Annotated in this window: 52 protein-coding genes (2 of these 52 only partly in view); 38 read left to right on the plus strand and 14 right to left on the minus strand. The window is 61.0% G+C overall.

The window, feature by feature from the left end; translation table 11 throughout:
• From Q1L50_RS18250 to Q1L50_RS18275, 6 genes are all read left to right on the plus strand, one after another.
• On the plus strand, positions 1 to 1,667 hold the 3' portion of the coding sequence (locus tag Q1L50_RS18250; protein WP_300341536.1) for a phage/plasmid primase, P4 family. The gene continues 601 nt to the left of window position 1, outside the view; the window shows 1,667 of its 2,268 coding nt (coding positions 602-2,268); its start codon lies beyond the left edge, outside the window; its stop codon occupies positions 1,665 to 1,667.
• A 127-nt stretch (positions 1,668 to 1,794) separates the two neighbouring features.
• A complete protein-coding gene (locus Q1L50_RS18255) occupies positions 1,795 to 2,259 on the plus strand; it encodes a hypothetical protein (protein ID WP_300341537.1) in 465 nt (154 codons plus the stop codon).
• A gap of 1 nt (position 2,260) precedes the next feature.
• Positions 2,261 to 2,464, plus strand: coding sequence for a hypothetical protein (locus tag Q1L50_RS18260; protein WP_300341538.1), 204 nt, complete (start codon positions 2,261 to 2,263; stop codon positions 2,462 to 2,464).
• Positions 2,457 to 2,852: a DUF6362 family protein gene (locus Q1L50_RS18265; RefSeq protein WP_300341539.1), complete on the plus strand. Its 396-nt coding sequence runs from the start codon at positions 2,457 to 2,459 to the stop codon at positions 2,850 to 2,852. Before Q1L50_RS18260 ends, Q1L50_RS18265 begins: the two co-directional genes overlap by 8 nt.
• A 359-nt stretch (positions 2,853 to 3,211) precedes the next feature.
• Complete coding sequence (locus Q1L50_RS18270) at positions 3,212 to 4,627, plus strand: site-specific DNA-methyltransferase (RefSeq protein WP_300341540.1); 1,416 nt, start codon at positions 3,212 to 3,214, stop codon at positions 4,625 to 4,627.
• Positions 4,624 to 5,886, plus strand: a complete 1,263-nt coding sequence (locus Q1L50_RS18275; protein ID WP_300341541.1) for a site-specific DNA-methyltransferase — start codon at positions 4,624 to 4,626, stop codon at positions 5,884 to 5,886. Before Q1L50_RS18270 ends, Q1L50_RS18275 begins: the two co-directional genes overlap by 4 nt.
• Here Q1L50_RS18275 and Q1L50_RS18280 read toward each other — a convergent pair.
• The 4 genes from Q1L50_RS18280 to Q1L50_RS18295 all read right to left on the minus strand — a co-directional run bounded on the left by Q1L50_RS18280 (position 5,850) and on the right by Q1L50_RS18295 (position 7,622).
• On the minus strand, positions 5,850 to 6,215 hold the full coding sequence (locus Q1L50_RS18280; RefSeq protein WP_300341542.1) for a hypothetical protein: 366 nt from the start codon (positions 6,213 to 6,215) through the stop codon (positions 5,850 to 5,852). The genes Q1L50_RS18275 and Q1L50_RS18280 overlap by 37 nt on opposite strands.
• Positions 6,216 to 6,314: 99 nt before the next feature.
• Positions 6,315 to 6,674 (minus strand): hypothetical protein, encoded by a 360-nt coding sequence (locus Q1L50_RS18285; protein WP_300341543.1) that lies wholly within the window; start codon positions 6,672 to 6,674, stop codon positions 6,315 to 6,317.
• A 102-nt stretch (positions 6,675 to 6,776) separates the two neighbouring features.
• On the minus strand, positions 6,777 to 7,322 hold the full coding sequence (locus Q1L50_RS18290; RefSeq protein ID WP_300341544.1) for a DUF3489 domain-containing protein: 546 nt from the start codon (positions 7,320 to 7,322) through the stop codon (positions 6,777 to 6,779).
• A gap of 93 nt (positions 7,323 to 7,415) precedes the next feature.
• Positions 7,416 to 7,622 carry a hypothetical protein gene (locus Q1L50_RS18295; protein ID WP_300341545.1) on the minus strand — a complete coding sequence of 69 codons (207 nt, stop codon included), beginning with the start codon at positions 7,620 to 7,622 and terminating at the stop codon, positions 7,416 to 7,418.
• Positions 7,623 to 7,730: 108 nt separating this feature from the next.
• On the opposite strand from Q1L50_RS18295, the gene Q1L50_RS18300 reads away from it, so the two are divergent.
• The 28 genes from Q1L50_RS18300 to Q1L50_RS18435 all read left to right on the plus strand — a co-directional run bounded on the left by Q1L50_RS18300 (position 7,731) and on the right by Q1L50_RS18435 (position 36,710).
• Positions 7,731 to 8,297: an elements of external origin gene (locus Q1L50_RS18300; protein WP_300341647.1), complete on the plus strand. Its 567-nt coding sequence runs from the start codon at positions 7,731 to 7,733 to the stop codon at positions 8,295 to 8,297.
• Entirely contained in the window at positions 8,297 to 10,273 is a 1,977-nt protein-coding gene (locus Q1L50_RS18305; protein WP_300341546.1) for a phage terminase large subunit family protein, read from the plus strand. The genes Q1L50_RS18300 and Q1L50_RS18305 overlap by 1 nt, the downstream gene beginning before the upstream one ends.
• Positions 10,274 to 10,288: 15 nt before the next feature.
• Positions 10,289 to 10,780, plus strand: a complete 492-nt coding sequence (locus Q1L50_RS18310; RefSeq protein WP_300341547.1) for a hypothetical protein — start codon at positions 10,289 to 10,291, stop codon at positions 10,778 to 10,780.
• Positions 10,780 to 11,172, plus strand: a complete 393-nt coding sequence (locus tag Q1L50_RS18315; protein ID WP_300341548.1) for a hypothetical protein — start codon at positions 10,780 to 10,782, stop codon at positions 11,170 to 11,172. Before Q1L50_RS18310 ends, Q1L50_RS18315 begins: the two co-directional genes overlap by 1 nt.
• Positions 11,172 to 11,393: a hypothetical protein gene (locus Q1L50_RS18320; RefSeq protein ID WP_053842360.1), complete on the plus strand. Its 222-nt coding sequence runs from the start codon at positions 11,172 to 11,174 to the stop codon at positions 11,391 to 11,393. Before Q1L50_RS18315 ends, Q1L50_RS18320 begins: the two co-directional genes overlap by 1 nt.
• On the plus strand, positions 11,393 to 12,904 hold the full coding sequence (locus tag Q1L50_RS18325) for a phage portal protein (protein ID WP_300341549.1): 1,512 nt from the start codon (positions 11,393 to 11,395) through the stop codon (positions 12,902 to 12,904). The genes Q1L50_RS18320 and Q1L50_RS18325 overlap by 1 nt, the downstream gene beginning before the upstream one ends.
• A gap of 9 nt (positions 12,905 to 12,913) precedes the next feature.
• Complete coding sequence (locus tag Q1L50_RS18330) at positions 12,914 to 14,176, plus strand: S49 family peptidase (RefSeq protein ID WP_300341550.1); 1,263 nt, start codon at positions 12,914 to 12,916, stop codon at positions 14,174 to 14,176.
• Positions 14,177 to 14,194: 18 nt separating this feature from the next.
• Positions 14,195 to 14,572: a head decoration protein gene (locus Q1L50_RS18335; protein WP_300341551.1), complete on the plus strand. Its 378-nt coding sequence runs from the start codon at positions 14,195 to 14,197 to the stop codon at positions 14,570 to 14,572.
• A gap of 17 nt (positions 14,573 to 14,589) precedes the next feature.
• Positions 14,590 to 15,594, plus strand: a complete 1,005-nt coding sequence (locus Q1L50_RS18340) for a major capsid protein (protein WP_300341553.1) — start codon at positions 14,590 to 14,592, stop codon at positions 15,592 to 15,594.
• A 2-nt stretch (positions 15,595 to 15,596) separates the two neighbouring features.
• A complete protein-coding gene (locus tag Q1L50_RS18345; protein WP_300341555.1) occupies positions 15,597 to 15,899 on the plus strand; it encodes a hypothetical protein in 303 nt (100 codons plus the stop codon).
• A 3-nt stretch (positions 15,900 to 15,902) separates the two neighbouring features.
• The gene (locus Q1L50_RS18350) at positions 15,903 to 16,349 is read left to right on the plus strand and encodes a hypothetical protein (RefSeq protein WP_300341556.1); all 447 of its coding nucleotides are present in this window, start codon (positions 15,903 to 15,905) and stop codon (positions 16,347 to 16,349) included.
• Positions 16,350 to 16,353: 4 nt separating this feature from the next.
• Positions 16,354 to 16,542 (plus strand): hypothetical protein, encoded by a 189-nt coding sequence (locus Q1L50_RS18355; protein ID WP_300341558.1) that lies wholly within the window; start codon positions 16,354 to 16,356, stop codon positions 16,540 to 16,542.
• Entirely contained in the window at positions 16,539 to 17,291 is a 753-nt protein-coding gene (locus tag Q1L50_RS18360; RefSeq protein WP_300341560.1) for a hypothetical protein, read from the plus strand. Before Q1L50_RS18355 ends, Q1L50_RS18360 begins: the two co-directional genes overlap by 4 nt.
• Before the next feature lie 11 nt (positions 17,292 to 17,302).
• Positions 17,303 to 17,698, plus strand: coding sequence for a hypothetical protein (locus tag Q1L50_RS18365; protein WP_300341562.1), 396 nt, complete (start codon positions 17,303 to 17,305; stop codon positions 17,696 to 17,698).
• Between the two features lie 180 nt (positions 17,699 to 17,878).
• Positions 17,879 to 18,523: a DUF6441 family protein gene (locus tag Q1L50_RS18370; RefSeq protein WP_300341564.1), complete on the plus strand. Its 645-nt coding sequence runs from the start codon at positions 17,879 to 17,881 to the stop codon at positions 18,521 to 18,523.
• A 3-nt stretch (positions 18,524 to 18,526) separates the two neighbouring features.
• A complete protein-coding gene (locus Q1L50_RS18375) occupies positions 18,527 to 22,582 on the plus strand; it encodes a tape measure protein (RefSeq protein ID WP_300341566.1) in 4,056 nt (1,351 codons plus the stop codon).
• 10 nt (positions 22,583 to 22,592) lie between these two features.
• Complete coding sequence (locus Q1L50_RS18380) at positions 22,593 to 23,000, plus strand: hypothetical protein (protein WP_300341567.1); 408 nt, start codon at positions 22,593 to 22,595, stop codon at positions 22,998 to 23,000.
• 1 nt (position 23,001) lies between these two features.
• On the plus strand, positions 23,002 to 26,598 hold the full coding sequence (locus tag Q1L50_RS18385) for a hypothetical protein (protein WP_300341569.1): 3,597 nt from the start codon (positions 23,002 to 23,004) through the stop codon (positions 26,596 to 26,598).
• A 12-nt stretch (positions 26,599 to 26,610) separates the two neighbouring features.
• Complete coding sequence (locus tag Q1L50_RS18390; RefSeq protein WP_300341571.1) at positions 26,611 to 27,879, plus strand: hypothetical protein; 1,269 nt, start codon at positions 26,611 to 26,613, stop codon at positions 27,877 to 27,879.
• Positions 27,880 to 27,948: 69 nt separating this feature from the next.
• Positions 27,949 to 28,986, plus strand: a complete 1,038-nt coding sequence (locus Q1L50_RS18395; protein WP_300341573.1) for a hypothetical protein — start codon at positions 27,949 to 27,951, stop codon at positions 28,984 to 28,986.
• Positions 28,983 to 29,378, plus strand: coding sequence for a hypothetical protein (locus Q1L50_RS18400; protein ID WP_300341575.1), 396 nt, complete (start codon positions 28,983 to 28,985; stop codon positions 29,376 to 29,378). Before Q1L50_RS18395 ends, Q1L50_RS18400 begins: the two co-directional genes overlap by 4 nt.
• 67 nt (positions 29,379 to 29,445) lie before the next feature.
• A complete protein-coding gene (locus tag Q1L50_RS18405) occupies positions 29,446 to 29,871 on the plus strand; it encodes a hypothetical protein (protein ID WP_300341577.1) in 426 nt (141 codons plus the stop codon).
• 78 nt (positions 29,872 to 29,949) lie between these two features.
• Positions 29,950 to 32,283, plus strand: a complete 2,334-nt coding sequence (locus Q1L50_RS18410) for a LamG-like jellyroll fold domain-containing protein (protein ID WP_300341579.1) — start codon at positions 29,950 to 29,952, stop codon at positions 32,281 to 32,283.
• A gap of 251 nt (positions 32,284 to 32,534) precedes the next feature.
• Positions 32,535 to 35,168 carry a hypothetical protein gene (locus Q1L50_RS18415; RefSeq protein ID WP_300341581.1) on the plus strand — a complete coding sequence of 878 codons (2,634 nt, stop codon included), beginning with the start codon at positions 32,535 to 32,537 and terminating at the stop codon, positions 35,166 to 35,168.
• Positions 35,161 to 35,388: a hypothetical protein gene (locus Q1L50_RS18420; RefSeq protein ID WP_300341583.1), complete on the plus strand. Its 228-nt coding sequence runs from the start codon at positions 35,161 to 35,163 to the stop codon at positions 35,386 to 35,388. Before Q1L50_RS18415 ends, Q1L50_RS18420 begins: the two co-directional genes overlap by 8 nt.
• 91 nt (positions 35,389 to 35,479) lie before the next feature.
• Positions 35,480 to 35,779 (plus strand): DUF6127 family protein, encoded by a 300-nt coding sequence (locus Q1L50_RS18425; RefSeq protein ID WP_300341585.1) that lies wholly within the window; start codon positions 35,480 to 35,482, stop codon positions 35,777 to 35,779.
• Positions 35,776 to 36,252 (plus strand): hypothetical protein, encoded by a 477-nt coding sequence (locus tag Q1L50_RS18430; protein ID WP_300341586.1) that lies wholly within the window; start codon positions 35,776 to 35,778, stop codon positions 36,250 to 36,252. Before Q1L50_RS18425 ends, Q1L50_RS18430 begins: the two co-directional genes overlap by 4 nt.
• Positions 36,249 to 36,710: a lysozyme gene (locus Q1L50_RS18435; protein WP_300341588.1), complete on the plus strand. Its 462-nt coding sequence runs from the start codon at positions 36,249 to 36,251 to the stop codon at positions 36,708 to 36,710. The genes Q1L50_RS18430 and Q1L50_RS18435 overlap by 4 nt, the downstream gene beginning before the upstream one ends.
• Before the next feature lie 4 nt (positions 36,711 to 36,714).
• Here Q1L50_RS18435 and Q1L50_RS18440 read toward each other — a convergent pair whose 3' ends face one another.
• Genes Q1L50_RS18440 through Q1L50_RS18485 form a run of 10 tightly spaced genes read right to left on the minus strand, consistent with a single transcriptional unit; the run spans position 36,715 to position 53,299 of the window.
• Entirely contained in the window at positions 36,715 to 37,704 is a 990-nt protein-coding gene (locus Q1L50_RS18440) for a hypothetical protein (RefSeq protein WP_300341589.1), read from the minus strand.
• Positions 37,705 to 37,716: 12 nt separating this feature from the next.
• Positions 37,717 to 37,848 carry a hypothetical protein gene (locus Q1L50_RS18445; RefSeq protein ID WP_300341591.1) on the minus strand — a complete coding sequence of 44 codons (132 nt, stop codon included), beginning with the start codon at positions 37,846 to 37,848 and terminating at the stop codon, positions 37,717 to 37,719.
• A 31-nt stretch (positions 37,849 to 37,879) separates the two neighbouring features.
• Positions 37,880 to 38,605, minus strand: coding sequence for a hypothetical protein (locus Q1L50_RS18450; RefSeq protein WP_300341593.1), 726 nt, complete (start codon positions 38,603 to 38,605; stop codon positions 37,880 to 37,882).
• The gene (pglZ, locus tag Q1L50_RS18455; protein WP_300341595.1) at positions 38,595 to 40,598 is read right to left on the minus strand and encodes a BREX-3 system phosphatase PglZ; all 2,004 of its coding nucleotides are present in this window, start codon (positions 40,596 to 40,598) and stop codon (positions 38,595 to 38,597) included. The genes Q1L50_RS18450 and pglZ overlap by 11 nt, the downstream gene beginning before the upstream one ends.
• Entirely contained in the window at positions 40,595 to 43,438 is a 2,844-nt protein-coding gene (locus tag Q1L50_RS18460; RefSeq protein ID WP_300341597.1) for a helicase-related protein, read from the minus strand. Before Q1L50_RS18460 ends, pglZ begins: the two co-directional genes overlap by 4 nt.
• Complete coding sequence (locus Q1L50_RS18465; RefSeq protein WP_300341599.1) at positions 43,438 to 46,233, minus strand: DNA methyltransferase; 2,796 nt, start codon at positions 46,231 to 46,233, stop codon at positions 43,438 to 43,440. Before Q1L50_RS18465 ends, Q1L50_RS18460 begins: the two co-directional genes overlap by 1 nt.
• 15 nt (positions 46,234 to 46,248) lie before the next feature.
• The gene (locus Q1L50_RS18470) at positions 46,249 to 48,168 is read right to left on the minus strand and encodes a hypothetical protein (RefSeq protein ID WP_300341601.1); all 1,920 of its coding nucleotides are present in this window, start codon (positions 48,166 to 48,168) and stop codon (positions 46,249 to 46,251) included.
• Positions 48,169 to 48,171: 3 nt separating this feature from the next.
• Complete coding sequence (locus Q1L50_RS18475) at positions 48,172 to 51,897, minus strand: DUF6079 family protein (RefSeq protein ID WP_300341603.1); 3,726 nt, start codon at positions 51,895 to 51,897, stop codon at positions 48,172 to 48,174.
• Positions 51,898 to 51,914: 17 nt separating this feature from the next.
• Positions 51,915 to 52,385, minus strand: a complete 471-nt coding sequence (brxF, locus tag Q1L50_RS18480; RefSeq protein WP_300341605.1) for a BREX-3 system P-loop-containing protein BrxF — start codon at positions 52,383 to 52,385, stop codon at positions 51,915 to 51,917.
• Positions 52,385 to 53,299 carry a WYL domain-containing protein gene (locus tag Q1L50_RS18485; protein ID WP_300341607.1) on the minus strand — a complete coding sequence of 305 codons (915 nt, stop codon included), beginning with the start codon at positions 53,297 to 53,299 and terminating at the stop codon, positions 52,385 to 52,387. Before Q1L50_RS18485 ends, brxF begins: the two co-directional genes overlap by 1 nt.
• Before the next feature lie 178 nt (positions 53,300 to 53,477).
• Here Q1L50_RS18485 and Q1L50_RS18490 point away from each other — a divergent pair, with 178 nt between their 5' ends.
• From Q1L50_RS18490 to Q1L50_RS18505, 4 genes are all read left to right on the plus strand, one after another.
• Positions 53,478 to 55,142 carry a hypothetical protein gene (locus Q1L50_RS18490; RefSeq protein WP_300341609.1) on the plus strand — a complete coding sequence of 555 codons (1,665 nt, stop codon included), beginning with the start codon at positions 53,478 to 53,480 and terminating at the stop codon, positions 55,140 to 55,142.
• 41 nt (positions 55,143 to 55,183) lie between these two features.
• On the plus strand, positions 55,184 to 55,711 hold the full coding sequence (locus Q1L50_RS18495) for an HD domain-containing protein (RefSeq protein WP_300341648.1): 528 nt from the start codon (positions 55,184 to 55,186) through the stop codon (positions 55,709 to 55,711).
• 730 nt (positions 55,712 to 56,441) lie between these two features.
• Complete coding sequence (locus Q1L50_RS18500) at positions 56,442 to 57,569, plus strand: ADP-ribosylglycohydrolase family protein (RefSeq protein WP_300341650.1); 1,128 nt, start codon at positions 56,442 to 56,444, stop codon at positions 57,567 to 57,569.
• A gap of 49 nt (positions 57,570 to 57,618) precedes the next feature.
• A protein-coding gene (locus Q1L50_RS18505) for a hypothetical protein (protein ID WP_300341611.1) crosses the window boundary here: on the plus strand, positions 57,619 to 57,671 show its start. 448 nt of this gene lie beyond the right edge of the window; 53 of the gene's 501 nt are visible here — the first part of the coding sequence; the start codon lies at positions 57,619 to 57,621; its stop codon lies off the right edge, out of view.

A 57,671-nucleotide genomic window follows, 5' to 3' on the forward strand; every position in this document is an offset into this window, starting at 1 on the left:
GCGCGCAGGCACTGATCGGTGCAGGCGTGGTGGCGACCACAGCGATGCATGGTGCCAATGCACCCGTGGACAAGACCGACTGGACGCCGCTTCAAGGCAAGGCCGTCTTGGTTTGGCCCGACCGGGACAAGCCAGGCTGGGAGTACGCCATGTCAGCCGCGCAGGCCGTCCTGACGGCTGGCGCAGCGTCCTGCGACGTGCTGCTGCCACCGGACGACAAGCCGGACGGCTGGGACGCTGCCGATGCCATTGGCGAGGGATTCGACATCCAAGGGTTCATCGCCTCTGGCCCGCGCATGTGCATCAAGCCGCTGAACACCGCGCGGACGCAGGAAGCCACGGTGTGGGCGACGGACGATGCCTTGGCTTTGTCGTTCACTTCCCGCTACGCCGACGACTGGCGGTACTGCGCGGCGTGGGGCAAATGGCTGGTGTGGACCGGCAGCCGCTGGCAGCCCGATGAGACTCTGCTGTCGCACCACCTGATTCGCTCGATTTGCCGGGAGGCAGCGCTCAAGGTCGAATCGCATCGACTGGCAGCGAAGCTCTTGGCGAGCGGAACGGTCGGGGGTGTGGATCGGTTGGCGCGCTCCGACCGTCGGCACTCTTCAACCTCAGACGAGTGGGATTCGGACCTCTTCGCCCTGAACGCCCCAGGTGGGGTGGTCGATCTCCGCACAGGGCGTCTGCGTGCTCACGATCGCGCTGACAGGATGACCAAATTGGCGACAGCCACGCCCCGTGGAGACTGCCCGCGCTGGCGCTCGTTCCTGGATGACGTGACTGGTGGCGATAAGGACTTGCAGGTCTACCTGCAGCGCATGGTCGGCTACTGCCTGACTGGTGCGACCAGTGCTCATGCGCTGTTCTTCCTGTACGGCACCGGCGCCAACGGCAAGTCGGTGTTCGTGAACACGCTGGCCACGATCCTTGGCGACTACGCCACCAGTGCCCCCATGGATACCTTCATGGAGGCGCGGGGAGACCGGCATCCCACTGACCTGGCGGGCCTGCGGGGGGCGCGGTTCGTGGCCTCCATCGAGACGGAGCAGGGCCGGCGCTGGAACGAGTCCAAGGTCAAAGCCATCACCGGTGGCGACAAGGTCTCCGCGCGCTTCATGCGCCAGGACTTTTTCGAGTACATCCCGCAGTTCAAGTTGGTGATCGCCGGCAACCACAAGCCCTCGATCCGCAACGTCGACGAAGCCATGAAGCGCCGTCTGCACCTGATCCCGTTCACGGTGACGGTGCCGCCCGAGAAGCGCGATGGCCAACTAACCGAACGGTTGCTGGCCGAGCGCGACGGAATCCTGGCGTGGGCGGTCGATGGTTGCCTGGCCTGGCAGCGCGACGGCTTGCGCCCACCAGCGTGTGTCGTGTCGGCCACCGAGGAGTACTTCGAGGCCGAGGACGCACTGGGTCAGTGGATTGAGGAGCGCTGCCTCCTCTCAAAGAGCCACCGCGAAGGCGTATCCGAGCTGTTCACCGACTGGCGCGAGTGGGCGGAACGGGCCGGCGAGTACGTCGGTTCGGTCAAGCGTTTCGCTGAACTCATGGCCACTCGCAAATTCGACAAGTGCCGTTTGACCGGAGGTGCGCGGGCGCTGGCGGGTATCAGCCTGCGTCCGAAGCCTTACGGGGGCGGCTATCCCTACCGAGACGACTGATGCGGGGTCGAGTGACGGATTTGACAGGTCTACTGATTAACCCCTTACGCGTGCGCGTACGCACACGATAAGGAGATATCCGGCAAACCCGTCAGATCCGTCACTGGCCCCAGAAATGGAGCAAGAGATGAATACGACGATTCTGGCCCTCGATCTGGGCACCCGTACTGGCTGGGCGTTGCTGGACACAGACGGGACGATCACGAGTGGCACCGAGCAATTCAAGCCGCAGCGCTTTGAAGGTGGCGGAATGCGCTTCCTGCGTTTCAAGCGCTGGCTGGCTGAACTGCTCACTGCCTGTGACCACATCAACGCGGTGTACTTCGAGGAAGTCCGTCGCCACGCTGGGGTGGACGCCGCGCACGCCTATGGTGGCTTTATGGGCCACCTCACGGCTTGGTGCGAAAGCCACAACATTCCGTACCAGGGCGTACCGGTGGGGACGATCAAAAAGCACGCGACCGGCAAAGGCAACGCAGGCAAGGACGAGATGATCCTGGCAGTTAGGCAACGCGGTCACAGCCCAAGTGACGATAACGAAGCCGACGCCTTGGCCATCCTGCATTGGGCCATCGAGACGCAGGAGGTGTGACATGAAGGTGCCAACACCCCAATACCGCTGCCCCCTCGGCCGTCTGCAGCCGCAAGCCATGGATCTGGACGCGATCAAGGAACGAGGCTGGCGCGAGCAGGAGATCCTTGTGGTCAATGCGTCGGATGAGCGTCTGGACTTCCTTGAGAGGGAGTTCGTGCGCCGCATCGGCAAACGACTGTACGGAGGGCAACGTCATGACTAATCGAACCCAGTGGACGATGGAGGACGTGGCCGCACGCTTTGAGGACGCCGCCACCACAGGTCGTCGCTTGCCTCCTGTGCGTGTGCAGGGCTACTTCAACTGCTGGCCTGCGTTTGTCCGTACCGAGTGGGAAGCCTTTGCTGCAGATGAGAAGACGTTTCGACCCTTCCCACCGAGCCCAGAGGACATCGACAAGATGCTCGAGACAATGCGCTGGGTGCAATGGCTGGAGGTCGAGCAGCGCCATCTGGTCTGGATGCGGGCTAAGCGCTACGGCTGGAGGGAAATCACCATCCGCTTCGCCTGCGACCGGACGACCGCGTGGCGGCGTTGGCAGCGGGCACTTCAGACGGTGGCCGACCAGCTTAATGCGGACGTGATCGCGTAGGAATTTGACGTGATTTGGCGCGGATGGGCTGCCTTGCGCGGTGACCCAAGGCACAGAGCGGTTTTTGCTGATGCAACAAAACCAGTCGATTGGGCATACAGTGACGGCTATGGTCGCGAAAGATGCGTGACCGAGAGGGAGGGCCCAGGCAAAAGGGGTCCTTCCTCGCCAAAATCCAATGCGGGGGGCGCGAGCGCGACGCTTTTTTAGCGTCAGGGTGCGGGCAAGGTTACCACCCGGCCAGGTTACCGGCCTCGGTTACCACCCGCCAGTGTGCAGTTACCACCCCTGCGGACTCATGATTCAACCAACCCGCCCAGCGGCAGCGCTCGGCGGGTTTCGTTTTTGGGAAATCCACTTTGAACAAGCTCAACGTCGAGTACCGCAAGGTCGAGGCGCTGATTCCCTACGCCCGCAATCCGCGCACGCACGCCGAGAGCCAGATTGCCAAGATCGCGGCCAGCATCGTCGAGTACGGCTGGACGAACCCGATCCTGGTCGATGGCGACAACGGCATCATTGCCGGGCACGGTCGTTTGGCCGCCGCTCGCAAGCTCGGGCTGGATCAGGTGCCGGTGATCGAGTTGGCTCATCTGACTGTCGCGCAGAAGCGGGCACTGGTCATCGCTGATAACCGGCTGGCACTGGATGCCGGATGGGACGAAGAGATGCTGGCACTGGAGCTGGCTGAACTGTCCGATGCAGGGTATGACCTGGCCCTGACCGGGTTCGATGATGCCGAAATCGAAGCACTGCTGACCGATGAGGTGATCGACGAAGATTCTGTCCCGGCGCCCGACGCCGAGGAGCCGGACGCTGCTGACGACGTGCCAGAAGCACCCATCGTGGCGGTGTCCCGCCCCGGCGATGTGTGGGCGATTGGCCCGCACCGCCTGGTCTGTGGTGACGCCACCGACCGGGACGTGGTCGCTGCGCTGATGCAGGGTGAAGTCTCGCGCCTGTGCTTCACTTCGCCGCCCTACGGCAACCAGCGCGACTACACCTCTGGCGGCATCGCCGACTGGGACGGCCTGATGCGCGGCGTGTTCCACCAATTGCCCATGGCCGCCGATGGCCAGGTGCTGGTCAACCTCGGGTTGATCCACCGCGACAACGAGTTCATCCCGTATTGGGACGCGTGGCTCGAGTGGATGCGCAGCCAAGGCTGGCGGCGCTTTGCCTGGTACGTGTGGGACCAGGGGCCGGGCATGCCTGGCGACTGGCAGGGCCGACTGGCCCCGAGCTTTGAGTTCGTCTTTCACTTCAATCGTGAAAGCCGCAAGCCCAACAAGATCGTCCCTTGCAAGCATGCGGGCCAGGAGTCCCACCTGCGTGCCGATGGGTCATCCACCGCCATGCGCGGTAAGGATGGCGAGGTGGGCGGATGGACGCACAAGGGGCAGCCGACGCAAGACACCCGTATCCCCGACTCGGTGATCCGCGTGATGCGTCACAAGGGCAAGATCGGGCAGGACATCGACCACCCGGCCGTGTTCCCGGTGGCGCTGCCGGAGTTCGTGATCGAGTCCTACACCGACGCGGGCGACATCGTGTTCGAACCCTTCGGCGGCAGCGGCACAACGATGCTGGCGGCCGAGCGCACCGGTCGGATCTGCCGAAGCGTGGAGATCGCGCCGGAGTACGTGGACGTGGCCATCAAGCGCTTCCAGCAGAACCACCCCGGCGTGCCGGTCACATTGATCGCCACCGGTCATTCCTTCGAGCAGGTCGCCGCTGAGCGCGCCACCACCCTCGATGCCGAGGTGGTGGCATGAACTGGCTGGCCGACAAGATCGAACAGTGGCCGACCGCCAAGCTGCTGCCCTACGCTCGCAACGCGCGCACCCATTCCGAGGAGCAGGTAGCCCAGATCGCCGCCAGCATCGCCGAGTTCGGATTCACCAATCCGATCCTGGCGGGCAGCGACGGCATCATCGTCGCTGGCCACGGTCGGCTGGCCGCGGCCCAGAAGCTGGGGCTGGAACGTGTGCCGGTCGTCGTACTGGATCATCTGAGTCCGACGCAGCGCAGGGCCCTGGTCATTGCGGACAACCGCATCGCCGAAACCGCGGGTTGGGACGACGCGATGCTGAGGATCGAACTGGAAGCCTTGCAGCTCGAAGGCTTCGATCTGGACATCACCGGCTTTGACGCCGACGCACTGGCCGAACTGATCGCGGGCGACGAGCCGGACAACGAGGGCGAGACCGATGAGGATGCGGTGCCCGAAGTCAGCGAGACGCCGATCTCGCGCCCAGGCGATGTCTGGATCATGGGCCAGCACCGGCTGCTGTGCGGCGACTCGACCGTGGCCGAGAGCTTCGACCTACTGATGCAAGGCGAAGTGGCGGACATGGTCTTCACCGACCCGCCGTACAACGTGAACTATGCCAACAGCGCCAAGGACAAGATGCGCGGCAAGGATCGCGCGATCCTGAACGACAACCTGGGTGAAGGCTTCTACGACTTCCTGCTGGCGGCACTGACGCCCACCGTGGCCCATTGCCGGGGCGGTATCTACGTGGCGATGTCCTCCAGCGAACTGGATGTGCTGCAGGCCGCCTTTCGCGCTGCCGGTGGCAAGTGGTCGACCTTCATCATCTGGGCCAAGAACACCTTCACCCTGGGGCGCGCCGACTACCAGCGCCAGTACGAGCCGATCCTCTACGGATGGCCCGAAGGGGCGACGCGTCACTGGTGTGGTGACCGCGACCAGGGCGACGTCTGGAACATCAAGAAGCCGCAGAAGAACGACCTGCACCCGACGATGAAGCCGGTGGAGTTGGTCGAGCGCGCGATTCGCAATTCGAGCCGCCCCGGCAACGTGGTGCTCGATCCCTTCGGCGGTTCCGGCACGACGCTGATCGCGGCGGAAAAGTCAGGCCGTGTCGCGCGGCTGATCGAACTCGACCCGAAGTACGTGGATGTGATCGTGCGCCGGTGGGAGGACTTCACCGACAAGCAGGCCACCCGCGAGGCGGATGGCGCGGTGTTCGATCAGGCGGCCAGCGATTCCTCGACGATTTCGCAGTGAATCACAAAGCCCGTCAGGTAAGGCAAGCCGCGCGGGATGCCGTATTGCTTGCTGGTCTGGCGGCCAATCGTCCAGCCCATCCAGCGTTGGGTGGCGGTGTTGACGGCTTCCGCCAGGGCCTTGCCCTCGTAAAGCCCATTCTGGACGTCGTCGGCGAAGTGGCGGCCATGGCGGCTGTCCAGAAAAGTTCGCACCGACTCCATGGGCTGGTGGGTAGCGTCCGAGATGGCGCCCATGGCCAGGGGCCAGGCGGCGCTGGCGTGTTCGTTCATCGTGCCCCAAAAGCCCCAGGCTTCGTTCTGGGTGGCGGGGATCTGGCTGTTCGTCATGGTGGTTTCTCCTAGGGGTTGATCGTTGCGACACCCGTAGTAACGCGCTGTTCGATGGAGAAGCCAAGCTGTTCTTGGCCTCTTTTTCGATCAATTTGATCAGCCCAAACGGGCCACGTAGCGAGCGTAATCTCCACCTTCCGGATTGACGTAGAGGTAGGGGCGACCGGGTGCTGTGACCTCGACGCAGAAGTAGCCGTCGCCGGTGCCGCCCCCCTTGCCGCGCAGCCAGTCGCGTGAGGCCAACAGGCTTCCTGCAAAGGCATCGAACTCGGCGGTGGTCAGTTCCTTGGTCTCGGTGACGTAGATCTTGTGGGGGTCGCTTCCACCCAGTTCGCTGAGGTCGGCCGGCTTGCGGGCAAACGGCAGGCGGACGCTCAACTCCTCAACCTGGAGGGTGGTGTCGCCGAACTGCAGGGTGCGCGGGGTGCGTTCGATGGTGATGGTCATGGTGCTCATTGCGGTTTTCCTTGTTTGGCGTCGTCAATCACGACACCCACATGAACGCGCTGTTCAAGCCGGAAGCCAAGCGTCGCTTGGCCTCTTTCTGGATCTTTCTGGTCATGCGATACGGTAGATCCGCTCACCACCCTGCGGCTTGTCCGAGACGATGTTCAGGCCGAGCTTTTTCTTGAAGGCTCCGGCAAAGGTGCCGCGCACCGTATGTGCCTGCCAGCCAGTGGCGATGCAGATCTGGCCGATGGTTGCGCCCTCGGGGCGTTGCAGCATCCGGATCACTTCGGCCTGCTTGCTGTTTTCGCGTGTGCGTGGCTTTGCATGCTCATGCGCATTGTCTTTGGCCCACTCGGCCTCACACGCGGCCACGTTGGCTTCCAACTCGGGATCTGCGACCAATGGTGCTGCTGCGATCTCAGGCTCAAACGTGGGCGCCGGGCGCGCAACACCCAAGGCGTCGTAGCCCTCCGCTGCGACAAACCAGTCGCTGCCGTTGGTGGTGATCAGGGCACGGTTGAACAAGCCGTCGAGCACCTTCTTGCGCGCGCCGCCTTTGATGTTGTCGGGGAACCAGTCGATCTTGCCGGCGGTGTGGTTGATGGCGTAGGCAAGGATGGCGTGCTGGGCAGGGGTCAGGTTGGTGGTGGTCATTTGCTGCTCCTTCGGGGTGGTGATGACGATGTGATGAACGCGCTGTTCGGGAGTGAAGCCAAGCGTTTTCTGCTTGCAGTCGTTGGCTTCCGATCAGTCCTTAGCAATCTGCGATTTCGTGGCTTTGCGCTTCGATTCGCCCAGTTCAATGCCAGCCTTGAAGGCAGCCTCCAGCGCGTCCTTGATGCACCAGACCGCTGTGTCGTGGAAGTCCAGGCCATCAGCGTTGCGGGTCTGCAGGGTTTCGATGCCGAGGTGCTTCTGGGCGATCAGGGTGAGGATGGTGTCGATCTGGTTCATGGCGTGCCCCTTTCAGGGTTGTGATTGGCATGACGTGATGAACGCGCTGTTCCCGATGGAAGCCAAGCTCAATCTGCGGAAATGACGAACAAATGAGTGAAGGTGACGATGGGACTCTCGATTCGCGCCTACGCGCGCCACCGTGGCGTGTCGCACGTGGCCGTGAAAAAGGCCATCGACACCGGACGGATCACGCCGCTGCCTGACGGCACGATTGATCCGGACGCGGCGGACGCCCAGTGGGCACAAAACACATTGCAGCCGCGCAAAGCTGCTGAGCAGGTGAAAGTCAGCACTGCGAAAGTGCGGCCCGCACCTGTGGCTGCTGAAGGCGTACCGCAACGCGAGGCCTCAGAGCCCAGTTCGCCCCCGCTGTCAGCGGGTGGTACGTCGCTGTTGCAGGCGCGCACCGTCAACGAAGTGCTGAAGGCCCAGCTCAACAAGGTGGAGTTGGCACATCGAAAGAAGGAACTGGTGGATCGGGCGCAGGCCGTGGCCCACGTCTTCAAGCTGGCCCGGGTCGAGCGCGATGCCTGGCTCAACTGGCCAGCACGCATCTCCGGACAGATGGCCTCAAAGCTCGGCATCGACGCGCACCAGATGCACGTCGCGCTCGAGGCCGCCGTGCGTGAGCACCTGATCGAACTGGGCGAACTGCGTCCGCGCGTGGACTGATGATGGAAGATTACGAAGGCGCAGCCGAAATTGAGCGCGCGTGGCGCGAGGGGCTGACGCCAGACCCGCTACTCACGGTGTCGGAATGGTCAGATCGCCACCGGATGCTCTCCAGCAAGGCGTCCGCCGAGCCAGGGCGCTGGCGCACCAGCCGCACGCCGTACCTGAAGGCGATCATGGACTGCTTGTCGCCGACCTCGCCGGTCGAGCGCGTGGTGTTCATGAAGGCCGCGCAACTCGGTGCGACTGAGATGGGAAGCAACTGGATCGGCTACGTGATCCACCATGCGCCAGGCCCGATGATGGCGGTCTGGCCAACAGTCGAGATGGCCAAGCGCAACTCCAAGCAGCGGATCGACCCGTTGATCGAGGAGTCGTCTGCACTGGCCGAACTGATTGCGCCGGCGCGCAGCCGGGATTCAGGCAACACCATCCTGGCCAAGGAGTTCCGTGGCGGCGTGCTGGTCATGACCGGGGCCAACAGCGCAGTGGGCCTGCGCTCGATGCCGGTGCGCTACCTGTTTCTCGACGAGGTCGATGGCTATCCGCTGGACGTCGAGGGCGAAGGTGATGCGATTTCGCTGGCCGAGGCGCGTACCCGCACCTTCGCGCGGCGCAAGATCTTCATTGTCTCGACGCCCACCATCTCTGGGGCTTCGGCGATCGAGCGCGAGTACGAGGCCAGCGACCAGCGCCGCTACTTCGTGCCCTGCCCACATTGCTCGCACCGCCAGTGGCTGCGCTTTGAGCAATTGCGGTGGGATAAGGGTCAGCCAGAAACCGCAGCCTACATCTGCGAGTCGTGCGACACCGCGATTGCCGAACACCACAAGACGTGGATGCTGGAGCACGGTGAGTGGCGATCGATGGTCGAGGATGGTGGGATGCGCACGGCGGGATTTCACCTGTCGTCGCTGTACAGCCCGGTGGGCTGGCGCTCCTGGCGTGATATTGCGACCGCTTGGGAAAGCGCCGTCAACAAAGAGTCGGGATCGGCCGCAGCCATCAAGACTTTCAAGAACACCGAACTGGGCGAGACTTGGGTTGAGGAAGGCGAAGCGCCCGACTGGCAACGGCTGGTCGAGCGCCGCGAGGAGTACCGCATCGGCACCGTGCCCCAAGGCGGTCTCCTCCTGGTCGGCGCGGCCGACGTTCAGAAGGATCGCATCGAGGCATCGGTCTGGGCCTTCGGACGCGGCAAGGAGTCCTGGTTGGTCGAGCATCGAGTGCTGATGGGTGATACCGCACGCGACGCGGTCTGGAAACGACTCGGAGAAATGCTGGCCGACACCTGGACGCATGAGTCGGGTGCGTCGATGCCTCTGGTCCGCTTTGCGCTGGACACCGGCTTTGCCACGCAGGAGGCCTACGCCTTCGTGCGGGCTTGCCGCGATCCGCGCGTGATGGCCGTGAAGGGCGTGCCGCGCGGCGCAGCCCTGATTGGCACACCCACCGCCATCGATGTTTCGCAGGGCGGCAAGAAGCTGCGCCGGGGCATCAAGGTGTTCACGGTGGCGGTTGGCATCGCCAAGCTGGAGTTCTACAACAACCTGCGCAAGAGCGCGGACGTAAGCGAGGACGATGTGACCACGGTGTATCCGACCGGTTATGTCCACCTGCCCAAGATCGACGCCGAATTCATCCAGCAGCTCTGCGCCGAGCAACTGATCACCCGCCGCGACCGCAACGGTTTCCCGGTGCGCGAGTGGCAAAAGATGCGCGAGCGCAACGAAGCGCTCGATTGCTACGTTTACGCCCGGGCGGCCGCGTCGGCGGCAGGCCTGGACCGGTTTGAGGAGCGCCACTGGCGCGAACTCGAACGACAACTCGGGCTGGAGCGGCCACCGGACGAACCGCCCCCGATTCAAACCTACGACCCAGACGAGGCCACCAATGGACACAGAACCAGCGGTGGCCTCTCTGTTTCTGCAACCCCATCACGGCGGCGCGTCATCAAGAGCCGCTGGCTGTCCTGACATTGAGGAGTTTTCATGAGTCTTGCCACCCGTATTGAGAGCCTGGTCATCCGGGTCGCCCAGGAGTTCAACGACGTCCGCGCCACTGCCGGCAACCTGGCCAGCCTGTCGACGGTCGACAAGTCCAGCCTGGTGGCTGCGATCAATGAACTCAAGGCGGCCGTGCTCACCGCCACCGCCATCGATGACGCCCAAGTGGCGACCACTACCACCTACTCGTCGAACAAGATCGTCGCGCTACTCGATGCGTTGAAGGCCGACATCCTGGGCGGGGCAGACGCGGCATACGACACATTGGTGGAAATCCAGCAGTTGCTGCAGAACGGCACCACGGGCCTGGACGCCATTCTGAGCGCGGTCAATCTGCGGGTGCGTTTTGATGCGGCACAGACGCTGACTGTGGCCGAGCAACTGCAAGCCCGCACCAACATCGGCGCGGTCGCCAGCACCGATGTCGGCAACACCGACACCGACTTCGTCGCCATCTTTGACGGAGCCTTGGTCTGATGAGCCTGGCTTCTGCCGTCGCCGCTCTGGCCAGTCGTATCGGCTTTGAAGTCAAAACCAAGATCGACGCCAGTCACCCTGGGGTTGCCCGGGCTTGGGTCAGCTTTGGCTACGCCGGCGGGCAAGTGGTGATCGCCAGTTCCTACAACGTCGCCAGCGTCGTGCGCACCGCTGTGGGCCGCTACCGCATTCATTTCGCGGTGACGCTGCCTGATGCGAACTACTGCTGGACCGCCTTGGCACGCAGCAGCACCAACAGCGGCACTCAGCGTGTCGCCATCGTCCGATCGACCTCGGACCTCAAAACCGAACAGTTCGTCGACATCGCGTGCGGCACTGCCCAAGCGTCTTTTGACGATTCCACCGAAATCAACTTTGTGGTGTACCGCTGATGGCCTACACAGAATCCCAACTCCATGCGCTTGAAACGGCCTTGGCCAAGGGCGAGCGACGGGTGAGTTTCGGTGACAAGACGGTTGAGTACCGCTCGATCGAGGAACTGACCGTGGCCATCCGTGAGGTCAAACGCGGTCTGGCACAGCAAGCTGCTGAAACCGGCCTGTGGCCGGGTGCCCCTCGCCAGATCCGGGTCACTACGGCCAAGGGGTTCTGATGGCTTGGTATTCCAAACTCCGAACTCTGTTTGGCCAGCCGCCGATCCACGATGCGGCAGGTCGTGGTCGCCGCTCGCTGGCATGGATGCCCGGCAACCCCGGGGCGGTGGCCGCGCTACTGGCCACCAGCAACGACCTGCGTATCAAGAGCCGCGACCTGGTGCGACGCAATGCCTGGGCCCAGTCGGGCATCGAGGCCTTCGTTGCCAATGCAGTCGGCACCGGCATCAAGCCACAAAGCCTGGCCAGCGACGAGCGCTTCAAAACTGAGGTGCAGGCACTGTGGCGTGATTGGACTGCAGAGGCCGATGCCGCCGGTCAGACCGACTTCTACGGTCTGCAAGCGCTGGCATGTCGGGCCATGCTCGAAGGGGGCGAATGCTTTATTCGTTTGCGTCCCCGCCGGCCTGAGGATGGTCTGGTTGTGCCGCTGCAACTGCAGTTGCTCGAAGCAGAGCACCTACCGATCAGTCTCAACACCGAACTGCCCTCCGGCAACGTGGTGCGTGCCGGTATCGAGTTCGACAGTCTGGGGCGGCGCGTTGCCTATCACCTCTACAAATCCCATCCTGAAGACGGGCGGCTGGCGCCGATGTCCGGCCAGGGGGGCTTGGATACCGTGCGCATCGACGCCAAAGAGATCATCCATCTCTACCGCGTACTGCGCCCGGGCCAGATCCGGGGGGAACCTTGGCTGTCGCGCGCCCTGGTCAAGCTCAACGAACTCGACCAGTACGACGACGCCGAACTGGTCCGCAAAAAAACCGCAGCCATGTTCGCCGGGTTCGTCACGCGCCAGAATCCCGAGGACAACCTGATGGGCGAAGGCGCGGCCGACGCCAACGGGATCGCCTTGGCCGGTTTGGAGCCGGGCACGCTGCAGATCCTGGAGCCTGGGGAGGACATCAAGTTCTCCGACCCCGCCGATGTGGGTGGGTCGTACTCCGAGTTCCTGCGCAACCAGTTCCGGGCGGTCGCGGCTGCGATCGGCGTGACCTATGAGCAACTCACCGGGGATTTGACTGGGGTGAACTACTCCAGCATCCGGGCCGGTCTGCTCGAGTTCCGGCGCCGTTGCGAGATGGTCCAGCACAGCGTTCTGGTGCACCAGCTGTGTCGTCCGGTCTGGGCTGCCTGGCTCAAGCAGGCGGTGCTAGCCGGCGCCATCGAAGCACCTGGATTTGCCCGAGGTGGGGCGGCCAAGCGGCGCCAGTACCTGCAGGTCAAGTGGATTCCGCAGGGCTGGCAATGGGTTGACCCAGAAAAAGAGTTCAAGGCCATGTTGCTCGCCATCCGTGCGGGCTTGATGAGCCGCTCGGAAGCCATCTCGGCGTTTGGCTATGACGCCGAGGACGTAGACCGCGAGATAGCGGCCGACAACCAGCGCGCCGACGACCTGGGACTGATCTTCGATTCCGACCCACGTCGCACATCCAAGGATGGCGGTAGTGCAGAGCCGAACAAAAACGCTGCGCCGATTGATCCAGTGACAAGCGCACCTCCTGTCTGAAGGACACCCATGACATTGCTACCCCATTTGGCGGCACGCCTATTCGGTGTGCCGCTGGCGATCCATCGCCCAAAACTTGACGTGATCTTGGCTGTACTCGGGCCCAGGGTCGGATTAGCCGATCTCGCTACACCCGCAGGGTTCTCTCCGCCAGCCCGTGATGCGCCGGCTCAAACACCCAAGATCGCAGTCATTCCGATTCACGGCACCTTGGTGCGCCGTACCGTAGGACTGGAAGCCGAGTCCGGCCTGACCAGCTATGCCGGCCTTGCCGCTCAATTGGATGCGGCGCTGGCCAGTCCAGAGGTTGCGGCCATTCTGCTCGACATCGATTCCCCGGGTGGTGAGTCCGGTGGTGTGTTCGATCTGGCCGACCGCATTCGTGCAGCAAGCCAGATCAAGCCTGTCTGGGCCGTGGCCAACGACATGGCCTTCTCGGCGGCTTACGCACTGGCATCTGCTGCCAGCAAGGTCTTCGTCTCGCGCACTGGCGGTGTTGGCTCGATTGGCGTCATCGCCATGCACGTCGACCAGTCCGAGAAGGATGTGCAGGACGGCGTTCGCTACACCGCCGTGTTCGCTGGTGATCGCAAGAACGATCTCAACCCGCACGAGCCAATTTCCAGCGAAGCCCACGCCTTCCTCAAGGCCGAGGTCAATCGCATCTACGGCCTGTTCGTCGAAACGGTGGCCCGCAATCGGGGTATCGATCCATCCACAGTGCGCGACACCGAGGCTGGCCTTTTCTTCGGGCAAGCCGCCGTGGCGATCGGGCTGGCGGATGCCATCGGCACCTTCGACGACGCCCTGGTGCAACTCCTCGAATCTGTTTCCTCACTCCCGAATCTGGACACCTCACAGCCGGGCCATCCGGCCCGGGTGAGCCACTCGGGCTCTTCCCGCAACCTCCAGATGGAGTCTTTTATGAATGATCGAACCGACCCCGCTGCACTTGATCGGCTTGCTACTGATCCTGTTGTCAGTCCTTCTCAACCGGCAGCCACCACGGCAATGACCGTGGCTGATGCCGTGGAAATCGCCCAGACCTGCACGCTGGCCGGGCGAACCGACCTGATTGCGGGTTTCCTTGAAGCCCAAACAGCCCCGGCCCAAGTGCGTAACCAGTTGCTCGCGGCGCAGGCCGACGCTTCGCCCGAGATCGTCAGTCGCATCGACCCGCAAGCCGCCGTGGCTGCTGCCAACGCAGGCAATCCGACCTCACCCCACAACCCCCTGGTCCAGGCCGTGAAGAGCCGCCTCGGATCTCAATGAATCTGAATGGAGCCTGAAATGCCCGCATTGCAAGAACCTCTCAACCTTGGTGATCTCCTCAAATACGAGGCGCCCAATCTGTACTCACGTGATCGCGTGACCGTCGCCGCCGGCCAAACACTGCCCCTGGGAACCGTCCTCGGCATGGTGACCGCAACGGGGAAGTTCAAGCAGATCGACCCGTCCGCCACCGATGGCAGTCAGTACGCCGCAGGCGTCTTGATGCAAGACGCTGATGCCCACCTGGCCGATCGAAACGACGGCCTGATGGTGGCGCGTCACGCCATCGTTGCCGATCACGCGCTCCAGTGGCCCGCTGGCATCGCTGCGGAAGAGCAGCAAGCCGCCATCCTTCAACTCAAAGCACTGGGTGTCCTGGTGCGCACCGGCGCTTAAAGCCAGGGAGATCCATCATGCAAAACCCTTTCCACAACCCTGCGTTCTCGATGGCATCCATGACGGCGGCCATCAATCTCATTCCCAATCGCTACGGCCGCATGGAGGAGCTCAAGCTCTTTCCCGCGAAACCCGTGCGTACCCGTCAAATCGTGGTCGAAGAGCAGAACGGTGTGCTCAACCTGCTGCCGTCTATGCCGCCTGGCTCTCCCGGAACGGTCGGTACGCGTGCCAAGCGAAAGGTCCGTTCCTTCGTCATTCCCCACATCCCGCACGACGACGTGGTGTTGCCCGAGGAAGTCCAGGGGCTGCGCGCCTTCGGCTCTGAAACCGAGATGGAATCGCTGGCTGGCGTCATGGCACGCCATCTGGAGACCATGCGCAACAAGCACGCGATCACCCTGGAGCACTTGCGCATGGGGGCGCTCAAAGGTGTGATCCTGGACGCCGATGGTTCGGTGATTTACGACCTCTACGACGAGTTTGATATCACGCCGGCGACGGTGAATTTCGAACTGGGCAACGCCAATACCCAGGTCAAGAAAAAGTGTGCCGAGGTGCTGCGCCACCTGGAGGACAACCTCAAGGGCGAGTACATGACCGGCATCCATGTGCTGTGTTCCCCCGAGTTCTTCGATGCGCTCACGGGCCATGCCAAGGTCGAACAAGCCTTCACCAACTGGCAGCAGGGCGTCGTGCTGATCAACGATATGCGCGCTGGCTTCACCTTTGGAGGCGTCACCTTCGAGGAATATCGTGGCCAGGCCACCGATGCCAGTGGCACCAGTCGGCGCTTCATCGCTGCCGGTGAAGCCCACGCATTCCCGCTGGGCACCATCGACACCTTCGGCACCTACTTCGCGCCAGCCGATTTCAATGAGACGGCTAACACGCTGGGCCAGCCGCTGTACGCCAAGCAGGAGCCGCGCAAGTTCGACCGGGGCACCGATCTCCATACCCAGTCCAACCCGCTGCCGATGTGCCATCGACCGGGCGTGCTGGTCAAGCTGACGATGGCTTGACCATGGCGCTCATCGAAAACCTCTTTGAGGCGGCCGCCCACGCGGGGTTTCTGAAACCCTGCGTCTGGCGGCCCAGCGATGGTTCGCCTGAGCAGGCCCAAGCGGTGGGATTCGCTGCTCCCGACGAAACCCTGCTCGACGGTCTGACGCTCAGCACAGAGTACGTGATGTCTTACCCCGCCAGCGTCTTGGTGGGGTTGGCGGCACGCGAGACCGTCGAAATCGATAGTCAGTTATTTCAGGTGCGTGATATTCGAGCCGTGGGCGATGGTTCGGAGTTGCGCGCCAAACTCAGCAGGATCTGACCCATGGCCGGCAATTCGATCCGCGAGCGGATTCTGCTGGCGGTGATGGCCGCTGTGCGGCCGTCCGTCGAAGCATTGGGCGCCACCTTGCACCGTTCGCCCACGGTGGCCATTAGCCGGGAGCAATGTCCGGCGCTGGTGGTGTTTCCCGAGACTGAAGCCATCACCGAACGTGCCAACGATCGCGTCACCCGCGAGCTGACGGTTCGATTGGTCGCCTTGGCACGAAACGTCGCGCCGACGACACCGGAAACCGAAGCCGATCGCCTTCTTACCGCTGCCCATCTTGCCTTGTTGTCGGATGGAACGGTGGGTGGTTTAGCGCTCGGCGTCAGGGAACAGGAGTGCGAATGGGAGGTTGATGACGCCGACGCCGTGGCGGTGGCCTTGCCGGCGCGGTATCGCATCACCTACCGCACGCTCGCCAACGACATCTCCATCCAAGGATGACCCTATGCCCCGACTCGTTCTGAACCGCCCGCATACCCATGCGGGCAAGACCCATGCTGCAGGCGATGTTCTCGACGTTGATGCCGACATCGCCGAATGGCTGTTGGCCAACGACATCGCTATGCCCGAACCGAAACCGACCCGAGTGGAGGCTGAAACCTCCCTCGTTCAACGCAAGGAACCCAAATCATGAGCACCTACGCTTCATTCCAAGGCCGCGTCTTTCTCGGCAAACGTGACACGGCTGGCTTGCCGATCGAAGTCCGCTCGCCCGGCAACGTAGCCGAACTCAAACTGTCTCTCAAAACCGATGTGCTGGAGCACTACGAGAGCCAGACCGGCCAGCGTTCGCTGGACCACCGCATGGTCAAACAGAAGTCGGCCACGGTGAACCTGACCATCGAGGAGTTCACCAAAGAAAACCTCGCCTTGGCCCTTTACGGCAATCATGTCGTCGGCACGCCGGGTACGGTGACTGCCGAACCTATTGGTGGCGCCACCCCGACCCCGGGCGACCGCTACTTCCTGGCCCACCCCAAGGTGTCGAGCCTGGTGGTCACGGATTCAGCAGGCACGCCGGCCACACTGACCGCCGGCACGCACTACACCGCCGATCTGGACTTTGGTGCCGTCCAATTTCTGGACACCACCGGACTGACCGCACCGTTCAAGGCCAGCTATGCCTATGGCATCGCCACCGAGATAGGCATCTTCACCCAGGCGCTGCCTGAGCGTTACCTGCGCTTGGAGGGCATCAACACGGCGCAGGGCAACGCCAAGGTGCTGGTCGAGTTGTACCGTGTGGCCTTCGATCCTCTGAAGGAAATCTCCTTCATCTCGGACGAGTACAACAAGTTCGAGCTGGAGGGCTCGCTGCTGGCCGATACCACCAAACCTTTTGATGCGGTGCTTGGGCAGTTCGGCCGCATCGTCCAACTGTGAGGGGAACAGCCATGAGTGATCTGGATGCCCTGATTCCGCAGGCGGTCGAACTGGTCATCGATGGCGAGCCGCTGGCTATCAAGCCGCTGAAGGTAGGGCAGATGCCCGCTTTCCTGCGGGCAATCTCGCCGGTGATGCAGCAGCTCAGCGCCTCGGACATCGACTGGCTGGCGCTGTTTGGTGAGCGCGGAGATGACTTGCTGTCGGCCATCGCCATCGCGGTTGGCAAACCTCGCGCATGGGTCGACGGGCTAGAAGCTGACCAGGCGATCCTGCTCGCGGCCAAGGTAATCGAGGTGAACGCCGATTTTTTTACGCGGACGGTGATACCCAAGCTCGACGGCCTGTTCGCGCAAACGAAGCTGGCACCCGTGATGGCGGCTGGTTTGACACCGTCCAGCACCTGATCGAGCACGGCCACCGTCTGCCCGACATCCTCGACTACACCCTGGCGCAGGTGCGTGGCTTCGTTGCCGCCATGGCGCGTACCGACGCAGCCCGCGACGCGCGGTTGCTATCGCTCGTCGCCATCGGCACGCGTAGCGATGCTCGCCATCTCGACCAGACCCTCGACAGGCTCACCGACCATGCGCATCTCCGTCCGCATCAATAGTTCAGCAGCTCAGGCGCAACTGCGCCGTTGGGGTGGCGAGTTCCGAGACAAGGTCAAGAAGGCCGTGTCGCGGGCCATTGCCAGTGAAGCGTCCGAGCTCAAACAGGACGTGCGCGGCCACGTCGCAGGCCAGATGGCGGTGGTCAAGAAGTCCTTCCTCAAAGGCTTCACCGCCAAGGTGCTGAATAAAGACCCGAACCGCCTGCCCGCGCTGTACGTGGGTTCGCGGATTCCATGGTCGGGGATGCACGAGCGTGGGGGCTTGATCGCCAGTCGGATGCTGATCCCGCTGCACGGGCGTGTCGGCAGGAGACGTTTCAAGGCGCAGATCACCGAGCTGATGCGTGGCGGCAATGCCTATTTCATCAAGAACGCAAAGGGGAATATCGTCCTCATGGCCGAAAACATCAAGGAACACGACCGGCCACTGGCAGGCTTTAAGCGCCGCTATCGCAAAGCCGAGGGCATCAAGCGCCTCAAACGCGGTGCTGATATTCCGATTGCCGTCCTGGTGCCCAAGGTCGTGCTCAAGAAGCGCCTCGATGTCGAACGTCTGGTCGCGGGCCGCATCCCGCGCCTGTCGTCGGCTATCGAGAAGCAGATCCGGACGGTGAGTTGAGTCATGGCAAACCGAATTTCCGTCCTCGTCGCACTCGAAGGGGCCGACGAGGGGCTTAAGCGCGCCATCGCGTCTGCCGAGCGCAGTCTCGGCGAGCTCTCAAGCACCGCCAAGACCGCTGGTGAGAAGGCAGCCGCTGGGATGGCCGAGGTCAAGGCAGGAATGTCGGCCTTTGGCGATCAAGTGGCGACTGCCAAGACGCAGCTACTGGCTTTCCTGTCGATCAATTGGGCGGCAGGCAAGGTGCAGGAGATCGTCCAGATCGCCGACGCATGGAACATGATGTCCGCGCGCCTGAAGCTGGCTACCGCTGGCCAGCGTGAGTACGCCGTCGCCCAAAAGGAGCTGTTTGACATCGCCCAGCGCATCGGCGTGCCGATCCAGGAAACCGCCACGCTGTACGGCAAGCTGCAGCAGGCGGTGCGGATGCTGGGTGGCGAGCAAAAGGACGCGCTCACGATCACCGAAAGCATCTCGCAGGCGTTGCGCCTGTCGGGCGCATCGGCTTCTGAGGCGCAGTCGTCCCTGCTGCAGTTCGGGCAGGCGCTCGCCTCCGGAGTGCTGCGGGGCGAGGAATTCAACTCCGTCGTCGAGAACAGCCCCCGTCTGGCGCAGGCTCTGGCCGATGGCCTGAACGTCCCGATCGGGCGGCTGCGCAAGCTGGCTGAGGAAGGTCGTCTGACTGCCGATGTGGTGGTCAATGCCTTGATGAGCCAGAAGGACAAGCTGGCCAGCGAATACGCCCAGCTGCCAGCCACGGTGAGCCAAGCTTTTGAGCGCCTGCGCAATGCCTTCGGGCAGTGGGTCAGCAGACTCGACGAGTCGACCGGCTTCACCAAGAAGCTGGCCGAGGCTCTGACGTGGCTGGCGCAGAACCTCGACACGGTGATGCAGTGGTTAAAGCGCATCGCTGAAGTCGGTCTGGCCGTACTGATCTACCGCCTGATCCCGGCGCTGATCACCGCTTGGCAGACCGCCGGCGCGGCAGCCGTCGCTGCAGCCAGTGCTACCTCGGCTGCGTGGGCGACGGCGAATCTGTCGGTGTCAGCAGCCGTGGCCAGCGTGGGCGTACTCAAGACGGCGTTCGCTGTGCTGGGTGCCTTCCTGGTGGGCTGGGAGATCGGAACGTGGTTGTCCGAGAAATTCGAGGTCGTCCGCAAGGCAGGCATCTTCATGGTCGAGATGCTGATGAAAGGCATCGAGCAGTTGCAGTACCGCTGGGAAGTTTTCAAAGCGGTATTCACCTCCGACACCATCGAGCAGGCCACCAAGCGCCACGAGCAGCGGCTCGCTGAGATGAACCAGATCTTCGGCCAGATGTACGCCGACGCCTCCAAGGGAGCGGACGCGGCCAAGGGTGCGATGAATACCGCCGCGACCGCCGCCGAGGAGATTGCCAAGCGGCTGGAAGCAGTTCGCCAGGGGACGCAGGAGGCGGTCGGGCGTGGCGTTGAGGCCGTCCACAGCGCACTGGAGAAGCTGAAATCCCGTTTGGGCGAAGTCGAACAGGCGGTCGGAAAAGCGCAGGGGGTCGTCAATGACGCGACTGCCAAGATGGCCGATGCCTACAAGGGGCTGACCAGCATCGTCGAGGCCAACCTGCAGCGCCAGATCGATGCGGTCAAGGCGCGTTACCAGCAGGAGCAAACCGCACTGGAACTCAAAACCCAGTCGGAAACTGCGCTGATCACCAAGTCGACGCAACTGCTGACTGAGGCGCTGACGCAGCAAACCACGCTGCGTCAGCAGGCCACCACGACCACGCTGAAGTTAATTGATGACGAGGGGCGTGCCCGCATCGAGGCCGCCCAGCGCCAGGGGCAGACAGAATCCGAGCGGTCGGCCAATGTCACCCGCGTCGAAAATGAGATTCTGGCCACCAAGCGCCAGACCATGACCCAGGCGTTGTCGGAGTACCGGCAGCACATCGATGCCTTAAACGCCGAAGCCAATCGGCACTTGGCTGAGGTGCAACGCATTGAGAACGAGAAGCGCCGGTTGTCGATGACGACGGAGGAGCGCATCCGCGAGATTGCCCGTCAGGGCATGACCGAGTTTCAGGCCAACGAGGATCGCAAATACCAGATCGCCGAGTATCAGGAAAAGGCCCGCGAGGCCCTGGCCAACGGCGAACTCGAGCTGGCCCGACAACTGGCTCAAAAAGCCATGGACCTGGCCGCGCAGGTGGCCACCTCGCAAACCAACGAGGCCAAGCGCGCTGAGGATGCCAAGAGGCAATCCGAGCAAAACATGACCCAGGTCGTGCAGCTCGAAGCGCAGTCGCGCGAGGCCTACCGCAAGCAGGAGTACGCCACGGCCGATCAATTGATGCGGCAGGCCGAAACCCTGCGGGCCGAGATTGCTCAGAAGTCGCAGGCTGCCGATCAGGCCGCAGTGCAGAGCAAGAACGAGGTGGCAGGCGCCATCGGTGCCATCCGGACCTCGGAGGAGTTGCTCAACAAGACGCTGGACGCAGAAAGCGCGGCGCACCAGAAAGCCGCCCAGTCGGCGATCACGGCCCGTGAGCAGATCCAGCAGACCCTGACGCAGACCGAAACACAGATCGACCAGATCACGACCAAGCTCAAGGATGGGCTGAAGGTCACGATCGATGCCGACAAGACACGCTTCGATCAGGCGATCGCTGACTTGGACAAGGCGCTGGCAGAGAAGGAATTCCTCCTCAAGATTCAGGCCGATCTGCAGGAAGCGGAAAAGAAGCTGCAGGAGTATGAGCAGTTGCTCAAAGAGGGCAAGACGCTGCCGGTCGATGCGGACGTCAGCAAGGCGAAGGATGCGCTCGACAAGCTCAAGACCTACGCCGAGCAAAACTCGCAGGTCGAACTCAAGGTCGCCACGGAGAAAGCGCAGGCCGCGATCACCAACGTCGAGGGGATGATCAAGGTGCTGGATCGCATCCAGACCGAGTCTCGGCATCAGGTCAGCACCAATGCGGAAGCGGCTCGTTCGGAGATCATGAGTTTGAACGGCGCAAATACCTCGAGCACGCACACCATCTACGTGCAGCGGGTCGAGGTCAATGCCACCGGCGGCCTGGTTGGTGGTGGTGTCAGGCACTTTGCTGGCGGCGGCGCGGTGGCTCCTGCCTTCCCCCGGATGGGAGGCGGTTCGGTGCCCGGCTCTGGCCATCACGACACGGTACCGCGCACCCTGGATGCCGGTGCCTTCGTGATTCGCAAGGCAGCGGTGCAGAAATATGGGAGCGGTGCGCTCTCGCGGCTGGCCAATGGGGTGGCCCGGTTCGCCACGGGCGGCGCGGTAATGCTGGGTGGCGCAAAACGCCCTTCCGGTAATGGAGCCGACAACAGTGGTGACAGCACACCCACAACTCCAAAGAAGAACCGTGACGCGTTCGAAGCCCTGAAGATGATCGATCTGGGTCTGCAGGGAATGAACGAGTACACCAACTGGCTGCAGTGGAACTACGGCGCATCGGTCAGCCTGGACATGCGCAGCAAGACGATGGAGAACTACGGCAAACAAGCGCAGCAGGATCGGCGCACGCTGGAGGAATTCATCGGACGCAAGCAACTCACTGGCAACGAGCGCCAGAACCTGGAGCGGATCAAGCAAACGTGGCGACAGGCGATGGCCCAGCCGCTGCTCTGGGGCAAAGACCTGGAACGCGAGCTGATCGACTACATGGAACAGAACCAGGGCGAGTACTACCGGCGCGGCGGACTGTCGAAGTCCGACACCGTCCCGGCGATGTTGACCCCGGGTGAGTTTGTCGTGAACCGGGACGCTGTTGCCCGTTACGGTGCGGGCTTTTTCGAGGCGATCAACAACCTGTCTGCTCCGGCGCAGGCCTTGGCTGGGCGCGTGATGGCCGGTGTCCAAGGATTCGCTGCTGGTGGGCTGGTGCAACCCATAGGCTCGGCGCTGGCTCGCCCGGTCCTGGCTGGTGACGGTGGCCCGACGCGCACGGTACGTGTAGAGCTGTCCTCTGGTGACCGCAAGGTCCAGGCCGCTATCGATGCACGCGACGAGTCGCGTCTTCTGCAACTTCTAGACGCTGCCCGTACCCGGGCGGTGTGAGTTCATTCCCATGCAACTGAAGAACCTCGCTGATGAGGTGGCATTGGTGCTGCCTGACGATTTGTTGTGGAGCGACGAACACAGCTGGTCGCCGACCGTTGCGACCAGCGCTTACCTAATCACCGGGGCGCTGCTGATCCAGTCGGCCACGCGACTGGCAGGACGTCCCATCACCTTGGTGGGCGCACCCGACATGGCCTGGGTTACGCGCGCAACAGTAGAGCAACTGCGGCTTTGGGCTGCGGTGGCACCCACCGATGCCACGGGCCGTTTCCAACTGACCCTGGCCGATGGCCGCACTTACACGGTGGCCTTTCGGCACGCAGAGACCGCGATCGAGGCCGAGCCGGTGCTCGGTTTTCCTGCCCGGTCTGACGCTGATTTTTACCGATTGACCCTTCGATTCCTGGAGCTCTGACATGCCGATCCAAGCCGGCGACGTGAAACTGCTGAAATCTGCCGTGATGGCGGATGTGCCTGAGGGCGGTGGTGCGCCCACTGGTCAGCGAATAGCCGATGGGGTGTCGAACGCGATCTTCCCCGACATTTCCGAGGTGGATCGTGCCGGCGGTCGGGTCAATTTGCGCAAGTCCTTCGTCTCGGTGCAGACCGACGATACCGACACCTATTTCGGGGCCAACGTCATCGTGGCCGAGCCGCCTGCCGATCCCAGGGTCAGCGTCACGCTGTTCTCTACCGAACGGACCTTCGACACTCGCGAGCAGGCGCAAGTCCGCATCGAGGCCTACCTCAACAAGGGCCCGGAATGGGCGGGCTACCTGTTCGAAAACCACATCGCCGGTCAGCGGGTGATCCAGCTTTTTCAGCGCACGACCGACACCGTTCCCAATGTTGGCCAGACCTTGGTCTTGATCGAGAACGAGGGGCTGGGCACGCAGAAAGAGCAGTACATCCGGGCCACCTCAGTCTCGGTGGTCGAGCGCACCTTCACCTACAACAACGACCAGGACTACAAAGCCAGTGTCGTCACCGTCGATATCAGCGATGCCCTGCGTTACGACTTCGCGGGCTCGCCCGCGACGCGGACGTTCACACGCGCAACGAACAGCACTAAGGTGCGGGACACGGTCGTGGCCGACGCTGGAACCTACGTCGGCGTCGTTCCGCTGACCCAGGCAGCAGCTCTTGGCGACTTCACGATCAAGGGCACCTCGATTTACACGCAGTTGGTGCCCAGCGCCCAGACTGAGACGCCGATTTCCTTCGTTCCGCCGTATGCGGCCGCAGGGTTGCCTGTGCCCGGTGCTGTGCCGGTCAGCTATACGGCCAGCCACGCGTGGACGGCGAGCACCAAGTTCAACTTGCCTGGCGGTTGCTTGCCCGGGTCACTGACCATTGGCACGGACGGCATCACGATCTTCGACGACGCCGGTCTACTTAAGACCGCCAGCGGCACGATGGGCACCATCGACTACGCCAACGGCATCCTGACCCTCAATTCGGGGTCGATGTCGAACGCGAAATCCATTACCTACACGCCCGCCGCGCAGATTCTGCGTGCGCCGCAAAGCTCGGAAATCCCGGTCACGCCCGAATCCCGCAGCCAGTCCTACGTGGGCACAGTCAATCCGGTGCCGCAGCCCGGCACGCTGACGATCAGCTACATGGCTCAGGGCCGCTGGTACGTGTTGTCCGATGCCGGTAACGGCTCCCTCAAGGGCCTAGATGCCAGCTACGGCGCGGGTACCTTCAACCGGAACACCGGCGCGTTCGTCGTCACCTTGGGCGCATTGCCCGACGTCGGCAGTTCGCTCGTGCTGACCTGGAATGTGCCGACGCAGGAGACGCAGCAACCATCCACTACCCTGAAGGCCGCCCAGAGCCTTGCCTTGAACCCGCCTGCGGGGACTTCGGTGCAACCCGGGTCGCTCACAGTGTCCTGGGAGTACGGCGGCGCCAAGACGGCAACGGCGGCTACCTCAGGCGCACTGTCCGGGGCGGCCACCGGCAACTTGAGCGTCGCGCAGAACCGCGTGGACTTCGCACCCAACGTGCTGCCGTCGGTCGGAACACAGATCACCGTCACTTACGTTGCAGGCCCCAAGCAGGAAGACTCGTTCTCTCACCCCTCCCGCAATGGCGCGGGGACGCTGCCGGTCACCGCGACCTTGGGGACCATCGAACCCGGATCGCTCGAGGTGGAATGGAACACGCTGACGGATACGACTGGGCTGGGCGTTTACACGCAAAAGCAGATTCAAGAAATGGGGATCGGCCTGTGGAATGGCGTCGATCCGACGCAAATTGCCCGAGACGACGGCGCTGGCCGAGTGCTGCTCAATGGTTCGGTGGTCGGATCGGTGGACTACGCGACCGGATTGGTGGTGTTCCAACCTGATGTCACGATCAAGATTCCTCGACCGGTTTACACCTCGCAGCGTCTGGGCTGGGGTAGCGCTGGGTTGATGTTCAGGTTGAACTACGCGGGCATCCAATACATCGACGCGCCATCGATGTACCCGAACGACGAATCCGGCTATGTGAAGCTGCGCTACAACAGCGCGGGCTCGACCAGCAACCACTCGGAAACCTTCCAGTTCCTGCCAGCCTTCAAACTGGTGCCGGGTGTCAATGCCCAGGTGGTGACGGGCACAGTTCTGCTCACCGCTGCAGGTGCGCAGCCCTGGGGTGACAACGGCCAGGGCACCCTGCGAGAGTTCACCACCGGCGGATGGGTTACGCGCGGCACGATCAACTATCTGTCGGGCGATGTTGCGCTGACCTCCTGGACGGCAGGAACGAACAACGCCATCACCCGGACCAGTTGCGTGACCACGGTGGGCGAGAACATCTCCAGCGAGTTCGTGTTCCGTACCGGGGCCGCTCCCTTGCGTCCAGGGTCGCTGTCGATCCAGTTTGCCCGCGCCATCGGTGGCACGCAAAGTGTCAGCGCCGGGATCGACGGCAAGATCGATGCTCCCGGCGTCAGCGGTAGCGTGGACTACGAGACCGGGCTGGTGCGGGTGCGTTTCGGGAGCGTGGTCACGGCGGCCGGCAATGAAGCAGAGCCGTGGTTCGATGCCAGCAACGTCAGTACCGACGGCAAGATCTTCAAACCGGAACCTGTAGCCGCTTCCAGTGTGCGCTACAGCGCGGTGGCCTACAGCTATTTGCCGCTGGACGCAGATCTGCTGGGCATCGACCCGGTACGCCTGCCCAGCGATGGGCGCGTACCGATCTTCCGTCCCGGTGGGTTTGCGGTGGTAGGCCACACAGGACGCATCACGACCTCGGTCATCAACGGCCAGACCATCGACTGCGGTCGGGTCCGTCTGTCCCGGGTCCGGATCGTGGGCAACGATGGCGTGGTGATTCCGACTGGCTACACAGCCGACCTCGAAGCCGGGACAGTGACCTTCAGCAACGTCAGTGGTTACAGCCAGCCCGTCACCATCGAGCACCGCATCGAGGACATGGCGGTGGTCCGGGATGCGCAGATCAACGGCGAGATCAGTTTCACGCGCGCACTGACCCATGACTATCCGCTCGCCACGCCGGGCGATCCCCGTTCCGGCAGTTTCGTGGCCAGCGCCTTGATGGCCGGCGATCTATTCGCCCGCGTCAGCCTGGTGTTCGACCAAGCCTCCTGGAGTGGTACGTGGTCCGACAGCCTGTCGGGTGGATCGGCCACGGCCACCTTCAACAACACCCAGTACCCGATCCGTGTCACCAACCGGGGTGCGCTGACCGAGCGCTGGATCGTGCGCTTCACCAACAGCACTGCCTTCGAGGTGATCGGTGAAAACGTGGGCGTGATCGCATCCGGCAACACCAGCACCGACTGCGCCCCGAACAACCCGTCAACCGGCGTGCCGTATTTCTTCCTGCCGGCGCTCGGTTGGGGCAACGGATGGGCGACCGGCAACGTGCTGCGCTTCAACACCATCGGCGCGCAGTTTCCCGTCTGGGTGGTGCGCACGGTTCAGCAGGGACCGGAAACGGTACCCGACGATGCCTTCACCTTGCTGTTGCGCGGCGATGTGGACACGCCTTGAGCGGAGAAATAGATGACTGATTTGAGCGTCAAATACTTCAACAGTGGCATGGCCGGCGCCCCTCAGGTGTCCAACGCCTGGGGCGATCTGGTCAACATGCTCGATGCGGTGCTCGTTAACGGCTTCAACCTTAAGGGGATCGACCGTCTGAGCTTTGCCGATGGTTTGGCCACGGCGACGGTCACCACCGGCCACAGCTATCTCAAAGACCAGGTGGTGCTGATCGAGGGGGCCAACGAAGCCGCTTACAACGGCCAGTTTCGCGTGCTCGCAGTCACCGCCACCACCTTCAGTTATGCGGTCACGGGCACACCGGCATCACCTGCCACCACGGCCACCAGCCTGTCGGCCAAGGTGGCGCCCCTGGGGTGGGAGATCGCCTTCTCCACCACCCACAAGCGCGCCTACCGCAGCTTCCACCCGCAATCGCCGGGCAACCTGCTATTGATCGACGACAGCCTGAAAGGCGCGTCCTACGGCACCACCTGGGCCAAATGGGCCAACGTCGGCATCGTCGAAGACATGGCCGACATCGGGACCATCGTCGGCGCCCAAGCCCCGTTCGATCCGAGCAAACCGAACCAGAACTGGACGCAGTGGGAAGCCAACCAGTGGGGCTGGCACAAGTGGTACCACGCGCAGCAAGGTGGGTACGAGAACTATGGCGACAGCGGTGGCGGCAACCGCAACTGGGTGCTGGTGGGTGACGATCGCCTGTTCTTCCTGTTTGTGACGAATGCGGCGGGGTACAACTGGTACGGACGCAATTTCTATTGCTTCGGCGACCTCGAAAGTTTCAAACCGGGTGACCGGTACCACACCGTGCTGTGCGCGGATGACCGCTACTGGAGCATCAACAACCAGTATTCAAGTTACCCCGGTCAGTACAACGGCTATGGGCTGACCCACTCGCTGGACGTCGGGGGCAAGGTCATCCTGCGCAACCACACCCAGGTCGGCAATTATGTGCGTTGGGGGGTGACATCGCTCAACACCAACAACGGTCAGCAGGTGTGCGGACGCGGCAATCTGCCGTTTCCCAATGGGGCTGACTACAGCCTGTGGCTGATGCCGACCTATGTGCGGCAGGAAGACGGACACCTGCGCGGGATGATGCCGGGCATGTACTGGATGCACCAGGATCGGCCCTATACCGACCAGACCATCATCGACAACGTCGTGGGCCAGTCAGGTCGACGCTTTCTGCTGGTCCGCACCCAGTACAGCTCGGAGTCTGAAGGGGCGCAGGTGGCGTTCGACATTACCGGGCCATGGCGGTGATTTATGAGCCGCTTATTACTGGCCAGACTGGGCACGGGCAACACCGTGCCTTTCTTCAACAACTATGGCGTGTCCAAGGACGGCAACCCCTGGGGTGATGGTGGATCGGACACTTTCGACGGCACCTCGGGCGCCCAGGTCAGCAGTTCGACGGGCTGGGTGCGTATCGCGGGCAACACCTACACCACCCCGGACGGCTCGATCGATATCACCAAGGCGCTGGGCTCGGATGCGGTCGACATCGGCGTCTACTCCGGCTGGGCCGTGGCGGGGATCTGGGTGTGCGAAATCGAACTGGGGCACGAACCGCTCACACCGCTGAACTTCCGTTTCTGGTGCAACACCGGCTACGACGGCAGTAACGCGACCGGGATGGTCACGCGGCCCTATGAGCTGGCCGGTGAAACCTACGAGCTCAAGACCGTCTGGAGCACCAACAGCTTCCAGGATTCGTGGCCAACGACGGGCGAGACGCAGCTGACAGTGACCATCGTGCCCTATCTGGCCGAGCACAACCTTCCGGGCGCCAACCCGTTTCAGTTCAGTCGTTCCGGCGATTCAGTCGACCACTTCGTCAATGGCGTCTCGCGCGGCGCGACGATGTACATCCAGTGGGGCAAGGCCAGTGTTGCGGAGGTCCAGGACTGGATCATCGGTGATCTGGTGGCCAGCGAAGAGTTCACGAACCCGCCGCATGAACGCACCTTGCTGCTCAACACGGCACCGGGTGCGCGTTGTGCGGTGCTGCCCCATTGGCACAGCCCGAACTCGGTGCTGTGGGACCGCGTCGATGGGTTTGATGCCTGCTGGCATGCCTTGCCCAAGTTTCGGCGCAACATCCACTTTGGTGGTGCTGGACTCATCACCGGTTCCGTCAAGGAGAAGGCCGTTCAAGCCAGCACGCCCAACCGAGCGCTGGTGCGTCGGGTTCAACTCTTCAGCGCTCAGACGAACCTGCTGGTGGCCGAGACCTGGAGCGCTGCTGACGGCAGCTACCGCTTTGATCACCTCGACCCTGATCAGCGCTTCACGGTCGTCGCGCACGACCACGAGCATCACTACCGGGCGGTGATCGCCGATCGGCTGCAGCCGCAGGTGATCGCATGACGATCACTTTGAGTACCGAACACCACTTGGCGCGCATGGAAAGCACCCGGGCCTTCCTGGACCGGGGCACTCAAGCCGCACGGGTACGCATCTACGGCGGGGTACGACCGGGGGCGCCCTCCGACAACCCGAGCAGTGTGATGCTGGTCGAAGTTCGCCTCACCCGGCCCTGCGGCAGCGTGGTCGGTGGGCAGCTGGTGCTGACCGCCCAGGAAAACGCTTTGATCACAGCGTCGGGCCTGGCGACCTGGGCGCGGTTGGTCAATGGTGAGGACGTCACAGCGATGGACCTCGATTGTTCCGATCTTGCCGGCGACGGCGAGATCCGCTTTGAGCAGACCCAGCTCTACGCGGGCGGTTACGCCCAAATGGCCAACGCCGTTCTCGGCTGAGCCAGATCCGGTCGCGACCTGCGACAGGGCACAAGTTTCATTTCCATTCCACTTTCAGGAGCCATTCATGGCAAACAGCCTTTACGACAAGGGCCGGCAGCGCTTTCTCGAAGCACAACTGAACTGGCTCACCGACGACATCAAGGTGGTCATGGTCGACACCGGCGTCTACACCTTTGCCTCCACCCACGAGTTCTTCGCCAGCATCCCGGTGGCCGCCCGCATCACCGCGCCCACCACGCTGACCAACAAGACCAGCACCAACGGTGCCGCCGATGCGCAGGACGTGACTTTCTCGGCGGTCAATGGCCCCTCGATCGAGGCCCTGGTGATTTACCGCGAGGTGCTGGGCACCGATGGCCTCACGCCCGATGAGGCGGCATCGCCCTTGATCGCCTACATCGACACAGCCACCGGCTTGCCGATCACGCCCAACGGTGGCGACATCATCGTCACCTGGGACAACGGCATCAACAAGATCTTCCGTCTGTGAAGGGCGCTGACCATGACGACCCCAGTGCGCTTCTGGCGACTCTATTTCCGCAGCGTGAACACCTACAACTACGGACAGTTGATCTTCCGTACCTTGAGGCCGCATGACGCCAACGGCAATCCGCTGATCAGCGGGGTGACCCTGTCGATCTCGGCGGGCCTGATGAACGGGACCTCCTTCCCCTTGGTCAACCTGATCGACACCGATACCACCACGGCCACCTACTGCGGCGTGAACTACCCCGATTACCAGACGACCACGACCTGGCGCTTCGTGCAGTTCACCTACACCGACCCGGTGCTCTGGGACTACCTGCTGGCCAACCTCTCTGAGACAGCGCTCAACAGCAACTCCGTGGTGCCGGCCAACTCGGTCGACTTCTGCATCGATTCCTCCCCGGACAACGTGACCTGGAACCGCCAGGCGATGGTCTATCGTCCGGTACTCGCGGCCAACGGCGACTACAAGTTCAGCGCCACCACCAAGTCGACCACCTATCCGATCCCGTCGCGCATCAACATCGGGGGCTCGGGGGGCATCTACGGCATCGTCTCGGAAGACGGCGTGGCCCAGGCCGACCGCCCGGTGCTGCTGTTCGAGCGCGATACCTTTTACAAGGTGGGCTACACCACGACCGACCAGAACGGCGGCTACGCCTTCAACGGGCTCAATGAGAACCGCGAGTTCCTGGTCATGTCCTATGACCCCAGCGGCCCACCGTACAAAAACGCCCTGGTCTGGGACCGTATCCAGCCCATCAACACCAAGGGCAACCTGGCGCCGCAGTCGGCTTTCTGGGCCCGGCGTTGCCGCGAGTCGTCGCTCGGCATGCTGGTGAGCTTCGCTGACTACCTGAACGGCGCGACTTACCGCTACTTCCGCTCCAACATCCTCGGCCATGCAGAAAACATGCTGCAGACCACCGAGCAGTTCTGGGGCTTCGATTTCTATCCGGACACCCGGGTGGGCGGGGCGATTCGCTTCCTGAAGTCGGGCCGGCATCTTTCGCCGACCGCCAACACCAACGGCCTGTTCATCCGTGCAGGCCAAGGCGCCATCAATGGTCGCAATCAAGCCAGCCCCCCGGAAAACTACACGAACCTCACCTGGGAATACATCTTCAAGGCGCCGGCGCCGAGTGAAACCGCGTTGATCTTCATGTGGGGTGGTCGACGGGACTCGGACGACCACGCGTACTACGGGTACGACGACTACTGGGGCTACTACGGTATGACCGCCGGACCCACCCTTGAGGTGACCTCGGCGGTGATGAACGTGCGTCTAGCCCTGAGCACCCGCAACCTTTCCATCGTGCGTGCCACCGCGCCCGTCATTGCAGGCGAGATCTACCACGTCATGGTGACCTACGAGCAGGACGCCAGCGTGAAACTCTACGTCAATGGCGTGCTGGTGCAGACCACCGCCATCACGGGCGGTGGGCGCTTGTGGAGCTGGCTGCGCTCGAACAACCCGACCAACGAGAACTGGGACTACCTTGCCACCACCAACCAACCCAACGGCGCAGCCCGCCGCTTTGATGCGCTGGCCATTGGCGGTTACGGTACACCGCCCCATGGACACGGCTCCGGTTGGGGTGCGGTGCCGGCGGCGCATGGCGGTGGGTTCGGCTTGGCTGCGATGTACTACCGAACCTTCACGGATGCCGAGGTGGCGAGCTTCTACGACTCGTACCTCAACTGGGAGACGCATGTCGTCGCGCCCAAATTCGCGGGGTACATGGCCGAGGTTGAAGCGGACAACCCGGTCTATTACTTTCGGATGAACGAGCTGCAGAGCCAGCGTCCGATCAATGCGCTGGGTCAGCAGGATTACTTTGCCTGGTACGAGGGCAATCCGGTGTTCAACGCCCCCGGCTTCGTGACCGGATCGAGCGCCATCACCACCAGCAATGGTTCGCTGCTGATCAACAACTTCAGCACGCTGGCCTCGACCTTCACGGTCGAATGTTTCGTGCGGCCGTCTTCGGTGACGGGGACCACCCGGATCTGGCTGCTGCGCATCTATAACGGCAACCCGCCGATGTACCTCTCCCTGGTCGCCGGCAACCTGCAGTTGTCGATCGTCGATGTGACCGGTACGACCACGACGGTGTTCTTCGTCCATCCCAATCTGGTGGCCGGGTCGGCCTACCACCTGGCGGTCACCTACGACCCCTGGGTTGAAAAGAAGACCCGCCTGTACATCAACGGGGTGCAGGCCAACGAGCAGACCGCGACGGTGTTTCCCGACACCTACCGCACGGCTACGTGGCTGTGCATCGGCGCCAACGCATCGGCCACCGCGCCGAGTATCTCGGAGCGTTTCCAGGGCCAGATCGGGGAGTTCGCCGCCTACAACTACGTGCTGCCTCCAGCCCGCGTGCAAGCGCACTTTGATGCACGCAACAGCTGAGGGGTAAGAAACATGCAGTACTAAGCTGAGCCAAAAGAGGAGAACCGATGGCGGGCGCATTACCGGTCGCCGGCGTTGGCCTGGGCGATCAACACAAGTTTGGCTTTCCGCGCATCGAGAATGCTGCCTGGACGGTTGCCCCGCAGGGGTGGTCCTCCAGCCGGATCGCCCTGACGCATTCGGTCTATTACCCGGATCAGAACGGGGCAGCGGTTTGGTTTGCCTTTGACCAGACCTATGCGGCCCCCGCCGTGGCCAATGTCGCCTTTCATTTCAGTGGCGATACCCTGGCTGCCGGGGTTTCAGCGGGAGAGGGCGCGAAGTTTGGGGTGGCGGGCGTGGCCAATGCGGCACGCACCGTGGCCCCCCAAGGCATCGACAGCGGGGTGGTGCCCCGTGCCCTGCGCGTCTGGCCGTCGGTTGCCAACAGTGGGGCGAGTCGAGATTTCGCTTTCACGGCTGCCTATGCCCCCCTGACGGGGCAGAACACGGCGTTCTACTTCGGTGGCACCATGGTCGTTACGGCGGCTACGGTGGGCGACAGCAGTCGTTTCGGCAGCATCGAACGGATCAAGAAGCCGCCACAGCTTTTTGCTGCAGGGTGGCAGTCGTCCAGGATCACCGGCAAGCCCCGCGTGGGGGCAACGGGCAGTATCGATTTCAACTTCGATCGGCCCTACGGTGTTCCGCCAGCAGCCAACACCGCATTCCATCTGGGCATCAAGCAGCCGCTGACGGCTTCCGTTGGGGATGCGTCCAAGTTTGGCTGGGCAGGGGTTCGCAACCTGGCGGCGACCGTGGCACCTCGAGGGATTGCGCCACCCGAGCGCGTCGCACGACCCAAGGTATTCGATGCGGACACCCAAGGGGCCACGGTCGATTTCGCCTTTGTGCAGGCCTTCCTCAACCGGCCACCGGCGCTCAACACGCCGTTTTACTTCGCCTGGGAGAGCCGGGCCTTTCCGGACGGCTGGCAGGACACCGCCTTCGGTGCGTCACGCGTCTGGTTGTTTCACAGCTTCGCTCACGGTCAAGGCTGGGATTCATCCCGGTTTGGCACCTCTCTGGTGGAGAACTGGGCCGAGTTCGCGGCCACGCCGATGGGCATTGCACCGCCGGGGGCTGGGGTGCCGCACGTGGAGATTGCACCACGTTTCCCCTTTGCCTTGAGTGGGGTGCTTCCGACGCTGGCGTCGATGCACACGACGCTGCGCTATGTCTCCTTGACCGCTCGACCCACGGTGGCGCACCGCCGCGATCACTGGCGACTGGCCAGCCCATCGGAACGTGGCGTTCGGCACGGTCAGCAAGACGCGCGCAAATCGCTGGCCGGCTGGCACAGCGATTGGCAAGTTGCTCGGCAGGCGCGCCAGGGCATCGAGCACCGACTACCGCAGCGTTTGCAGCCCAGTGCCTTGCGCTGGCTGCAGCTGCACCAGTCCGCGATGTCTCTGCCTTGGGAAAGTCCGCTCCGGCAGCAAGATGCCAGCCCCTTATGGCGAGACCTGATGTCGCCCCATCAGGATGCCGAAGGGGCGGCTGTTGGAGTTCTGTGTCTGCAACAGGATGGCGATCGTTCGGTGCGCGCGAGTCGACGGGGCATCTGGCAAGTGGCAGTGGCTCTGGCGCGAGGTCTGGCGAGCGATCACCAAAGTGCGCAGCCCGAGCGATGGGGCTGGGTTGGTCGGTACCAGGAGGCGCGCGTGCCCCCGCCAGGACTGTCCCGGGTGGTCATTCCTCCGGTCGTGCCACCCGAGGCGTGTTATTCGCGCAGTCCGCATCTGGTGTTCGCTTCACCCGTTGCCAGTGACGGGCTGTTGTTCTTCCAGTGCGACGGCTACTCGCCATTGCCGCCTCCCGTGGGCGGCACGGTGGTCGTTGCCATCCAGAGGGTCTATCTCGTGATCAATCACTGCACCTTGAAGCGCGTCTCGGACAACGTCAGCGTGCCGACCGTGTCCATGTCCTTGCGTCTGGATGCTGGCTCCTGGGTATGGGGCTTCGAGGCCGCCTTGCCCGGGGCCGCGCAGGCGCTGGTGGAGCCCACCAACGCAGGCCCGGTCGAACTCTCGGCATGGATCAATGGCACTGAATTCCGCGTCCTGGCCGAAAGCCTCAGCCGCGAGCGCACATTTGGCCAGACGATGCTGCGGGTGAGTGGGCGGGGGCGGCAGGCGCTGCTCGATGCGCCCTACGCGGCGACGATGAGCTTTACCAACATGGATGCGCGATCGCATCAGCAACTCTTTGATGACGTGCTGACCTTGAACGGCATCCCCTTGGGCTGGACCATCGACTATGGGCTGGAAGCGTGGAATGTGCCTGCCGGTATCTTTGCGCATCAGGGGACGTTCATCAGCGCGTTGGCCACCCTGGCGCGTGCCGGAGGGGCGTATCTGATTCCGCACGCAAGTAGCATGTCGTTCCAGGTTCGCCCCCTGTACCCATTGGCACCGTGGCACTGGGGTGAAATTACCCCGGACTTTGTCCTGCCAGCGGCCGCGATGAGTCGTGAGTCGATCGCATGGAGAGACAAACCGGCCTACAACCGGGTCTTTGTCAGTGGTCAGGAGCAAGGTGTCATCGGCCAGGTGACACGTGCCGGCTCAGCGGGGGATTTGATGGCGCCGATGGTCACCGATCCTCTGATCACGACAGCGGCTGCCGCACGCCAGCGGGGCCTGTCCATCCTGTCCGACACCGGACGGCAACTGGAGATCGGGTTGCGTCTGCCGGTATTGCCGACGACCGGGATCATCCGGCCTGGCGCCTACATCCAGTACGAGGACGAAGGCCAGACCCAACTGGGCCTGGTCCGCTCGACCAACGTCGAAGTGGGGCTGCCCGAGGTCTACCAGAGCCTGGGAGTCGAGTGCCATGCGTAATCTGTTCAAGGAATTCCTGGCACTGATCCCCGATCCGGCCTTGCAGGTCGGGGCCGTTCAGTCCGTGTCTGCCAACGTCGCAACCGTGGTTTTACCCGGTGGCGGCTTATTGAAAGCACGCGGGGGCAGTCCCGAACTGGTGGGCCGCAAAGTCTTCGTGCGCGACGGGGTGATCGAAGGGCTGGCGCCCGATCTGCCCACCGAAATCATCGAAATCTGAAATCCGCTTCACCCAACCCAAAACTTCATCCCTTGAAACCCGTTCCGGTGCTCACGCGCCGGGCGGGTTTCGTTTTTTATGGAGACCGCCAATGTCTGATCAAGAAAAACCTGCCCTCGTCGAGAACATGCTCCTCTTGCGCAAAGAGGACTTCGACGAATTGCTCGACCGCGCAGCCGAACGTGGAGCGGAGCGTTGCCTGTCGCACCTCGGCCTCGAAAACGGCCACGCCGCGCGTGACATTCGAGAGTTGCGTGATCTGCTTGAAGCCTGGCGCGATGCCCGCCATACCGCTTGGCAGACGACCATCAAGGTCGTCACCACAGGCATCTTGGCCGCGCTTCTGGTTGGTGCTGCCATCAAGCTCAAGCTGATGGGAGGTCCCCAATGATTGAGACCTTGCTTGGCGGCCTACTTGGAGGGGCCTTCCGTCTAGCACCCGAGATTCTGAAGTGGCTGGATCGCCAAGGGGAACGTGGCCATGAACTGGCGATGCAGGACAAGGCGTTGGAATTCGAGAAATTGCGCGGAGCCCAGCGTATGGCCGAGATCGGTGCTGCCTCCGATGCGGCCTGGAACGTGGGCGCTGTCGAGGCCTTGCGTGATGCTGTGGCAGCACAGGGCCAAAAATCGGGCGTTGGCTGGGCTGATGCCCTGTCGGTCAGCGTTCGGCCGGTGATCACCTACTGGTTTATGGCGTTGTACTGCGCTGCAAAGACGGCAGCGTTCGCAGCAGCCGTGACCGCTGGCGCTGGTTGGGGGACGGCCATCTTGCATGCCTGGACGGAGGCCGACCAAGCGCTCTGGGCTGGGGTGTTGAACTTCTGGTTCCTGGGGCGTGTGTTCGACCGGGTGCGGCCGTGATCACGGTTCCACAAGCGGCCATTGATCTGGCCAAGCGCTTCGAGGGCTTTCACCGCGTGCCGAAGAACGATCCTGGCCGTGCGTATCCCTACGTCTGCCCGGCAGGCTACTGGACGATTGGCTACGGCCATCTCTGTGACCCGAAGCATCCGCCCATTACCATGGAAGAGGGTGATACCTATCTGGCGCGCGATCTGATCGTCGCGTTAGAGGCTACCTTGCGGTATTGCCCAGTGCTGGCCACCGAGCCCGAGGGGCGACTTGCCGCGATCGTTGACTTCACGTTCAACCTCGGTGCAGGGCGGCTGCAAACGTCGACGCTGCGACGGAGGATAAATCACCGGGATTGGGTAGGCGCTGCAGCGGAACTACGGCGCTGGATCTACGGTGGCGGCAAAGTGTTGCCAGGATTGGTGTTAAGGCGAGAAGCAGAGCTGAGAATTTTTTTGAGAAATTGAAAACTCAGCCGTCGAGGCTTGTTTTTGGCCAGTAGATAAGGAGTTCGTAAAATAGCCTGGTTAACTTTGCATCGCCTGAGCCTGAGGTGAAATTGAAACTGCGTTGAGCAATTCCGTATCCAAGGAATTGAATGAGCTCCTTCACGGCGTCAAGGTTTGGGGCTGATAAATCAGAGATTGATTCTTGATCGTAAGCTTCAAAGAATAGCCAGTCGTCACCATCCTTTGATAAGAAAATGCTTGTATGCGACTGACCTTCAGTGGATTTGCTTTCTATATCTTCGAGCAATATGCTCAAAACGTGCTGTCCGTCACTTGAAAACCAAGATAGTTTTTGAGGACAAAAGCCATCCGCTGAAACCGTATCGGAGTCTGATGATTCCCAAGAGACAACAAAACCTTTGTTAATTGGCTTTGGTATGTAAAGGTCATCATTGTCGAGGGCTGCGATTCGGCGCTGAATGTCCCGACAAGCGTTTTTGGATCTGACAACCTCATCAATCAGGTACTGGTATCTTCTGAGATTAACGTGCGCAGCAAGTGGGAAGGCGGAAATGCCTTCAATGAAGGTTTCAACTTCAAGTCTTTCTTCCCGTTTGTGGAGAAGTTTTTCAAGGAAATCCAGAAATGAATCTGGTTTGGTGATTCGAGTATTGAATATGACTTGGAGGAAATCGGTCTTTTCATCTAGTCTCCCGATGAACTCAATCAGTCGCTCATTTTCCTCTGCAAGTCGTTGGCTAAGATAATTTGCCTCTTCGTCGTCATTGCTGTGTGCCTGCAGATTAAAGCCTAAGTCCTCAAGCCACTCAACATCGTCTTTGTGTACTTCGATGAAGACGCGTGAATAACCCTGGTATGAAGCCTCTGAAATAACTTTTTTGAGGTTCCATTGCCTGAGTTCGTTCAGCGGCAAATCACTTAACGTGGGTGGGCCGGGCGTGTTGTCTTGCGTGATTTTTGCCGCTTCTGTTGCTGTGAGATGATTTCCCATGGTTCATGCTACTTAATTAATCATCTTTTTCTTGGCGCTGTCGGCAGAGCGACTGAAGTCGTTGCAGACGTGGGTCGGGTAGTCGGGTACGATGTAGAAGCACTCGCGGAATGCTTCCTCGATGCTGTATTTGTGATATTCCATCCCAGCCATGTAGTTTGTCGCTCTTGAATTTTTAAGCGTCGCTTCGCAGCGCAACGAACTGTTTGCTTGCGCCCTCCAGCCTCAACTCTAGGTGATCGCAGCCAGATACCAAGTATGAAATCGACGCATCAAAGTAAAACGGAAATCCGAGCGGGGATGAGTTGATGTTCTCAAGAGGTATAGGTTTTCCGGCCTGCCGAACCATCGCCTCGATAAGCCACAGGATGTACTCATGGTCAGACAGCGTAAGTGGCTTTGCTGGAGTCAGTCGGTTTTCATCGTCTTGCCGAAGAACTACGGACCAATCGATAAGGGTCTGAATAGCTGCCCTAGTTGCAACTTTTACGTTGTGTCTCTCACCATAGATTTCGCTCATGCGCCGATGGACCTCCGCTGCAGCGCAATCCCCTTGAATTGAGGAGAGTCGTCCAACAAGTTCAGCGACCCTCGAAAAAAAGGGGTAGTTCGTGATGATTGCGCCCCAGGCGAACGGCAATATCGCATTGGGAGAAGTTGCGGTCAGCGCGATCTTGGTACCGCGATCCATAAACTCCTTGAGTTCGCTTCGAGGCTCCAAACAGAGGATTTTGAGTTTTGTGCGGGTTTTCTTTCTTGCTTCCTGGCCAAGGCCGGCGCTATCCAAGAACGCCTCGAGTTGCTCTGGAGAGATTTGTCCTGATCGAACTTTTAGCGCTTCAGCAATCCAGTCAAGCCGGATGAATCGGTCAAATGCAATCGCAGGAAGTTCAGCGTTCATTTTTCTTCTCATGAATTATTCGGACAAAGGGCACCATCAGTTCTTCGACCGAGACACCACCGTGAACAACAGCGTGCTCCCCTTGAAGCATGAATGCGCCGCGGCCACCTGCGAATAGGGCTTGATAGTTCACCGGAAGTCCAGCGACGTTTATTCGGTGAGAACCTGGACAAGCAGCCTCGGACTCAGCAGCGATCGCTTCGTTGCGGTAGGTACGGACACGCTCTCCGCGCATTTCTGCAGCAACGCCTTGCTTGGGCCGCCCTTGCCCGATAGCCTCCACGTTTCCATGATCCGCAGTTAGGTAAACGTCGAATCCTTTCGCCAGCAGCAGCGCAAACAGACGATCGACGAAGCCGGAGTCGCACCAGTGCTCGATCTGAGTGGCGATTCCGCGTTTGCCAAGGACAGCGCCGTGGACAATTTCGTCGACAGTGTCGACGACGATCCCTGCCACCTTGATTGCGCTTCCGATTGAGGATTCAAGCTCCTCCAGTTGGTCGTTGCGCTTAAGTCCCTTCCGGTAAAAGATCTCGTTCGGCTTGAGTCCTTGGTCTTGCCAGAACCTGCTCCAGTGTGCTGACTCAGATGCCGTTGTCTCGATCGTTTCCGTGAACTCTCGCGGCTTCAAACCGGAAAAGATGGCCTGTCTCGATACAGAGGTCAGCGTTGGCATCCATGCGAAGCAAGCAGACTCATCAAAGCCATAGTTTGGGGCGCGGCGGCCAAGACACTCCCGGACGAGTACCCACTGATCGATGGCAAGACCGTCAAACACGAGCAACGCGACCCGACCCGAGCCCTCGGTTCTTTGCCGTGCCAGGTAACGGGGAATGTGATGAACCATCACCGGCCCTTTGACTATGGGGAGTGATGGCAGGTCAGCGTAATGCTTGCTTGACCAAGCGATCAGTTGTTCGTCGGTGGCCCGTTGCAGCTCCGCCATGCTGGCCTTCAATCCCTCTGCTCGAGTCGCGTCCAGCCCGTGGTAACGACCCAGAACCTCGCCAAATTTGCGTGCGGTGTTGATCCAGTCGCGGTACGAGGATTCAGTGTCTGGCAGGGCCTGCTGAATGGCCTTGATCCCTTCTGCTACGAGGGTCCGAAGCGCGAGCGGATCCTGAACCACGCCCACCTTCGCCCATTCGGGAATGGAAGTGGGCATGCCTTGCACGGACAGCGGATGCAACAGCCCGTCCAGGAACATCGAGTCGATCCAAACGCGGACGTCAGGATGCTCGAAAGGGATCTCGACACGCAGCTGAAGCTCGGCAGGAGAAGGCTCCCCGATCCGCGTCCCTGTTACCCCATGACTCGAAAGGTAGCGATACCAAGCATCCTGTACGGTGCGCAGCAGCGCTGGCTTCGATTCAAATAATTGTCGCAACGGTAGCGGTTTTAGCGCGGCAATCTCGGACAACACCCCAGCGACATGTTCTGCGAGCACGGCGGGAAGCGCTGCATCGCGGTAATGGAGCCGCAGCAATTCCCGCCATAGGTCTTCCGGTCGGGCTATGAGGTGTGGGCTGATCTTGTAGATATGGGTGAGGATGAATTCCTTGGTGGAAGACTCACCCATTGCCTGTGAAGCATGTTTGGCATGGGCATCGAACAGCGCTTCGTGTTGGTCCGGACCTACCTGGCGGACGACCGAGTAGCTGAGCTTCGGGAACAGGTTGGCCAGACTAACGCTGACTTGCCGCGCTTGCGATAGGTAGTCCCAAGGAAGATCGCCGCTGGAGCTACCCCGCAGATGCAGCACCAAAGCTTTCGATGGCGCATCCTGGTCATGGTCCCAGGCAGTGCGATACCGCTCCTCATACTCGGCGCGGAATGCGACCGAGTCGTCGTAGGGCAACAGCTCAAAACCGCGCTCACGCAGGCCTGACAAGACGCGCTCGTCCAGCAAGACATCATCAGGGTCCGCTGCGATCCACAAGCGCGACAAATCCGCAGTGAACTCCTTGAGGATACGATCCACCCAACCGCTCATCTGGCAACCCCTTCTCGTTCTGCATGGGCAGCGCAAAGTGGAGCCGACCCGATCCGAACCATCAGCACCGCGTTCAGGTCAGGCACGCTCGCCTCGGCATCGTCGAGTGCTGCCATCCTGGCGTCGTGCTCGGCCTTGAGCCTCTTGCGGCGATGCTCCCGAACCTGCGGAAGACCAATCCGGCCGATGGCCTGGTGCCGGGCTTCGTATGCGTACTGGGCGCGATCGCGTTCTTCCCGCAGTTGGATGCGCTGCTCTTCAACTAAGCTGGAAAAGACACGCTCGCCCTGTGTCTTAGCTGCGGCCATGGAGACTTCGAACCATCCTTCTGAATGTTCGATGGGTGTTGCATCCAGAACTTCAACGGACTCCGTCAATAACAGATCCCAGATGCGTTTAGCCGTGGGGAGGTAGGTGCGCCCCTCGTCGGTGGAAAAGACAGGCAGGAAACGCTTTTTGCTGAACCCGACCGCAGACAGGCTGATCTCCCACAGTGACCACACCCCCTGCAAGTTGTCTGGCAGGCCGGAGATCTTCGCCACAGGCATCGGCTGTCCCGCTGCCCATCTTGGTAACTCGCTGATCACCGCTCGTGCGCGCGGGTCCTCTAGGGTGATCCAATCGAGGTTGGGGTTCTGCTCAGCCGTCCGCGCATCAAAGCAGGCGCGTGACGATTCGCTGCCGTCCATCCAACGCACACGCCACGCATCACCAGCCTTGACTGCGCTGCCTCCGCGTGCCGGCAAACCGGCCGTGATGGCGCGCTCCAGCCAGAACTGGGCTGGATGGTCTCGCCACTTGCGTGCATCGTCCGCCTCCAGCGAATGGGCGTCAGAGAGCAGTTCGCTGTTTTTCCTGGATTCCGCCACCTTGTCGCGCACTTGATTGATCGCTGCGTCGCACTCACGCTCGATCGACGTCGGATCCTGCAACCCATGCACGAAGAGTTCATCGAAGATGGGCTCAGCTTCAACGGAGTCCATCACGTCGGATGCTTTGTCGACTCCGAATTCTTGGGCGATCACAGCCAGCTTCTCTTCGAGCACTTGGCGCACGCGATGCTCGACGGTGTCCTCCAGGACAAAGTTGATGGCGCGGACGACGTGTTGTTGACCAATACGGTCCACGCGGCCGATGCGTTGTTCCAGTCGCATCGGGTTCCACGGCATGTCGAAGTTGACGATGACGTGACAGAACTGAAGGTTCAGGCCTTCGCCGCCAGCGTCGGTGGAGATCAGAACGCGAACATCCTGCGAGAACGCTTGTTGCGCCTTCGTCCGCGCGTCGAGGTCCATGCCTCCATTCAACTGCGCTACAGAAAAGCCGCGACTTTCAAGGAACGACGTCAGCATTGCCTGTGTCGGCACGAATTCCGTGAAGATCAACACCTTCAGTGCAGGATCGTTCTCCTCCTGCTGGAGCTTGTAGACCAATTCCAGTAGTGCTTCGGCCTTGGCATCCGTCCCCTGTGCCTCTGTCTCGCGTGCCAGGTTGAGCAGCAGTTCGACTTCTGACTTTTCCTGCGCCCAACCTTCCATCTGAATAGCGATGTCCACCTGAGACTGACCGTCCAGTTCGGACCATTCCTCGGTGTCGGAAGACTCGAACAGGCTGTTCTGGAGTTGAGGCTCGTCGAGCAGCGCCAGACGTCGCTCTAACGTGGTGCGAATGGCTGCTGTGCTGGACGTCACCAGTCGCTGCATCAGGATCATCAGAAATCCGATATGGCGTTGCTTTGCAGCGAGCGCTTTGTTGTAGCCATGGCGAACGTAGTCCGTTACCGCCTCGTACAGGCGTTGCTGTGCCCCGTGACGCTCTTGCCAAGCCACCGCATGCAGGCGTGTCATACGCGGTTTGAAGAGTGGCTGCCCCTCTGCGTTGATAGCAACGCGCTTCTCCGTGCGTATGACAAATGGGCGGACGCGGTCTTGATTGACGCTGCTTTCATCCGGGAATGCATCCCGGTTGAGGAGTTGCATCAGTCTCAGGAACTGGTCAGTCTTACCCTGGTGTGGGGTTGCCGACAGCAACAACAGGTATGGCGCTGCCTCCGCCAATGCAGCGCCCAGTTTGTAGCGCGCGACCTGTTCCGTGCTGCCGCCCATGCGGTGCGACTCGTCGATGATGACGAGGTCCCATGACGCGGAGACCAAGTCCTCGAAGCGCTCCTGGTTGTACCGCTGCAGTTGCTCCAGGCTCCAGCCCCTTCGGCCCTCGATGGGCTTCACCGAATCCAGCGAGCAGATGACCTGATCGTGGAGCCGCCAGAGGTTTTCCTCATCGTTGCGCCACTGGCGGAACGAAGCTAACTCTGCCGGGTCGATGTACTGCAGCTTTTCCCCGAAGTGGAGACGCATCTCAGCTTGCCACTGGCGAACGAGGCCTTTGGGTGCTACCACCAGGATCCGCTTGGCCATCCCGCGCAACTTCAGTTCCCGAAGGATCAGGCCAGCCTCGATCGTCTTGCCCAGCCCGACTTCATCCGCGAGCAGGTAGCGGATGCGGTGCTGGCTCATCGCTCGGTTCAGCGCGTACAACTGATGGGGCAGTGGGACGACGCTGGACTGGATGGGCGCCAGCAGCAGGTTGTCTTCAAGCGCATCGAGCAGCTTGGCAGCCGACACGGTGTGCAGAACATGATCGACGGATGGTCGAACGCTGCCAATAGCATCCAAATCCGCCGAACGCACCCGCACCACCGCGTCCCTGGTAGGGAGCCAGACACGGTAGACCGTGTCCCCCCAAAACTCCTGGCGATCCACCACCTGGCACGGTGTCGCTTGGCGCTTGTGCCAGCACCAATCGCCAATGGAATGCCCCACGGCGGATGCTTGCACCATCAGGCACTGCCCTCCGTTCTAGTCAGGGCTTGGTCGTACCAGAGCAGTAGTTTTTCGTCTTCCTGCAGAGCTTCCTCCGGGATTTTTTGGGCGACCTTGATGATCGTCTGGTAATCCTTATTGGCCCATGCAGTCCTGAAGCCAGCACGCAAAACTTCAAGTCGGAACTCCTTGAGCTTACGGCCGGCTGCACCAGCGTAGCCCTCGAACTCCTTCAGTAGTGCTTTTTCGCGCTTCTTCTCAAGGTCTTGAGCCTTATTCGGGTCAGGCACGTACCACCGGTCCTTTGCCTTGGCAATGAGCTGTGGGCTGGTCTTGTCCAAGCCTCGTAAGTCTTTGTGATTGGTGGACAGATAACTGTGAATTTGACTTGGCACCTCGCCTTTGCCGTCAAATTGAATGAAGTTCTCGTCGAGCAAACGTATGAGCTCGGGGATTACCTCTCCCTTCTTCTTGGCGGCGCCGACAATAGGCATGTATTCCGGAGTGATTTCGGCATATGTAGATGGCCGCTTCTTCAGGAAATCTGCGAGCCAATCAATGGCGCTTCTCTCGTCGGAAACAAACATCTCCATCTGTGGCGCGGACGCGACCTGCATGCGTTTTTTGTCATATTCCGTCGCTTGCTCAGGAAGGAAGGTCATGCCGTCGCGTGACTCGAAGCGCTGCATTAATCCAGCCTGGAACTCTTGGCTGGACAATGGCACAGCAAAGCCGTGCTTCACAAACCACGCTACCATGCGGTCGAAAATAATTCGGGGATCGCGTTCTTGAATGAACTCAAGTTCGCCAGCCCGCATTTTTACCGAGGGCAGATATCCGAGGTGCGTTCTGACAAAGTCCCACACCGAATCAATATGACCCTCAGATTTCACAAATCGATCTTCTAGCCCCCCATTGGGTTTGTAGGCGGTAATCACCAGATCCTGTTTAACAGACGTTGCGTTAGAGACCGCGTTGAAGCTGCCTTGGACCTTATTGAGAGCCGAAACGTTGGCAATAACGAAACCCGCCTCTTGCAAGGCAGTTCGAATACCGTTCCATACCGCTGCCTGTGTATTCGAAAACACCACCGTCATCCAACGACCAGGTTTGAGCACTCTGTAGTATTCGGAGAAGCATGCCTTCATCAGCCGGTAGTATTCGTGTAAGCCTTTTTGCTGGCTCTCGCTCATTACAGCCTCCGGACCCTGATGTGTGAATACGCGGTGGAAGGCTTCAACGATAAAGTTCAACTCCGAATATGCGAGGTTGTCGCCAAACGGTGGGTCAGTAAAAATGTAATCAATACTGTTTTCTGGAAGCCCAAGTTGGGCGGCTGTTCCAGTTGTGATTGCCGAATATCCAGAGCTGGCTTTGTAATCATGAAATGCTTTGATCAGCCGCTCTAGTTTCCCCCCCAAGTTGTACCAAGGGCTGCATTCAGAGTGTTGGGATGCAACGTAGTAAACGCCGGACAGTTGACGATTGACTTGCGAGCCACCGGGGCGACCTTGTTGAATCGGTTGATATCTGTTTAGGATTGATAAACCAGATATCGACTGCTCAACCATATATAGTAAAAAGGCGCGAATTCGGGGGTCTGGATGGGTATAAGCCTTTTCCCACAGCTTTCCGATTGCCTGTGCCGCACGCGGTAAAAACAAATGGTGGACATGCGAAAACGATGCAGATCCTGCTCTCCACTTGTCTCCCCATTTCTGCTGCTCTTCTGGTGCATGCATCATCCGGTTGGCAGGCAGCGACGGTGGAATAGGAAGAGTATTGATTTTGCTCAATACCTCTTTATCAGCAAGATCCGGTTTTTTTTCATGCCGTTTGCCGTTCACGACATAGCTGATCAAACTCGGCACTCGTTTTGCTGTTTTGATTGATTTGCCTGAGACAGGATCAATCGCAGACTCCAGCAATTTATCGAGCTTTTTCTTCGTTAGTTCAGCACCGCAATGTGGACAGGGAAACTCGTCTCTGACCCGCTTAGTATCTTCATCGAGTGACTCATCAAGGAAATTCACCTCCCCTGCGCAATGCGGACACGTGAAAACCTCACTCCAAACTGTGTACTCGATCCGCCCTTTGGTTTTTCCATCGGTGTGAATGGTTTCATACATCCACCCAATGTCCTGTTCAAGCTCCTTAAGAAGCTGCTTGCCGGCTTTGGCAAAGGCCTCCACATTGACCGGGATGTTGTAGTTCGCGCCAATGAAGGTGGCGGCAGGCGATAGATCGTTGATGACGGCACGCCGCGCGCCCCATTTGGGCGCTGGCTTGCCTTGCTTCTTCCACTCCATCTCAAGCTCGTGGCGATATGCAGCCGGAGCCAAGCCGCACCACTGCGCTGCAACCCCCGTCATTCCTGAACCACCGAAGGCATCCAGAACGATGTCGCCGGGTTCCGTGTAGTGCAAGATCGAGGGCACGATCGCCAAGTGAGGTACCTTGGTGTGATACGAGTGGGCCTTGTAGAGTGCGTCTGTCTTGCCTACTGTCACGTCAACCGTTTGGGGCTCTCTGCTGTACTTAGCACTCGGGTCGTAAGGCTTGCCGTAGTGACGAACGAAGTCCTCAAGGAAGGGATTCGGGCACGCGGTGTAGTAAGGCGGATCGGACATGGCCAGAATCGCCTCGTCCGTGCCCGTTGGAAAGCCGTCTTGTTTGCGGAAAGCTGGATCCTTGAGCTTTTCAGCAAGGATCTTCAGAAAATGCTCGCGACGAGCCTGATCGTTTGGGAATTTGATCCCTAGGCACTCGACGGGGCCGGTGTCCTGGTTTTGGTGTTTGAGTAGATCGTTCATAGGGAAGTCCCAAATTCACAGGTTCGGGCGCACTTCGCGCACGTAGGTTGCTTTGTCGATCCCCAGGTGCTGCAGGAACGTCTTGAAGACGCCCACGCTCACCGGGTCCCGCGTTGGAAGAATGAAGGCCCGTTGGTCGGGGCCGGTCCACTTTTGGTGCCCGCCCTTGCCGCCCGAGACGTCTAGGATGTGCCTGAAGAACTTCAGGGCTCTTTCAAGCTCGCGCCGTGTCGGAACGTTGAAGGTGGCCGGTTGTGACTGGAGGCGATCAGCAATTACGCCAGAACCAACGAATCGCAGCGGGATGTCGCTTGCCAGGAAGTCGTATGGCAGTGGACCCCGCAGCGTGCTCTCCAATGGCAAGGCCAAGGCTGAAGCCGACGTTTTCGCCTGCCCGGTACTAAGTTGGGTGGTGAAGTTTCGCCAGGTGACGGGGTGATGTCCCAGTCGCCAATCGCGATAGCCCGGTGGGGAAAGGTCAAGCGACGACTCCACCACCTTTCGCAACCCATCGAGGTTGGCCTTGCTGCGCGCAAACAGTGCCTGGATGGGCTCAGACTGAAACCAGTCCCAACTCGTCCAGTTTGCCAATGCCTCTTCCAGCCAATCGGGCGTCTCGCGCAAGGTGTCGTAGACGCGCTGCTTGTAACGCAGATGACGGGGTTGCAGGGCGTTGACTTCGAGCCACGAAAGCGCAGCCTCAACCCGAGCGTGGAACAGCTCGTGCGCATAAGTCAGACCGAACGCCAGACGCGCTGCGTTACTTGGGGACCAGTGAACGCGATGCGACCTGAAGTCCTCCAACAGGCTTAACGCGAGATCATCTAGTTTGCGTGCGTCGAAATAGATGCCCCAGACCTCCTCAGAATAGGAGTGGTAGGGCTGAAACCACGCGATGGCCTCGAAGCCTCGCGCCTGTCGGTCCTTTCGACTCTCGTCGATACGTTCCCTGTAGTCACGATCGTCGAGCTGGACATCATCCAAGGAGTCGAGCCATTCCTGTCCCCCGCTGTCTACACCGCTGACGGTCCCAGTCGGCTGGTCAGACGGCTGTGCGCCGCTCTCGAACTCGGGGCGTCCGACATGCGCCAATCTCGGCTTGCGAAGAGCTTGGGGTAGGCGGCGCTGAACCGCCCATCGCACCTCTGGATAAGAGGGTGGGCCACTGTATGGCTCCCATGTCAGAACGCAGGATATCTTGGTGCCAACAAGGATGTGCCTTATTCCCAAGTAGGTGCCGTCACGCGATGGCAGCCACCCAGAGTCCTCGATTGCCGCAATTGATCGTCGATCAAGTGCGTCAGGCCGTAACGTTAATGGTGCACCAAACGTGGTTGCCTTGGGCAAAAACGGCAACAGCAATTTGGCCTGCACTGACGGTGGCTGTTCTTGCGGTCCGAGTCCCTCAAACCGCTTCAGCTCGGGACTCTTCTCATACAGCCGTTCTCTGTCGAGTTTGTCGCGACTGACTCGATCCTCGAAATCAGCCATCTCAGTGAGGTGAGCTGCATACAAGGAGTCAGCCTCTGTCTTCAAAGACTGAGAAGTCCATTCGTACGGTTGCACGGGTGCATTCCGCCCTGCAATGACCAGAAGGACATCTGAACTGTCGAGACTAAAGGCTCCGTGAAAGTAGACCTTGACACTTTTTTCCCTCGGGGTGCCAGTGGCCAATGGCTTCAGTCGCAGCGGATCCCAAGCGCCTATTGCAAGTTGACCAAGCAGCGAGTCTTGTCCATGGATCAGCGCACTCATCGCTCGGGCAGCTTTTTTGGGGTGCCAGATCGTCACATCCATTGAGCCCGTCGAGACGAATCCGACCACATCGGGGTCCTTGCCTGATACCTCTACGGCAAAAAGGTCCGGCAGTGAAGACCACGCTATGTAGTGAGGAATCCAACTTCGTCGGGCAGTCTGAGAGGTCGTCTTGCTCACCGCTCACTCCACAACGAATCGGAGCTTGGATGCGTCCTTGCCCTTGGAGCGTTCGGTCAGGAACGACTCGAAGCGCTTGCGCAAATCCTCTGGGGTAGCTGGGGAGCCGCCATGCAGCAGCGCCATACGGATGTCGTCCCCCGAAACTTTGACCTTCTCAAGGCCAGAGAGCGCCTCCTGAATGGCGCTGACAAACCCCGGCGGGATCGGATCCGGCAGCTTCTTGGATGCGATGAACTTCTGGATCAAGTCACGGGCGGCAGCTTTCAGAAGGTCAAAGTTAGCCTGGATGATCGGATCGTCGAGGTTGTCCAGCAGCGTCTGCTGCCATCCGTCCAGCAGCTTGTCCAGCTCGTCGTCGAGTTGCTTGAGCACGTTGGCTGCCGGCAGGAAATCCCCTTGTTCGTTGGCAGGGCGGAAACTGCAGTGTGGGCAGTAAGGACTGGCCGACAACTCCGATTCGACCAGCGACGCGCAACTCTTGAGCTTGTCCAACTTCTCCTCGAAGGACGTCAGCTGGGCGGTGTTCATCATCTCGATACTCGCCAGCGCACGCATCGAAACCAATCGGCTGTCCTTGCGCAGTGCTGACTTAGTCTTGTCTTCTGCAACGCCGAGCCGGGCCTTGCTATGCTGGGCCACGTAAGCGGTCAGATAGTCCTTCTTGAGCTGTGCGAGCGTCTGGCGGTACTCGGCAGCATGTTGCGCACTGCGGTCATTTGCGAGCTTGTCGAGGACTGATTTCCGAGCCGCTTGCGCCTTTTGGACCCAGGGGTGGTCGCTGGCGAGAACCATTTCAGCCTGGGACAGGTACGACGCGGTGGTGCCCAACTCGGCGATCAGTTCTTGCAGCTTCTCGACTGCAGACAGAACCTCAAGATTCTTTTTCTGTGCATCGATGTCGTCCGATCCGATCCGCAGGTTCTTGAGTTTGCCGACGGTGTTGTAAGGACTCAGCCCTTCGGTGAACGTCTTCAGCGCTTCGAGTCGTTTGCGCCAGTCGGCGATCTCGTCCTCGGTCAGGAGGGGCTTGCCCCAGAACGTCAGCTTGCCTTGCAGATCCGTGCCGGCGGTCAGCACGCGGCTGACGAGTTCCGAGACGGAGTCGAGTAGTTGCTTGACAGGCTCTTCAGACCCTTGGGTGGCCAATTGTGCGAGCCCAGGCGACAGGCCAAGCAGTTCGAACAGCGAACGAAGGACGGCGACGTTGATTTCCTTGGGTGCTTCAACGTGCTTGAACTGCTTGAGGTCTTCGAGGTTTCGCTCAGCCAGCAGGGTGAGCTTGCCGGAGTCGATCTTGTCCCCAGTGATGGCGAGAACGATGTCGCCGGAGTAAATCAGGCCACCGAGAACAGTGACGAGCAGGTCGGGTTCGAGACGGAACTTGATCGGATGGAAGTATTCGACGTCTGTCTGTCCGTTTAGCAGTTCGCTGCGGTTCAGGACCTGCCCGTGGCCCTTGGTCTTGAGGCGACTCAGAACCTCCTGGGCATATCGAGAGCGCCCGGCATCGACGCGGTCGCCATCGAGCATTTCCAGTGCATCGAGGATGGCGTTTGCGTCCTTGGTGCGAGCACCACCGGCGAGCATCTTGAGCGCACTGCCCACGAGTTGCTTGCGGTTGGCTTCAGTGACCAGCGTTGAGAAAGTTGGGTACTCCGGTGCCAAGTCCGCAAAGCGCTGGTTGAAAGCGATGCCCGAGACCACATTGACGATGTCCCGGAAGTTGGCGCGTTCGTCGGCACCCAGGCGCAAGCGATCGCGGAGGTTGACGCCCTTTGCCCAGTCCTGAAGAGTCTTGGTCTTGCCTTGGTAAGTGACCTCGAACGCCGTCATCTGCTTTTCCTGGAGCCACTTGCTCATGTCACGCAGCGCGTCCTTGGCCTTATCCAGGTAGATGCCTTTGGCGCTACCGCTGGCAGTCGATGCAAGGTCTTGTGCTGCGGCGTAGTACGCCAGGTGACGACGGATGGCGTCATCGAGTCCCTTCAGACGGAAGAAGACTTCGTCGGACTTGCTCTCGTCACGGAAGCGCGGTGGCTCGAAAGGCTGTATGAAGTAGACGTAGAAGTCGCGCTCGGGTTGTGCAGTGGGGCGATCGTTTGGTGCTCCGAAAAACAGGTAGCCGTCCCGTTCAACACGACGATCCTGCCACTCGATCTGGTATTGCCAGATCTGGTGGCCGGTCACGTAGGTGCTGTCGTCCGTGCGCTCCATGAGCTGCTTGACGGCTCCGTAGTAAGCACGGTCCAGTGCATCGTCGGACAGTGCCTCGGCACGCTTTTCGATCTGGGCGTCGTAGTCGACGTCTTTCTTGAGGTCGAGGTAGTACTGCTCGGTATCTGGCGCCTTGGAGATGAACTGGCCATTGACCGTTTTCACGACCTCACGCAGCGTTGTTTGGACCGCCGTCAGCAGGTCATCGGCAGGCTCTCCACCCATGTCTTCAATGCCTGGCTGGTACAGGCAAAGCGTGTCACGCAGTTCGATCGCCGTGGGGCCGACCGGCACGTAGATATCGCCACCCGTGGTCAGTCGCTGGACTGACAGGCCAGCAATCACGCGCTGGGCCATCGCCTTGTAGGCTGGCCGGGTGAATGCCTTCTGGATGCGCTCAGTCAGGACCTCTGAAACCTTCAGAACAGGACCGATGTTGGGGTCGGACCGCAGCACAGAGTTCGATGTGACAGTCTCCCAGAATTTGTCGTACCCGATCAGGCCTGGCCGATCCTCAGGCACGTCTGTGTTCAGGATCGCCTGGATCTGGTCGCGCAGTGTGACCAGCGCTCCTCGCTTTTCCGTGAAAATCAGGCGTTCGAAAGTGCCGATGTACTCTGGGTGGACCGGGAACAGGCGCACGTACTCGTCCATGCGCTCGTTCATCGTGCTGTAGAACTTCGCGAACTTGGTGAGGTAGTTCCGGATCTTGTTTTGCTGGTCCGTTGTTTTCTTCAGCAGGCGCTCGGCGACCACGAAGCTGACATCCTGTCGGGCCAACAGGACCTGAGTGAATCGGTCCTTCACGCGGCGTAGGCTGTCCGCCACATGCTGGAAGCGACTGCTGTCAAAGATCGCCTCCTGGACACCGGCCACGAAGCGGAAACGAAGATGCTTGGTGACTTCCCCGATCTCGCGCAGGAAGGAAAGGTCCAGCACGAGGTCATGGTCCTTGCGCGATCGCAGGTATTCGAGGAACTCGTCGACCACCAGCAAAACGCCATGGTTGGGATGGACCTCAGCGAACGCAGCCATCATGTCCTCGAACGCAGCCTTGTTGTTTACGACCTTGTCGGCAGGAGGGAAGGTGAAGTTGACACCGTTTTGTTCGAGGAACAACTCGAGCTGCTGCGTGACGATGTCGCGCAAGGACATCTGGCTGGAAATCTCGATGCGATGCACCTTGAACTTGCCTGCGATCGCCTGCGCGGCTTCAGCTACCTTCGGGTGCCGGATCATCGACAGATAGGTCGGGTCTTCCGCTACGAGCGAGAGCACTGACATCAGGTGCGACTTACCCGTGCCATAGTTGCCGACCACCAGCACGCCCTTGTGATCGACTGATTCATCGAACGAGAGTTGAGGGATCATGAGCTTGGCGATCCGCTCCGCCATGTCATCCGAGATGACGTACGTCGCGACGAGCTTCTTGGCTTCGTCGGGCCGGTTGGCGTCGAGCAGCTGGATGACCGATTCAATCGGTTCGAATTGAATGAGATCGCCGTAGCGCATGGATTCCTCTCTTCCCTTTAAATTGCGAATGGGACCAGGCCGTCAGTGCCATAGTCCTGATGTTCTGGGTGCCCCGTGGTCGCGTAGGTGAGGCGGCCTTCGGTTAGCTGACCCGGCCAGACTGCCACGACGCGACGCACTCGTGCGTGTTGCTTGAGCAGGTCAAGCGGATCAAGTTGCAGCGTCCGATCAAAAAGCAGTTCGATGTTGTCCATCAGCAGCAGGTTGTCCTTGGCGTGCTGGTCGGCCAGATCGCGCAAGATGGATGTCGTCTGAAGTTGGCGACGGCGCTGTGGAAGTGCTGCGAGCTTGGCGCCCAGTTCTGCGCCCACACGCAAGGGAGGCAGATCTTTCTTGCTCCCGTAGGCTTCCATCAGCGCTGTTTTGCCCGACTGAGGTCCACCGATCAGCAAGATCAGCTTGCTGTGCAATGCGCTCACCTCGTCGACGAGTCGATCGAGCTTATCGATCACCTGGAGGTCCACCATCAGTCGACCTCCGCGTCGAGTCGCTGCTGGTCAGGTGACCTGTAACCGGGTGCCAGGATCGCGTTCTTGACGCCATACATGGCGAGGTGATCTCTGAGCCAGAGGCGGTATTCCGGCCCGCGCAGACTGTGGTCTGGGGAGCAGTCCACGCTCCACTTGCGCAGGATGTAGCCGGCAACGGCAGCGCGCAGCTTCATCTGCAGTCTGCCTTCGCGCATGCCGTAGTCCATTTCGGTGATCTCCGGCCGGGGTTGGTCCGGATGGGGAACCAGATCCAGCTCGACGATCCGGTTCCATTGAATGTCTTGGCTGTCGGACTCATGAGGTGCGACGGGGGAAGTCCTGAGTACCCTGGGGTGCTTGATGCGAGTGATGACGAAGTCGCGGAACTCCTGGGACTTGCGGTCAAAAGCCCGGACATGCCACCGCAGTCCGTTGTCGATCAAGGCGAACGGGACGATCTCTCGCTCAGTGCAGCCGCTCGAAATCGAGTGGTACTCGATGGCCAGCGGGCACTCCTGGTGAATGGCACGCGTGACCGCCGCCAGTACGTCTAAGTCTGGGTGGGTGAGCCGGGTAGGCACTTCGCTGATCACCCACGGCTTAAGCCGCATCGGTTCGCCGTCACCGAATCCTTGGGTGAGCCAGGACAACACGCGCTCAGGCGGGAAGTCGAACAGCGGGCGGAAGTCGTCCGTCAGCACATAGGACTTGGCCTTGGAGTCGTAGTCGATGTTCCCGGACGACAGATCCTTGTAGACGGCGAGATCTCGAGTCGCGGCTGCGGACTGGATGCCAAACCGCGACACCAAGTCTTGTCGTCGGATCTCCCCAATGAAGCGCACGCGCAACTCCACAAACGCGAGTCGATCACGCTGCGGTTGGGTCAGTTCAGCTAGTTGTTCAGTTGGCATCCTGTGCGGCTCACGCGGTTTTGGTAGCACTTGTGCGGATTGTTGCAGAAAGTATATAAGCTGCCATAGAATGTGTCCATCAACGCATAATAATGTCCGTATCCGTCGCCTAATGATGCGATGTAGTCCGAATGCACCGGGCTGCATGGCTGGGGTGCCGAACCAGTGGGGGTGATTTGTGAAGACCGAGCCGATTGCGCCGCAGATGCCGTTTGTCTGGCCAGAGCCACGCGTCAGCGCAGGCGTGGCGAGCTATTCATCCGAATTGCCGTTCGAGAGCGCGGTTCGGTCGGCAGTCACCATCTTCGGTGTTGTTTCGGCTGTCGACAGCCGTGCGATCAACTGGATGGAGGGCTTTCTGGCCGACCAAGTGGAGTCACAGCTACGTTTGGTCGTGAGCATTCACCCGACCTGCAGGACGACCGAAGCAGACCTCGAGGAAGTGCTGCGCCTGGTCGAGCGGCACGGAGACAGGGCTGCGTTCAAGCTGTACCCGGAGCAATTCCTTACCGATCGATCGTCGAATTTGCTCTGCCTTTGTAGTGCTGACGGCAGCCTGGCCATTTCGAGTGGTCCGACAGAGAACCTGGGGTACGCACCGGCATCTGCCTCACACGCCAACGTTGCGATGCAGGTAACCGCAGGGGCGTTTGAGGCCTGTCGCAAGTGGTTCGATTACCTTTGGGGCGTTGCCGGCCCACTGCGGCCCGAGGTCGCGACGTCCATGCCCAGGCTGGTACTGCCCGAGGGGGACATCGAAGCATCCCGCCTTTGGGATGCCTTCCGAAATCGCTGTCTTGACCACGGTGCGCAGGAACAGGCACCGGTCAGGGTCGAGGTCGATCCGGAGTCCGGCGAGGTTGTTCTGGTCGACGTACACGGTGACCTGGTGGCTTCGCCAACCGATGAGATTGGGGTCCCCAGGCTCGACCACCTCGCAGAAGGGGTGGCCCGCGTGTTCGACATTGGCGCGCTGGTATCGATCGACAAGTTGAGCCGCATTCCCCCGTTGGAAGCCCCGGTCAAACCGGAATGGTTTGGTGTCGATTCGTTCCGTCAGACCGGGATGGTCCGTGCGCAGACCTCCATCAAGGTTGCTCCTTTCGACGAGTCGACGCTCAAGAAGATCGATCGCCTGCGTCGGGTGTCCGGGGAACTGCTGCCTCGATATTCGTTTTCCCTGGCCGATGGCGTGCGGTGGATTCCACGGCAGGCCATCCCATTGTTCGAGGCAGCACTGACAGCCGCGAACGAGGACGCCAAGAAGCTCTTGGGAGCAACTGTCGGCGCCAGTGTCGAGGACTTCCTTGTGTCGCAGCGCGACCGAATTCGTGCAGACGCGCAGCGCATGTACGAGGCCTACCACCCGGGCGGCAAGATTCCTGAAAGCGCGGTCGGCAACATCCTGGATGAACTCAAGGCGCGCCTGGACAAAACAAGGGCCGACAAGATCATCCCCCGGGTCGCCTACTCACCAGTCGCTTTCAATCCGAGCCAATCGTCCGAGTGGTCGTCGCCGTGGGGCCAGGCGTTCGCGCTCCTGAAAGGGATCGCCGAGTTCCCCAGGCAGGCGATGACCGACCGCTTCTTCTGGCAGGGCATCAAAACCGACGAAGACTCCCTGATCAAGGCCATGGACGTGGCGGGTGACTACCTCGTCAAAGACTACGGCGGCCGCAAGGCAAAGCAGCAGGCTGAAATCGACCTGGACCTGATCAAGCAGTTGGAGGACGCGACCGGCGACGCCAAGGACAAGTGCCGTGCCTTGTGGGAGTTGATCACGACTGGCAAGAGCGAGGGCGCAGTTGCGCTGATTGATGCCTCGACGCCGCGAGCGCCATAGAACAAGGAAAGGACCAAGGGATGCCTCAGAACTCAGACCCCATCGGTGTGTTCGTAAAGGCAGTGGCTTTTGCTGCTGACAAGCACCGCACGCAGCGTCGCAAGGATGCGGACGCGTCGCCCTACATCAACCATCCGATCGCGCTGGCCAACGTGCTGGCGAACGAGGGTGGCGTCACCGATGTATTGGTCCTCAGCGCAGCGGTCCTTCACGACACCATCGAAGACACCAACACGACGGCGGAGGAGTTGACCGCGATTTTCGGCGCGAAGATCACTGCGACTGTGCTGGACGTGACCGACGACAAATCGCTGGACAAGCATGTCCGCAAGCAGCGCCAGATTGAGCACGCACCGCACATCTCAAAGGAAGCCAAGCTCGTAAAGCTGGCCGACAAGATCTGCAACCTGCGGGACATCTTGGCATCACCGCCGGCAGACTGGTCGCCCGAGCGCAAGCAGGGCTACTTCGACTGGGCAGCCAAAGTCGTGGCGGGTGTTCGTGGCGTCCATCCTGAACTCGAAGCCGTGTTTGACGGACTCTTGGCCCGCCATGCCGAACTCCGCTGAAATGCATCTAAAGCCGGAGGCGCTGGCGCGCTACGGCCTGCCGGACATCGCCTATCCGATCGCAAGCGCTGATCTGCAGGCGGTACTGACCGGGGGCGGGGAACTGCCGCTGGCCATGATGCTGCATGGCCTTCAGGAGGTTGCGCGCGACAGGGAAACTGACTGGAAGGACCTCGAGCCAGCGATGAGTCGTTTGTCCGAGTTGCTGGCGCCGGAAGACGAGCGCGATGTGATCTCAGCTGCTGGCGATACCTGGTGGATCGAGATCGGGCCAGTCGACCTCGGCGGCAAGCTGGTTACGGTGCAGCGTGGTAACGACTTGATTGCCGCGATCACGCCACGGGACGACGGCCGGCTAAGGGTCGCGGTATTCCGCCCGCTGGATGCCAAAAGTGCGGAGTACCTGACTGGTCTGGGCCAGGTGCCGCACCCGGAGCACGGGGTTTGCATGCGCGAGAACAACTGGGAGTACGCGCTCGACTGCTCTGCGGGAAATGGCAACTACTATGCAGCCGACCGGGGCGAGGCCTACCTGTCCTACTGGGAGAAAGGCCTGGGCATCAGTTGGGACGGTACTGAAGTTCCCGAGTGGCGCACGCAGTTGAGCCTCGTTGCCCGTCCGGCTGCGCAAGCGGTTGTCGATCTTGGCGTCCACCACTCCTTGTCCGGGGATGGCGATCTGGAGCCCGATGATGATGCGAGCGATGAGGCCGATGACGACTCCACGCCACTGGGCTGGCGCAGCAAGCGTCAGCAGCGCCGAACAGTTCAGGGCCGATTTGCTGGCTGTCTCTTGGGTGGCGCCGTCGGAGACGCGCTTGGGGCACCAGTTGAGTTCATGAAGCGGACCGAGATCCTTCGCAAATTCGGTCCCAAGGGAATCACCCAGTACGCGCCAGCCTACGGCGGCCTCGGCATGATTACCGACGACACTCAAATGACCCTGTTTACAGCCGAGGGGCTGATACGGGCGTGGGTGCGCGGCTGCATGAAGGGCATCACCACCTATTCCGGAGTGACGGCTCATGCTTACCTGCGCTGGCTTCAGACCCAAGGCGAACGTCCAACGTGCGACATTGACTTCGGCACCGACGAAACTGGCTGGCTCTTTCAGCAACGGGAACTCCACAGCCGACGTGCCCCTGGCAACACCTGCCTCGCGGCGCTGCGGGCGATGAAGTCGCTCGGGGAACCCGCCCGAAACGACAGCAAAGGGTGCGGGGGCGTCATGCGGGTCGCACCCGTAGGGTTATTCGCTTGGCGCCTGCGCCAGCAGGACTCACCGCACGACGCTTTCCGCTTGGGCGCCGAGTTGGCAGCCCTGACGCACGGACATCCGACCGGTGCGCTGACAGGCGGTGTGCTGGCAGTTCTGATCCTTGCGCTAACCGACGGCGCCTCATTGCCCGAAGCGCTGGTCGTATCGAAAGCCATCCTCCGATCCGAGCCTGGACATGAGGAAACGCTGCGTGCGATCGAGTTGGCCGAGACGCTGGCTGCGAGTGGTCAACCTCATGAAGCGGCGATCTCACAGCTTGGTCAGGGGTGGATCGCCGAAGAGGCGCTGGCCATCTCAATCTACTGTGCGCTCGTGGCACGAAATTTCAAACACGGCGTCATCCTCGCCGTGAACCACGACGGTGACTCTGACTCGACAGGCTCAATCACCGGCAACTTGCTGGGCGCCATGCACGGCGTCCGAGCGATACCAGCCGAATGGCTGGAGCCTCTGGAGTTGCACGAAGTCATCACGTCCCTTGCGGAAGACCTGTACGCCTTCAAAGATTGGGACATAGGCGAATACAGCGAGAACGTAGAGATGAACCAGCGCATTTGGCAGAAATACCCCGGGTTCTAAATGAAAACGGTGGCCACTGGAAACAAACACCTCGCATGGGAGTAATGACATGACCGCTCAGATTGCAGAACGACTGCACTACCAGGGAGAGGACGTTGCCAT

Origin of the sequence: Accumulibacter sp. (assembly GCF_029255145.1) — a bacterium.
GTDB lineage: Bacteria > Pseudomonadota > Gammaproteobacteria > Burkholderiales > Rhodocyclaceae > Accumulibacter.

Coding starts and splice junctions, on each gene's coding strand:
- Q1L50_RS18255 (WP_300341537.1), top strand. CDS start 1,795: ATGAATACGACGATTCTGGCCCTCGATCTGGGCACCCGTACTGGCTGG.
- Q1L50_RS18260 (WP_300341538.1), top strand. CDS start 2,261: ATGAAGGTGCCAACACCCCAATACCGCTGCCCCCTCGGCCGTCTGCAG.
- Q1L50_RS18265 (WP_300341539.1), top strand. CDS start 2,457: ATGACTAATCGAACCCAGTGGACGATGGAGGACGTGGCCGCACGCTTT.
- Q1L50_RS18275 (WP_300341541.1), top strand. CDS start 4,624: ATGAACTGGCTGGCCGACAAGATCGAACAGTGGCCGACCGCCAAGCTG.
- Q1L50_RS18280 (WP_300341542.1), bottom strand. CDS start 6,215: ATGACGAACAGCCAGATCCCCGCCACCCAGAACGAAGCCTGGGGCTTT.
- Q1L50_RS18285 (WP_300341543.1), bottom strand. CDS start 6,674: ATGAGCACCATGACCATCACCATCGAACGCACCCCGCGCACCCTGCAG.
- Q1L50_RS18290 (WP_300341544.1), bottom strand. CDS start 7,322: ATGACCACCACCAACCTGACCCCTGCCCAGCACGCCATCCTTGCCTAC.
- Q1L50_RS18295 (WP_300341545.1), bottom strand. CDS start 7,622: ATGAACCAGATCGACACCATCCTCACCCTGATCGCCCAGAAGCACCTC.
- Q1L50_RS18300 (WP_300341647.1), top strand. CDS start 7,731: ATGGGACTCTCGATTCGCGCCTACGCGCGCCACCGTGGCGTGTCGCAC.
- Q1L50_RS18305 (WP_300341546.1), top strand. CDS start 8,297: ATGATGGAAGATTACGAAGGCGCAGCCGAAATTGAGCGCGCGTGGCGC.
- Q1L50_RS18310 (WP_300341547.1), top strand. CDS start 10,289: ATGAGTCTTGCCACCCGTATTGAGAGCCTGGTCATCCGGGTCGCCCAG.
- Q1L50_RS18315 (WP_300341548.1), top strand. CDS start 10,780: ATGAGCCTGGCTTCTGCCGTCGCCGCTCTGGCCAGTCGTATCGGCTTT.
- Q1L50_RS18320 (WP_053842360.1), top strand. CDS start 11,172: ATGGCCTACACAGAATCCCAACTCCATGCGCTTGAAACGGCCTTGGCC.
- Q1L50_RS18325 (WP_300341549.1), top strand. CDS start 11,393: ATGGCTTGGTATTCCAAACTCCGAACTCTGTTTGGCCAGCCGCCGATC.
- Q1L50_RS18330 (WP_300341550.1), top strand. CDS start 12,914: ATGACATTGCTACCCCATTTGGCGGCACGCCTATTCGGTGTGCCGCTG.
- Q1L50_RS18335 (WP_300341551.1), top strand. CDS start 14,195: ATGCCCGCATTGCAAGAACCTCTCAACCTTGGTGATCTCCTCAAATAC.
- Q1L50_RS18340 (WP_300341553.1), top strand. CDS start 14,590: ATGCAAAACCCTTTCCACAACCCTGCGTTCTCGATGGCATCCATGACG.
- Q1L50_RS18345 (WP_300341555.1), top strand. CDS start 15,597: ATGGCGCTCATCGAAAACCTCTTTGAGGCGGCCGCCCACGCGGGGTTT.
- Q1L50_RS18350 (WP_300341556.1), top strand. CDS start 15,903: ATGGCCGGCAATTCGATCCGCGAGCGGATTCTGCTGGCGGTGATGGCC.
- Q1L50_RS18355 (WP_300341558.1), top strand. CDS start 16,354: ATGCCCCGACTCGTTCTGAACCGCCCGCATACCCATGCGGGCAAGACC.
- Q1L50_RS18360 (WP_300341560.1), top strand. CDS start 16,539: ATGAGCACCTACGCTTCATTCCAAGGCCGCGTCTTTCTCGGCAAACGT.
- Q1L50_RS18365 (WP_300341562.1), top strand. CDS start 17,303: ATGAGTGATCTGGATGCCCTGATTCCGCAGGCGGTCGAACTGGTCATC.
- Q1L50_RS18370 (WP_300341564.1), top strand. CDS start 17,879: ATGCGCATCTCCGTCCGCATCAATAGTTCAGCAGCTCAGGCGCAACTG.
- Q1L50_RS18375 (WP_300341566.1), top strand. CDS start 18,527: ATGGCAAACCGAATTTCCGTCCTCGTCGCACTCGAAGGGGCCGACGAG.
- Q1L50_RS18380 (WP_300341567.1), top strand. CDS start 22,593: ATGCAACTGAAGAACCTCGCTGATGAGGTGGCATTGGTGCTGCCTGAC.
- Q1L50_RS18385 (WP_300341569.1), top strand. CDS start 23,002: ATGCCGATCCAAGCCGGCGACGTGAAACTGCTGAAATCTGCCGTGATG.
- Q1L50_RS18390 (WP_300341571.1), top strand. CDS start 26,611: ATGACTGATTTGAGCGTCAAATACTTCAACAGTGGCATGGCCGGCGCC.
- Q1L50_RS18400 (WP_300341575.1), top strand. CDS start 28,983: ATGACGATCACTTTGAGTACCGAACACCACTTGGCGCGCATGGAAAGC.
- Q1L50_RS18405 (WP_300341577.1), top strand. CDS start 29,446: ATGGCAAACAGCCTTTACGACAAGGGCCGGCAGCGCTTTCTCGAAGCA.
- Q1L50_RS18420 (WP_300341583.1), top strand. CDS start 35,161: ATGCGTAATCTGTTCAAGGAATTCCTGGCACTGATCCCCGATCCGGCC.
- Q1L50_RS18425 (WP_300341585.1), top strand. CDS start 35,480: ATGTCTGATCAAGAAAAACCTGCCCTCGTCGAGAACATGCTCCTCTTG.
- Q1L50_RS18430 (WP_300341586.1), top strand. CDS start 35,776: ATGATTGAGACCTTGCTTGGCGGCCTACTTGGAGGGGCCTTCCGTCTA.
- Q1L50_RS18440 (WP_300341589.1), bottom strand. CDS start 37,704: ATGGGAAATCATCTCACAGCAACAGAAGCGGCAAAAATCACGCAAGAC.
- Q1L50_RS18445 (WP_300341591.1), bottom strand. CDS start 37,848: ATGGAATATCACAAATACAGCATCGAGGAAGCATTCCGCGAGTGCTTC.
- Q1L50_RS18450 (WP_300341593.1), bottom strand. CDS start 38,605: ATGAACGCTGAACTTCCTGCGATTGCATTTGACCGATTCATCCGGCTT.
- pglZ (WP_300341595.1), bottom strand. CDS start 40,598: ATGAGCGGTTGGGTGGATCGTATCCTCAAGGAGTTCACTGCGGATTTG.
- Q1L50_RS18460 (WP_300341597.1), bottom strand. CDS start 43,438: ATGGTGCAAGCATCCGCCGTGGGGCATTCCATTGGCGATTGGTGCTGG.
- Q1L50_RS18465 (WP_300341599.1), bottom strand. CDS start 46,233: ATGAACGATCTACTCAAACACCAAAACCAGGACACCGGCCCCGTCGAG.
- Q1L50_RS18475 (WP_300341603.1), bottom strand. CDS start 51,897: ATGCGCTACGGCGATCTCATTCAATTCGAACCGATTGAATCGGTCATC.
- brxF (WP_300341605.1), bottom strand. CDS start 52,385: ATGGTGGACCTCCAGGTGATCGATAAGCTCGATCGACTCGTCGACGAG.
- Q1L50_RS18485 (WP_300341607.1), bottom strand. CDS start 53,299: ATGCCAACTGAACAACTAGCTGAACTGACCCAACCGCAGCGTGATCGA.